At 33.3% G+C, this 57,671-nt stretch carries 44 protein-coding genes and 1 tRNA gene (1 of these 45 running past the window's edge); 32 read left to right on the plus strand and 13 right to left on the minus strand.

Annotated elements, in window-relative coordinates; all coding sequences use genetic code 11:
- The first annotated feature begins 96 nt into the window (after nucleotides 1–96).
- The gene (locus FFS26_RS19035) at nucleotides 97–552 is read left to right on the plus strand and encodes a lipocalin family protein (protein ID WP_110010363.1); all 456 of its coding nucleotides are present in this window, start codon (nucleotides 97–99) and stop codon (nucleotides 550–552) included.
- A 24-nt stretch (nucleotides 553–576) separates the two neighbouring features.
- Nucleotides 577–1,041 carry a hypothetical protein gene (locus tag FFS26_RS19040; RefSeq protein WP_110010362.1) on the plus strand — a complete coding sequence of 155 codons (465 nt, stop codon included), beginning with the start codon at nucleotides 577–579 and terminating at the stop codon, nucleotides 1,039–1,041.
- 325 nt (nucleotides 1,042–1,366) lie between these two features.
- Here the strand turns inward: FFS26_RS19040 and FFS26_RS19045 are convergent, their stop codons facing one another.
- From FFS26_RS19045 to FFS26_RS19060, 4 genes are all read right to left on the minus strand, one after another.
- Nucleotides 1,367–1,705, minus strand: a complete 339-nt coding sequence (locus tag FFS26_RS19045; protein ID WP_110010361.1) for a DUF962 domain-containing protein — start codon at nucleotides 1,703–1,705, stop codon at nucleotides 1,367–1,369.
- Nucleotides 1,706–1,864: 159 nt separating this feature from the next.
- The gene (locus tag FFS26_RS19050; RefSeq protein WP_110010360.1) at nucleotides 1,865–3,547 is read right to left on the minus strand and encodes an APC family permease; all 1,683 of its coding nucleotides are present in this window, start codon (nucleotides 3,545–3,547) and stop codon (nucleotides 1,865–1,867) included.
- Between the two features lie 104 nt (nucleotides 3,548–3,651).
- Nucleotides 3,652–5,916: a CocE/NonD family hydrolase gene (locus tag FFS26_RS19055; protein WP_137905814.1), complete on the minus strand. Its 2,265-nt coding sequence runs from the start codon at nucleotides 5,914–5,916 to the stop codon at nucleotides 3,652–3,654.
- 182 nt (nucleotides 5,917–6,098) lie between these two features.
- Nucleotides 6,099–8,336, minus strand: coding sequence for a CocE/NonD family hydrolase (locus tag FFS26_RS19060; protein WP_137905815.1), 2,238 nt, complete (start codon nucleotides 8,334–8,336; stop codon nucleotides 6,099–6,101).
- A 257-nt stretch (nucleotides 8,337–8,593) separates the two neighbouring features.
- Here FFS26_RS19060 and FFS26_RS19065 point away from each other — a divergent pair, with 257 nt between their 5' ends.
- The 4 genes from FFS26_RS19065 (at nucleotide 8,594) to FFS26_RS19080 (ending at nucleotide 13,983) form a co-directional block, all read left to right on the plus strand.
- The gene (locus tag FFS26_RS19065; RefSeq protein ID WP_137905816.1) at nucleotides 8,594–11,557 is read left to right on the plus strand and encodes a tetratricopeptide repeat protein; all 2,964 of its coding nucleotides are present in this window, start codon (nucleotides 8,594–8,596) and stop codon (nucleotides 11,555–11,557) included.
- A 3-nt stretch (nucleotides 11,558–11,560) separates the two neighbouring features.
- Nucleotides 11,561–12,052, plus strand: coding sequence for a hypothetical protein (locus FFS26_RS19070; protein WP_110010356.1), 492 nt, complete (start codon nucleotides 11,561–11,563; stop codon nucleotides 12,050–12,052).
- A gap of 35 nt (nucleotides 12,053–12,087) precedes the next feature.
- On the plus strand, nucleotides 12,088–13,851 hold the full coding sequence (locus FFS26_RS19075; RefSeq protein ID WP_137905817.1) for a TonB-dependent receptor: 1,764 nt from the start codon (nucleotides 12,088–12,090) through the stop codon (nucleotides 13,849–13,851).
- Nucleotides 13,852–13,911: 60 nt separating this feature from the next.
- A tRNA-Arg gene (locus tag FFS26_RS19080) sits at nucleotides 13,912–13,983 on the plus strand.
- 193 nt (nucleotides 13,984–14,176) lie between these two features.
- Here the strand turns inward: FFS26_RS19080 and FFS26_RS19085 are convergent.
- Nucleotides 14,177–14,707, minus strand: a complete 531-nt coding sequence (locus FFS26_RS19085; RefSeq protein WP_137905818.1) for an antirestriction protein ArdA — start codon at nucleotides 14,705–14,707, stop codon at nucleotides 14,177–14,179.
- A 908-nt stretch (nucleotides 14,708–15,615) separates the two neighbouring features.
- Between FFS26_RS19085 and FFS26_RS19090 the strand changes: the two genes are divergently transcribed.
- From FFS26_RS19090 to FFS26_RS19135, 10 genes are all read left to right on the plus strand, one after another.
- Nucleotides 15,616–16,542, plus strand: a complete 927-nt coding sequence (locus FFS26_RS19090; RefSeq protein ID WP_137905819.1) for a hypothetical protein — start codon at nucleotides 15,616–15,618, stop codon at nucleotides 16,540–16,542.
- A gap of 165 nt (nucleotides 16,543–16,707) precedes the next feature.
- On the plus strand, nucleotides 16,708–18,174 hold the full coding sequence (locus FFS26_RS19095) for a hypothetical protein (RefSeq protein ID WP_137905820.1): 1,467 nt from the start codon (nucleotides 16,708–16,710) through the stop codon (nucleotides 18,172–18,174).
- Between the two features lie 5 nt (nucleotides 18,175–18,179).
- Nucleotides 18,180–19,292: a hypothetical protein gene (locus FFS26_RS19100; RefSeq protein ID WP_137905821.1), complete on the plus strand. Its 1,113-nt coding sequence runs from the start codon at nucleotides 18,180–18,182 to the stop codon at nucleotides 19,290–19,292.
- A gap of 9 nt (nucleotides 19,293–19,301) precedes the next feature.
- A complete protein-coding gene (locus tag FFS26_RS22620) occupies nucleotides 19,302–20,483 on the plus strand; it encodes an RHS repeat-associated core domain-containing protein (protein WP_171006351.1) in 1,182 nt (393 codons plus the stop codon).
- Nucleotides 20,483–20,941, plus strand: coding sequence for a hypothetical protein (locus FFS26_RS19110; RefSeq protein ID WP_137905822.1), 459 nt, complete (start codon nucleotides 20,483–20,485; stop codon nucleotides 20,939–20,941). The genes FFS26_RS22620 and FFS26_RS19110 overlap by 1 nt, the downstream gene beginning before the upstream one ends.
- A gap of 211 nt (nucleotides 20,942–21,152) precedes the next feature.
- Nucleotides 21,153–21,929 carry an abortive infection family protein gene (locus FFS26_RS19115; RefSeq protein WP_137905823.1) on the plus strand — a complete coding sequence of 259 codons (777 nt, stop codon included), beginning with the start codon at nucleotides 21,153–21,155 and terminating at the stop codon, nucleotides 21,927–21,929.
- 63 nt (nucleotides 21,930–21,992) lie between these two features.
- Nucleotides 21,993–22,649 (plus strand): TauD/TfdA family dioxygenase, encoded by a 657-nt coding sequence (locus FFS26_RS19120; RefSeq protein ID WP_137905824.1) that lies wholly within the window; start codon nucleotides 21,993–21,995, stop codon nucleotides 22,647–22,649.
- A 2-nt stretch (nucleotides 22,650–22,651) separates the two neighbouring features.
- A complete protein-coding gene (locus tag FFS26_RS19125; RefSeq protein WP_137905825.1) occupies nucleotides 22,652–23,608 on the plus strand; it encodes a hypothetical protein in 957 nt (318 codons plus the stop codon).
- 236 nt (nucleotides 23,609–23,844) lie between these two features.
- The gene (locus FFS26_RS19130) at nucleotides 23,845–24,228 is read left to right on the plus strand and encodes a hypothetical protein (protein ID WP_137905826.1); all 384 of its coding nucleotides are present in this window, start codon (nucleotides 23,845–23,847) and stop codon (nucleotides 24,226–24,228) included.
- A gap of 5 nt (nucleotides 24,229–24,233) precedes the next feature.
- Complete coding sequence (locus tag FFS26_RS19135) at nucleotides 24,234–27,626, plus strand: hypothetical protein (protein WP_137905827.1); 3,393 nt, start codon at nucleotides 24,234–24,236, stop codon at nucleotides 27,624–27,626.
- 56 nt (nucleotides 27,627–27,682) lie between these two features.
- Here the strand turns inward: FFS26_RS19135 and FFS26_RS19140 are convergent, their stop codons facing one another.
- The 7 genes from FFS26_RS19140 to FFS26_RS19170 form a co-directional block, all read right to left on the minus strand.
- On the minus strand, nucleotides 27,683–28,804 hold the full coding sequence (locus tag FFS26_RS19140; protein WP_137905828.1) for a hypothetical protein: 1,122 nt from the start codon (nucleotides 28,802–28,804) through the stop codon (nucleotides 27,683–27,685).
- 467 nt (nucleotides 28,805–29,271) lie between these two features.
- Nucleotides 29,272–30,129: a ParB/RepB/Spo0J family partition protein gene (locus FFS26_RS19145; protein ID WP_137905829.1), complete on the minus strand. Its 858-nt coding sequence runs from the start codon at nucleotides 30,127–30,129 to the stop codon at nucleotides 29,272–29,274.
- Nucleotides 30,130–30,254: 125 nt separating this feature from the next.
- On the minus strand, nucleotides 30,255–30,530 hold the full coding sequence (locus FFS26_RS19150) for a helix-turn-helix domain-containing protein (RefSeq protein ID WP_137905830.1): 276 nt from the start codon (nucleotides 30,528–30,530) through the stop codon (nucleotides 30,255–30,257).
- Nucleotides 30,531–30,662: 132 nt separating this feature from the next.
- On the minus strand, nucleotides 30,663–32,150 hold the full coding sequence (locus FFS26_RS19155) for a hypothetical protein (RefSeq protein WP_137905831.1): 1,488 nt from the start codon (nucleotides 32,148–32,150) through the stop codon (nucleotides 30,663–30,665).
- A 12-nt stretch (nucleotides 32,151–32,162) separates the two neighbouring features.
- The gene (locus tag FFS26_RS19160) at nucleotides 32,163–33,431 is read right to left on the minus strand and encodes a phage integrase SAM-like domain-containing protein (RefSeq protein ID WP_137905832.1); all 1,269 of its coding nucleotides are present in this window, start codon (nucleotides 33,429–33,431) and stop codon (nucleotides 32,163–32,165) included.
- Between the two features lie 133 nt (nucleotides 33,432–33,564).
- Nucleotides 33,565–34,686, minus strand: a complete 1,122-nt coding sequence (locus FFS26_RS19165) for a recombinase family protein (RefSeq protein WP_137905833.1) — start codon at nucleotides 34,684–34,686, stop codon at nucleotides 33,565–33,567.
- Nucleotides 34,687–34,695: 9 nt separating this feature from the next.
- Nucleotides 34,696–35,151 (minus strand): hypothetical protein, encoded by a 456-nt coding sequence (locus FFS26_RS19170; RefSeq protein ID WP_137905834.1) that lies wholly within the window; start codon nucleotides 35,149–35,151, stop codon nucleotides 34,696–34,698.
- Nucleotides 35,152–35,622: 471 nt separating this feature from the next.
- Here FFS26_RS19170 and FFS26_RS19175 point away from each other — a divergent pair, with 471 nt between their 5' ends.
- Nucleotides 35,623–35,964 (plus strand): alpha-ketoglutarate-dependent dioxygenase AlkB, encoded by a 342-nt coding sequence (locus FFS26_RS19175; protein ID WP_228406515.1) that lies wholly within the window; start codon nucleotides 35,623–35,625, stop codon nucleotides 35,962–35,964.
- 214 nt (nucleotides 35,965–36,178) lie between these two features.
- Here the strand turns inward: FFS26_RS19175 and FFS26_RS19180 are convergent, their stop codons facing one another.
- On the minus strand, nucleotides 36,179–36,319 hold the full coding sequence (locus FFS26_RS19180) for a bacteriocin-like protein (protein ID WP_110010354.1): 141 nt from the start codon (nucleotides 36,317–36,319) through the stop codon (nucleotides 36,179–36,181).
- A 468-nt stretch (nucleotides 36,320–36,787) separates the two neighbouring features.
- Here FFS26_RS19180 and FFS26_RS19190 point away from each other — a divergent pair, with 468 nt between their 5' ends.
- The 15 genes from FFS26_RS19190 to FFS26_RS19260 form a co-directional block, all read left to right on the plus strand.
- Nucleotides 36,788–37,033, plus strand: coding sequence for a hypothetical protein (locus tag FFS26_RS19190; RefSeq protein ID WP_137905835.1), 246 nt, complete (start codon nucleotides 36,788–36,790; stop codon nucleotides 37,031–37,033).
- 186 nt (nucleotides 37,034–37,219) lie between these two features.
- Nucleotides 37,220–38,044: a helix-turn-helix domain-containing protein gene (locus tag FFS26_RS19195; RefSeq protein ID WP_228406514.1), complete on the plus strand. Its 825-nt coding sequence runs from the start codon at nucleotides 37,220–37,222 to the stop codon at nucleotides 38,042–38,044.
- A gap of 229 nt (nucleotides 38,045–38,273) precedes the next feature.
- Entirely contained in the window at nucleotides 38,274–39,095 is an 822-nt protein-coding gene (locus FFS26_RS19200) for an alpha/beta fold hydrolase (RefSeq protein WP_110010351.1), read from the plus strand.
- A gap of 116 nt (nucleotides 39,096–39,211) precedes the next feature.
- Nucleotides 39,212–40,120, plus strand: coding sequence for an alpha/beta fold hydrolase (locus tag FFS26_RS19205; RefSeq protein WP_137905836.1), 909 nt, complete (start codon nucleotides 39,212–39,214; stop codon nucleotides 40,118–40,120).
- A 63-nt stretch (nucleotides 40,121–40,183) separates the two neighbouring features.
- On the plus strand, nucleotides 40,184–40,627 hold the full coding sequence (locus FFS26_RS19210; protein ID WP_171006352.1) for a Rid family detoxifying hydrolase: 444 nt from the start codon (nucleotides 40,184–40,186) through the stop codon (nucleotides 40,625–40,627).
- A 721-nt stretch (nucleotides 40,628–41,348) separates the two neighbouring features.
- The gene (locus FFS26_RS19215) at nucleotides 41,349–42,899 is read left to right on the plus strand and encodes a T9SS type A sorting domain-containing protein (protein ID WP_137905837.1); all 1,551 of its coding nucleotides are present in this window, start codon (nucleotides 41,349–41,351) and stop codon (nucleotides 42,897–42,899) included.
- Between the two features lie 10 nt (nucleotides 42,900–42,909).
- Nucleotides 42,910–46,413 carry a hypothetical protein gene (locus FFS26_RS19220; protein ID WP_137905838.1) on the plus strand — a complete coding sequence of 1,168 codons (3,504 nt, stop codon included), beginning with the start codon at nucleotides 42,910–42,912 and terminating at the stop codon, nucleotides 46,411–46,413.
- Between the two features lie 8 nt (nucleotides 46,414–46,421).
- On the plus strand, nucleotides 46,422–49,961 hold the full coding sequence (locus tag FFS26_RS19225; RefSeq protein WP_137905839.1) for a DUF6443 domain-containing protein: 3,540 nt from the start codon (nucleotides 46,422–46,424) through the stop codon (nucleotides 49,959–49,961).
- The gene (locus tag FFS26_RS19230) at nucleotides 49,961–50,548 is read left to right on the plus strand and encodes a hypothetical protein (protein ID WP_137905840.1); all 588 of its coding nucleotides are present in this window, start codon (nucleotides 49,961–49,963) and stop codon (nucleotides 50,546–50,548) included. The genes FFS26_RS19225 and FFS26_RS19230 overlap by 1 nt, the downstream gene beginning before the upstream one ends.
- 582 nt (nucleotides 50,549–51,130) lie before the next feature.
- Nucleotides 51,131–52,366: a helix-turn-helix domain-containing protein gene (locus FFS26_RS19235; RefSeq protein ID WP_137905841.1), complete on the plus strand. Its 1,236-nt coding sequence runs from the start codon at nucleotides 51,131–51,133 to the stop codon at nucleotides 52,364–52,366.
- A 44-nt stretch (nucleotides 52,367–52,410) separates the two neighbouring features.
- On the plus strand, nucleotides 52,411–53,262 hold the full coding sequence (locus FFS26_RS19240; RefSeq protein ID WP_110010344.1) for an RteC domain-containing protein: 852 nt from the start codon (nucleotides 52,411–52,413) through the stop codon (nucleotides 53,260–53,262).
- 107 nt (nucleotides 53,263–53,369) lie between these two features.
- On the plus strand, nucleotides 53,370–53,666 hold the full coding sequence (locus tag FFS26_RS19245; RefSeq protein ID WP_137905842.1) for a helix-turn-helix domain-containing protein: 297 nt from the start codon (nucleotides 53,370–53,372) through the stop codon (nucleotides 53,664–53,666).
- A gap of 242 nt (nucleotides 53,667–53,908) precedes the next feature.
- Entirely contained in the window at nucleotides 53,909–54,088 is a 180-nt protein-coding gene (locus FFS26_RS19250; RefSeq protein WP_137905843.1) for a hypothetical protein, read from the plus strand.
- 358 nt (nucleotides 54,089–54,446) lie between these two features.
- Nucleotides 54,447–55,937 carry a tetratricopeptide repeat protein gene (locus tag FFS26_RS19255; RefSeq protein WP_137905844.1) on the plus strand — a complete coding sequence of 497 codons (1,491 nt, stop codon included), beginning with the start codon at nucleotides 54,447–54,449 and terminating at the stop codon, nucleotides 55,935–55,937.
- Nucleotides 55,938–56,349: 412 nt separating this feature from the next.
- On the plus strand, nucleotides 56,350–57,671 hold the 5' portion of the coding sequence (locus FFS26_RS19260) for a tetratricopeptide repeat protein (protein ID WP_137905845.1). The gene runs 160 nt beyond the window's last position; only the first 1,322 of its 1,482 coding nucleotides appear in the window; it begins with the start codon at nucleotides 56,350–56,352; the stop codon falls past the right edge of the window.

Genomic DNA, 57,671 nt, shown 5'->3' on the forward strand with positions numbered 1-57,671 from the left:
GTTTAAGGTAAAGAATTACGGCGGGCGGCGAAGCCGCCCGCCGTAATTCTTTACTCACTATTATATTCGTTTACAATCAAAAAACACAAATTCATTATGTCTAAGATATTTTTTCTTGCCTCTTTTCTGACCGTTTCTCTGGTCAGTGCCCAAAAATTAACCAAAGAAAACGTTACGGGATTCTGGAAACTGAAGGAAGCCGGATTTTATGAAGGTAAAAAGAAAGTGATAAAAGAATTCGATAACTGCCGCCTGATGAGAAATTATGCGATCAGGGAAGATGGTTTCGCCATCTATAATTATGTAGAAGGGAAGTCGGGTGACTGCAGTCCATCTGAACCAAGACTGTCTTTTTGGAGGATTGTTGAAAACAGGATCCAGTTTTATGTAGATGATAAAAATATCCTTGAAGAAGTGGAAGTAACAATCAATAAAGATCATACGATAACCTTTTCAAGCTATATTCCTGAACCGAAAAAAGTAAACGGAGATGCATTCGCTGAAAAAATAGCCAACACGGTTCATTACGACATACTTGAAAAACAATACTAACCGTAAACACAAAATTTTTAACGTATGAATTATGTAACGGTCATCTATCTCGGAAATCTGGTATTGTATGCCATGTATTTCTTTGGAAGAATGGGTAGTGAAGTTGATGTTTCAGGACTGGATTATACCGTTTCCGGAATTTTATCTTTATTTCTGATCTTCGCCGGATATCTGAATGCAAAAAATGGGATGATTTACAGAACCGTCCTATGGATGTTTTTTGTGAATGTTTTCTTATTCGTTTGCTCCGGCTTGTTTGATCAGTTTGGAAGCGATTTTAATATTCTTTCTACAGGTAATAGTGACAGTTTTCTTTTTACATTGGCACTGCTTGTTTATAACGGATATCTTTTTCCTTTAACGATTATCCTTGACGGATCAGGTCTGGCTTTGATAGTTCCGGTTGTATTATCATGTATTCTGCCTTCATTGGGTTATCTGATTGGGAAGAAACTCCCTCAGAATAAACAGAATTCTACCAACATATAGTCATTGCGAACCGAAGGTGAAGCAATCTCAATCTAAAAGTAAAGGTCGGAAAACGCAAAGGCGCAAGTATTATTAGAAGGAATTCTTTTAAGGCGCAAAGATTTTATCTCCGATAAAATTTCAAAACTCTGTTTTGTCATTCCGGGCAAAGCAAGGAATCTAAACTTTAATATCCTCTACAGCTCTTGAAAACTAGGCAGATATTATTAAAAAAAATTCCACAATCTGCGAGAAAAATAATATCATCATTTGCTGAAAATCTCACATTGTGCTAAGTCGAAATGCTCTTGCGTCTTCAAAATTAAAAAAGAAAAGAAACTAAAGGCTATTCCTGCTTTTGAGGCTGGTTATTGGACGTAAAGAATTTCTGCTTCCCGATCAATAGTTCAAAAAACAGTCTGAAATCCGAGATTAAAGACCATAAAGGATATTTAAAAGTAGCCGGCTTATTTCTCTCAATCACAGCATGACTGAACCAGGCAAATCCATAACCTACAATCGGGATATACCAAAGAAATCTTTCTTTTCCGGAACTGATGACATACCATAATACGAAAAATACGAGAAACGTTCCGATAAAATGGAAAATGCGGGTACCTGTTTTACTATGCTCAGTAAGATAAAACTGATAAAATTCTCTGTATGTTTTGATTCTTTCAGACATGGCGGGTTAGTTTATTGATTCAATTGAGTTGAAAGCAATAATTCTGCCGATTTTTAAAAGAGCCCAAAAAAGTAAAAAGGCAAAATAACAAATCAGGTCTTTCCATCAGGTGTAACCTATTTGCTATTTTGCCTTTCCGCAATTTTATTAAGAGCTTACTTAGCTGTCTTTTAATTCTTTTCCAAGCTTACTGTTTTTATATCCGTAGCAGAAATAAATAACCATACCGATCAGGAACCACATTCCGAACCAGAACCAGTTCTCATGGCTCATTCCTGTAAGAAGATACAGACATGAACTTAAACCAATCAATGGAATTAATGATAAATTCTTGATAAAAGCTACGACACATAGAATCAGGTTGATGATAATAAAAAAGAAAATAGAAGCTCTGAATTCTCCTTCATTAGGATCTGACCAGTTCATCAGATTATCAAAAAACTCAGGCTGCCATTGGTAGAAAGCCAGTAAACCTCCAATGAAAATGACAGGGAAAATGATTTTACCATTCACGTAAGGAAGGTGGAATCTGCCTTTAATTTTTTCTTTAGCTGGAAGCATTAATACTCCGGCACATACCAGTACAAAAGCGAAAATAGTTCCGATACTTGTAAAATCAAGGATGAAAGTCTTATCTGTAAACAGGATAGGAATACCTACCACAATTCCCGTAACGATCGTTGCGTAGGATGGCGTTTTATACTTAGGATGTATTTTTTGAAATCTTGCAGGCATCAGTCCGTCACGGCTCATAGCATACCATATTCTCGGCTGTCCCATCTGGAAAACCAATAATACGGTAGTGATGGCAACAATCGCAACGAAGGAAACAACAAGCTCCATCCAGGCTACATTGGCATTCGTTTTTTCAAATATAAATGAAAGCGGATCTCCCACACCATCAAATTTTTTGTAATCTACCATTCCTGTTAAGACCAATGTCAAAGCAATATAGATCACGGTACACAATACAAGAGAGATAATCATTCCTTTTGGTAAGGTCTTCTGCGGGTCTTTCGTCTCTTCAGAAAGAACACTTAAGGCATCAAATCCGATATAGGCGAAGAATACTCCGGATACGGCACTCATTACTCCGGCAAAACCATTCGGCATGAAGGATGGTGTTCCGGTTGTCGGGCTTACCGGGGTCCAGTTTTCAGTATTGATATACGCAAAACCAACAAGAATAACGAGTAAAATTACTCCAAGCTTTAAGATAACCAGAGAGTTATTGAAGTTTTTACTTTCTTTTACTCCTACATAACAAAGCCAAGTAATCAAACCGTTAATAACCAATGCCGGAATATCTACAATGAATTTCAAACTTCCGATTAATGGAGCGGTCTTCCATGCATTTAAGAGTTCCTTGTTTTCTGAACCATATTGAACGGCTTTTCTGGCTTCGGTATAGCTGCAGGTAAGATAATCAGGGATATGCATTCCGAGACGTCCTAAGAAACTGGTGAAATAATCTGACCAGGAAAAGGCTACGTAAATATTCCCGAAAGAATATTCCATGATCAGAGCCCAGCCGATAACCCATGCAATCAATTCCCCAAAACTGGCATAAGCATATGTGTAGGCAGAACCTGCCGTAGGAATTCTGCTGGCAAATTCAGCGTAGCATAAAGCGGTAAACCCACAGGCAAAACCACAAATCAAATAGAGTAGTATTACACCGGGACCGCCTCTGAAAACGGCTTCTCCCAAACTGCTGAAACTCCCAGCTCCAATAATGGCCGCAATACCAAAAAATACAATGTCCCATACACCCAGCACTCTTAAAAGTCCCGTCGAAGTATCTGTATCTGAATAGATTTTTCTTCTAAAAAGTTGACTCATTCAATAACTATATTTGATTTGAAAAAAAGCAAATGTAATGATTTTTTATTTTGATGTTAACAGTTGTTAAAAACATTTGGGGAAAAATGCGCAAACAAAAGAATCTACTCTTTATAAATGGGAATTTCCACATAACTGTCGTTGTGCCATTTTATTTCCAAAGGCTCACCTGCATCTTTTATAGTTTCATCACTTACATTTTTTCCTGTGCCATAATTGATCTGCCAGTTCTTATTTTTATTAACTCCTACCAGTAAGACCAGTTTACTTCCTTTTTCTATTTTTTTGCTGATGAAAAATGAGTTTTTGATTGGGATCTGCTCCTTTTTGCCAGGTTTAAGCAGATGACGTTTGGAATTGTTTTTTGCATAGCTGGCTCGGGTAAGATGTGTAGACAGTAAAAATATCTTACCATCAGGCTGTACCTGATATAATAGGGTTTTGGGATCAAAATCCTTTTTGTTGATGGAAACGTTGAATATTCCGGATAAATTTCCGCTTATTGTAATATCCTTTTCCAGAATTTCACTTTCAAAATAAATAGAATTGGTTACATACACACTATCCTGTTTGCTTACTGTATGATAAAGATATTTCGGATTTCTGTCTTTAAAGTCAATGGTCTGTTGGGTAAATTGTTCAGTTCCGGGTTTCTCAAAAACTGAAGAACCGTTTTTACGGTCCTGAAGATAAAATTTAAGAGAAGATGAGTGCATTTTATCAAGAGTAGGAACATGTTTCCATGTATTACTGTTCATGATCTGAAAATTGACTTTATCTTTCAGAAGTTCCGGTTTTTTGCCATCCTTCAGAATATAATCAAACCATGAAAAAGCAAGTTGATCAATACTTATTCTGGCTACAGGATCTATGAGTAGATTCCCATAACCGAAAACATAAACATAATTGTTTCCATAGCTTTGAGCTGCTGCATGATCATAAGGTCCTATCACTAAATAATGGTTAGGATTTTTGTTGTATTTGTGATGTTCTTTAAAATAATACAATGCTCCGATCTGATCAGCATCATAATAGCCTGTAGTCGTTAAAACAGGAATGTTTATTTTGGCAAATTCTTTTTTGTAAGGGACCATGTTTTGCCAGTATTTATCATAACCGGGATGATCCAGCCATCTTTGGAATATTGTATTGGGCTTCCCGCTTAAAGAATCAAGGGCTCTGAATGATCTGCCGCTTTTGTACCATGCTGTATTGATGGAATCCCATTTTGTATCATTATTAAAGCTTGCTTCATCAGTCAGCTTATTATTGGTGACATAGTGAATCCACTGGAGCATATAACCCTTGAAGACATTATTCTGAGAAGGATAATCTATTCCGATCCCTACCGAAACCTGAGGTACAATGGTTTTCAAAGCCGGGTGCAGTTTTTTGGCAGCTGCCCATTGGCTGAATCCTAAATAACTTCCGCCTATCATTCCTACTTTACCATTGCTCCACGGTTGCTTGCTGACCCAGTCGATGACTTCATAAAGATCCTGAGCTTCGTCTTCAAATGGATGATTGGGGTCATTGCTGTCTCTTTTTCCACGGGTGTTAACCACGGCTCCTACGTAATTGTAAACTGCTGCTCTTTTCCCTATCGCTGCATCTAAAAATTCCCCGGCATAAATATTATTGGTAAGTATAACAGGAAGAGGAGAAGTGTTTTCTTTTTTTCGTACAATCGTAATGGTAAGTTTTGTTCCTTTTTTTAAAGTAAGGATTTTGGTTTCAATGATGAATTTTTCCTGCTCCTTTACTTTGAACAGCTGCATAATCTGAGGCTTGATGCTTGAGTAAGTCTTATAATTGACATAGTTCTTACATAAAGCCAGAGCGGAAGCATAGTCTATGCTGTCCTTATCTTTTTGTTTGTCAAGTGTTGCATTCAACCTCTTTTTATGGTCCTTTACATCTGAATCAATATCCAGAGTGGGTCCTACTTTGGTGGTCAGCGGTTCGGATAAACTTTCATATCTTGTAGTAAAGGCCGCTTGAAGAGCGGCTGGAAACGGAATATTTTTATCCTTTTCCATCAGTCTGGCTATACTGTAGATTTCATGAGCAAGATATTTGTTCCCCGCCATATTATGATCTGCATATTCCTTACGGTAATCGGTTAAACTTGTAATGGAATTTTTGTAATCCTTTGCCGCGAGCTGTAAACGAAACAGGTTATCTAAAAACGTGAGTACATACTTCGGTTTGTTCTTAGGAGACTGATATTCAGTAATCACCTTTAAAGCGAGTTCGGGAATTTGTTTTTCCAAAATCACAGAATCTGTTGTTGCTGCTTTCGGAAAGTAAAATTTCTGAGCCTGCATTATATTGACAAAACATAATGCTAAAAGTATCTTAAATTTCATTAATGATGTATTTTGAGCTTCTGATGAAAAAGTATCATATCAAAATATGTACTTCGCCATTAATTACCCAATTGGTTATTTTTTTTAGCGGACTAAATTAAGAATTTTAATCAGTAAAGAATGAAATGATCTTATTATTTTTTATTGCATAAAGCCCGCTGAAATGTGTTTAGAAAAGGTTTTTAGTCTTTATAAACAGGAATTTCCACATAGCTGTCATTGTACCATTTTATTTCCAGCGGTTCCCCAGAATCCTTTATCGTTTCTTCACTTACGTCTTTGCCAGATCCATAATTAATCTGCCAGTTAGGATTTTTATTAACGCCGACCAACAACAGGAGTTTGCTTCCTTTCTCTATCTTTTTACTCATAACATATGAGTTGTTAATGGGAATCTGTTCTGTCTTGCCCGGTTCAAGAAGCTGTCGTTTTTGATTGTTTTTTGCATAGCTGGCTCTCACGATATGAGTTGATAGTAAATAGGATTTTCCATCAGGAGAAATCTGGTACAGATAGGTTTCTGTATCAAAATCTTTTTTATTGATCGAAACATTGAAAACTCCTGACAGGTTTCCACTCATGATCATATCCTTGTCGAGCACTTCACTTTCGAAAACTATAGAATTAGTCATTTTAATACTGTCTTTTTTGCTGACATTGTAATAAATGTCTTTCTGATTCCTGTTTTTAAAATCAATAATTTGGGTTGTGAAACTTTGAGCTTCAGGTTTATTAAAGACTGAAGGCGTATTTTTTTTGTCCTGAAGATAGAATTTCAAAGAAGAATTATGCATTTTATCGAGATCACCCACATGTTTCCAGGTATTCGTATTCATGACCTGAAAATTAATTCTGTCTTTCAGTAGTTCAGGTTTTTTGCCTCCTTTAAGAATATAATCAAACCATGAAAAAGCAAGATCATCAATGCTTATTCTGGCCAGCGGATCAATAGGATTGCCATTCACGTAAGTAAATCCGAAACTTTGAGCTCCACCATGATTATAGGGGCCTATGACCAGATAATGATCTGCATTTTTATTGTATAAATGATGCTGTTTAAAATAATACAGTGCACCAATCTGATCATCGTCATAATATCCGGTTGTAGTCAAAATGGGAATGTTGATTTTTGAAAAATCCTCTTTGTAAGGAACCATTTTCTGCCAGTATTCATCATATCCCGGATGATCCAGCCAACGCTGGAATATTTTGCTGGGTTTCCCGCTTATTTTATCTAATGATCTGAATGATTCCCCGCTTTTATACCATTTTGTAAAAATAGAATCCCATTTTACAGCATTGGTAAAATCAGCTTCATCGGTAAACTTATTATTGGTAACATACTGGATCCACTGAAGCATATAGCTCATGAAGATATTATTCTGTGCCGGATAATCAATCCCGATTCCCACTGCAACCTGAGGAACAATTGTTTTCAAAGCCGGATGCACTTTTTTTACGGCTGCCCACTGGCTGAAGCCTAAATAGCTTCCTCCGATCATTCCTACTTTCCCGTTGCACCAGGGCTGTTTGCTGACCCAGTCTATCACTTCATAAATATCTTGCGATTCATGCTCAAAAGGATTGTTCGTATCATTGCTGTTTCTCTTACCTCTGGTATTGACAACCGCACCTACATAATTATAAGTGGCAGCTCTCTTTCCAAAGAAGCCATCAATGGGACCTGCATAGATATTATTGGTTAAAATAACAGGAAGCGGGGAAGTATTTTTCTTTTTGCGGACAATAGTGATCGTTAAGGTGTTCCCGTTGATCTTAAGATCTTTCGTTTCGGTAATGAATCTTTCATTGTCTTTTGAGGCCAGCAGCTGCATGACCTGAGGCTTAATGCTGGAGTAGGTTTTATAATTCAGATAACTTTTACATAGCGCCAGTGCCGTTCTGTAATCGATGCTGTCTTTGTCTTTTTGCTTAACCAGCAGACTCTTCAACAGTTTTCTGGATACGTTCACATCTCCGTTAAGAGCGAGTTCCAGTCTTGGAACCAGATTTTCCGGAAGACTTTCATATTTTTGGTTGAATACTTTCTGAAGGGCATTCGGAAAAGAGATGTTTTTTTCTTTTTGCTCCATTTTAGCCATCGTGTACAATTCAAAACCTATCAATCTGTATCCACCCATATTGTTATCGGCAAAGAAATTGCGGTTTTCAGAAAGGGAAGCCAATGAGTTTTTATAATCCTGGGCGACCATCTGTAAACGGAAAAGGTTATCCGTAAGATCAACGGGATTTTCTGGTTTATATTTTACCGACTGAAGATGAGGAATCACTTGTTGTGCAAGTCCTGGAATCTGTTTTTCCAGTATAACAGAGTCATTTACAGCTGTCTTTGGAAAATAAAACTTTTGTGCCTGCAGGAGGTTTACCCAAATTAATGCTAAAAGAATCTTAAATTTCATGAGATGGTGTGTTTATGGTATGTTTTTAGCTGCTGTTGAAAAAGTATCAAATTAAAATATGTTTTTGATAACTGTTTGTAAAAATTGTTTATATTTTATCAAACGAATGTAGTAAATTTTATCATTGTATGGTGAGAAAATTTACATTGTTATCAAATAAGAATTAACTGTCATTAACACTGTTAAAACTTGCTTAAACAATAAGTTTTTAATATTTTCGTTAACTTATTTAGACTAATTTTCTTATATCAAGAAGAATGAAATCAAAAAAAATACTTTTAGCGGCTGCGGTCATCTATTTCGGAATCTCCGATGCTCAACAGTCCCAATATTTTACCCAGAAAGAAAATTACAGGTTCAATCTAGCCGAAAATCTTTATCAGACCAAAATATACAACGCTTCCCAATACGAATATGCAAGACAATATTTCTACAATCAGAATTTGTCCCGTTCGAAAAAGGAAGGCGCCCAGTTTTTTGATAATGTGATCGGTGTGATTCTTCAGAAAAATCATGCTGAAGAAGGGTTAACGGCTTTCATGAAAGAATATCCTAATTCTGCTTATTTTGCGCAAGCTAATCTTCCTTTGGCAGATTACTATTTAGCAAAAAAAGATTTCGATAAAGCGCTGGAGACTTTGAAAAAAGTAAACCAGTATCAGCTTTCGAAAGAGGAGAATACCGAGTATATTCTGAAGCTTGGATATGCAAAATTCATGACGGGTGATTCCAAGGGAGCTACTGATGCCCTTGAAGAAGCTTATAAATCGGCAGATCAGTCCCAAAAAGGAGATATTGCTTATATGCTTGGGCATTTGTATTACAGCAACAGACAGAATGATAAAGCTTTCCAGTATTTTGATTCGATAAAAGATCAGGATAAATTCTCAAAGCTGGTACGTCCTTATTATGTACAGATGTATTACAATGATAAGAACTACGATCAGGCTATTACAGAAGGAACAGCTTTGTTGAACGAAAATATTTCAGATTCTTATAAAGCGGAAGTTCATAAGATCATCGGGGAGAGTTACTTCATGAAGAATGATTACACCTCTGCGTATCCACATTTGAAAGATTATCTGAGTGTACAGCAGAATCCATCTGAAAACGATTTGTATGAGATGGGATTTGTGGCTGCACAGCTGAAGAAATATGATGAAGCGGTTTCTTATTACAACCAGCTTCTCAACAGCAATTCTGCCTTGGCACAAAATGCTTACTACCAGCTTGGAAATGCTTACCTGGCTGTAGATAAAAAACAGGAAGCGCTTTCCGCATTCCGTTCTTCTTATCAGATGGATTATGATGCTAAAGTGAAAAAGCTGGCCCATGAGCAGTATGCTAAACTAAGTTACGATATCGGTAACCCGTTTGAAAGTCCTTCAGCGGTGATCCAAAGTTATATCAACGAAAATCAGGATGGTGCCAATGCTACAGAAATGAGGTCATTACTGGTGAAATCCTATCTGTATTCCGGAAACTATAAAGAAACTCTGAATGCTATTGACAGATTGCAGAGTTCAACTCCTGAGATCAACAAAGTAGACCAGGAGGTTTCTTATTTATTAGGAACTGAAGAATTCAATAAAGGAAATTATGATGAGGCCGAGAAATATTTCTTAAGAAGTCTTGGTTTCAATATCAATAAAGAATTCAACAGCAGAGCTTTATACTGGCTGGCACAGGTATATTACCAGAAAGGAAACTATCCTTCTGCCATTGTTCGTTACGAAAAGCTTCTGACTGAAAACTTCCCTGAAAAACAGCAGCTGCCTTATGATTTAGGATATGCTTATTTTAAATCCAAAAAGTTTGATCAGGCTGCTACTTACTTTAAGCAGTATCTTACCAATCCGAAACCGGAGTTTAAAAATGATGCAGAACTTCGTCTTGCAGATATCCATTATGCCAACAATGATCTGAACGAAGCCATTGCTATCTATGATAAAAACGAAGATGCTACGGATTATACCTTGTATCAAAAAGCAATGGCTCTGGGATTCAAAGGGGATACACAGGCGAAGATTAACAACCTTAAAAACCTTTTATCAAAATATCCGGATTCTGAATATTATGATGATGCTCAGTACGAAATAGGAACAGCATATGCCGCTCAGGATGATTTTGCGAACTCCAATGACTATTTCGGAAAAGTAATTAAAGGTTCTTCCGACAAAGATCTGATCGCGAATGCTTCTATCTATAGAGCGCAGAATTACATCGACCAGAATCAGAATGATAAAGCACTTTCTGAATTAAAATCTCTGGGTGAACAGTATAAAAATACTGCCTATGCTCAGAAAGTTGTTCAGGCTGCAAAACCTATCTTCACGAAAAACGGAGATGTTTCAGGATATGAAACTTTCGCAAGAAATATTGGAGTAAATGTAGATGCTGCTGAAATTGATGAGATCAACTTATCTACAGGTAAGCAGTTGTTCGCGAAGAAAGATTATAAGAATGCCATTTCTTATTATGAAAAGTATCTGACACAGAACCCAACAGGGGAAGGATTGTACCAGGCGAAGTACGAATTAGGAGAAAGTTATTATCAGACTAACAATTCAACTAAAGCTTTACTTGTCCTTCAGGAAGTTGCTGGAATTCAGAATGATTACCAGGATGATGCACAAACTCGTTTAGCTCAGATCTTCCTTGTACAGGGGAATACTGCTGAAGCTAAAAAGTACCTTGAAGGCATTAAAAACTCTTCCAACATCAGCATTAAAAACTATGCAAATGTGGAATTGATGAAACTGTATGCGGAAGAAAATAATTTCTCAGAAGCTGAAAAATTAGCCAATGCAGTAATCGCCAATTCTAAAAACTCGGCAGCCGTTATTGAAACTGCGAAAGTGATCAAAGCAAGAAGCCTGATGAACTCAGGAAAAGATAAAGATGCACAGACTGCCTATTCTTCTCTTGAAAAATCATCCAATACTTCAGTAGCTGCAGAAGCTCTTTACGCAAAAGCCTATTATCAGAACAAAGGAAAAGCTTTCAAGTCTTCTAATGAGACGATCTTTAAGCTTGCCAACAACTATGCATCAGAAGAATTCTGGGGAGCAAAAGCGTTGGTATTGATGGCTAAAAACTATATCGGCCTGAAAGATAACTACCAGGCAAGTTATACCTGTGATCAGATCATTGCAAACTACAAGGATTTCCCTGAAATTGTTGGAGAAGCAAAAGAAGTTAAAAAACAGATTAAGAAATAGTACATGAAGGTTTTTAAAATTTCCATATATTCTTTTTTAATTTCTGCTTCACTCTGGAGCTGTATTCCTTCGTACAGTGCCTATCCAAAAGAGTATAACCACGCAAAAGCTGACTTCCAAAAACAAAAGGCTTTTGTAGTGAATAAGGATCTTAAGAAAGAATTTGAGATTTTAAAACATTCTGATATTTATGAAATTGTAGAAGACAGTACCAATGTATCTAAGATAACACTGCATCCGATGAAAACTTATACTCCTCCTTGTGGAAACCCAATGATTGGAAGTATGATTACAGTCGGGTTACTGCCTTCAGCATTTCCTTATGATATAGTTTACAGTTATGATGTAGCTGAGAATAGTGCAACGAAAAATTATCAATACAAATTACAAGTTTATCAAAGCCTTTGGCTGTTTAATATATTCAGACTGGGGAGAACTTTTTCAAAACAGTCGGGGAAAGCTTTATTAGGCAGTTATATTGCTTCCAATAAATAAAAGCCCGTTATATATTTTTTTCAAATAAAGAAAATATGAACAAGAAAATTCAATTATTATCCATATTATTTTTAGGGGTTTCGTCGGTGGCGTTTTCCCAGATCAAGGAGGAAAAGCTGGTTCTTAACAAAAAAAGAGAACCGGAAGTGAAGAAGATCGAGAAGAAGAAAACTTCTGTGGAAACCATTAAAAATTATCCGCCGGAAGAGAAATCGCAGACACCTGTGAAATATACCATCACAGATGTTCCTGCTGTTTCGGATTTCAAAACTTCAACCATTCAGGGAGAGGACGTAGCACCAAAATTTGACGGAACTGCTCAGAATAATTATTTCCAGTTCGGAATGGGTAACTACGGGAAAATCCTGGTAGATGGAAACGTTTCAAAAACTCTTGAAAATAAGCTTGAAGTAGGTGCAGATGTTCATGTTCTTTCCACCAATGGTCTTAAAAAAGATTATGACTGGAAATCCGGGCAGACTTCAGCGAATATCGCCGCTTTCCTCAACTCTTATGGTGAAAAAGGGAAGTTCAACCTTAATGCTGAATATGGCTTAGATAGCTATAATTATTATGGGATCTACGCTATGCAGCCTACCGGAGAGCTTGATCTGAAACAAAAAGTAAATCAGTTTAAAGTAAACGGGTACTACGATTTTTATTCCAATGAAATCTTAAATGATGTAAGGGTAAAATCATCATTCCTGAAAGATCATTTTGATGCTCAGGAAAATCAGGTGTCCATTCTTGCCAATTTCTCCAAACATGCTGTTGAATTAGGAAAATCAGGAATCAACCTGAATGCTGACCTTGGAGTAGGATTGGATGCGGTAAAGACAGATTTTGCCATCAGGGATAAAAACTCTGCTAACTTCTTCAATACCAGCCTGACTCCGAAAGTAACTTTCAGAAAAGGAGACTCTTATTTGACGTTAGGATCTTTATTCTCTTTCCTGAATGCTAAAAATTCCAACGACCAGTTAGAACAGCAAAAAAATAATAAAACCTATTGGTTTCCGCAGGCGGAGTTTCAGTTTGCTGCGGCTAATGAATTTAAATTCTACGGAGGGGTAGACGGTGGTTTGAAACTGAATACGTACGGAGATATGTTACAGACGAATCCATTTATCCTTTCTGACCAGTTTTTAAAGCCCACAGAGACTAAATATCATTTTTATGTAGGATTGAGAGGGGACATTGACGAAACGCTGAAATACGACTTCTCTGCGGGTTATGGAAAAATGAGAGATATTATGTTCTTTAAGGCCAATGATCTTTTCGATAACAACTCTGTTAATCGTTCTGCCTACAATTTTGCCAATACATTCTCTGCAGTGTATGATGACGGAAATGTAAGCGATATTAAGGGTAGTGTGCAGTATTTCCCATTGGCTAACCTTATTTTAGACGGAGAATTGAGGTTCACCAAGTACGATCTTAAGACTTACGACAACATTTATAACGTTCCTTTGTTCAATGCGAGCATCGGGGCAAAATATACAATGCTTGACAAGAAGTTATTACTTGGATTCAAAGGAATATTTGCAAGTGACAGAACTACAAACTCTTATGCGATAGAAGGGATAGGTGATCCTAACATAATTTACCAGTCTACAGAGAATACAAATGATAAAGTTGGAGGGTATGCTGATTTAAATCTTTCCGCAGAGTATAAAATTCACAAAAATTTCAGTATTTTCGCACTCGGAAATAATCTTCTGAGCTCAAAATACCAGACGTACAAGGGATATAAAGTCCTGGGTGCACAGATTTTGGGAGGCGTGAAAATTACTTTCTAAAGTATAAATGATAGGTAATCAAGCATTACTCATTACTTATCATTCATTACTGATGAATATGGCTGCATAGTTTAATGGATAGAACTTCGGATTTCGGCTCCGACAGTGAGGGTTCGAATCCTTCTGCGGTCACTTTTTAATTAAAAGAGAATTTGTATATTATTGAAAATAAGATAATTGCATTTTCTCTTTTTTGTTTTTGTGCCCAAAATTGTGCCCAAATTTCAGAAATATTCTTTTTTTAATCTGCCTGAATTTGATTAAACCTATCTGAATACTAAAACAGATAAATTATATCTGTGATAACAAATGTATGGAATAATTTTTAGGATTTAAAATAATGTCCGTTCGATTCAAAATAATCATACATTATGTTACGTGCCGTAGTTTCCCAATCAATGCAGACAAAGCTAGGCAAATTGAATGGTATATCATTTTCATATAAATATTCCACGAACTCAATATCATTTGCAAATTCACCGTAATAGAAATTATTTATGTATTCATAGGCACTTTGAAAATTAATGCCCATAAAGTTATCCAAAACCGCTTCAAATACTTCTGAATCATACTCCGAATCATTTATTTGCTCGGCTATTTCGTAAATCTCGGGCGATAGATGACACTCACTAATCAATCCTAGTTTCTCAAATAACGAACAACCCTCATAATCTTGGAGCATGAATTCTGGCTCAAATTCATCAGAATGAAGTTCATACATTGCCGTAAGTAGTTCGTCATAGTCGGAATAGTCCGAAAGATTTAACCATTTACCGTAAAGGCTTGAATTGTTGTACTTAGCGTACGTTGAAACATAGATACTAGCAGTATCAAGACAATTTTGTAAATTTGTCATGTCAGTAATTTTAAGTTAGAGTTAAAATTTATTGATGCGCCTAGCAAGTACGCCAATACTTCTAGGCATTTTTGTTTTTATATTGAACCTTGTACACAAAGACACAAGGCTAAAAGTAGCTTGTAAAGATGTATAAATATACAACAAAAAGCCCATAAACACAAGTATTTCAGGTGCTTTTACTCAAAAAATCAATACTTTTTCAGGTTAGTTAAAAACTTTTTAATCACTCCGAGCGAAACAAAACAAAAAACTGCCGTCAAAAACCTAAAATCGTTGGTAGGGGGCGGTTGGAAAAAAGGTATCGATCCGTACCCAATATTGCGGATAGTACCCCTTGTCCCGATACCTATGTAAAAATTTTGAAACTCGGCATGGGGGCTTTTTACAGTAAAAATTTGACGGGTGGGGTAAATATAATGTTGTCTGACAGTAACCCCACTTATAATACTCATCTATTTTACCATTGTGGAGGGAAGCAATTAATCATTTTGGTGTAAATAGTCATACAAAGTATTGACAAAATCACACCTATTTTAAAACATCGATTTTTCATCCTCGACAAAAACATAGAGATTACTTACCACACCTAAAACGTAGATAAAAATCTTTAATGCTGAAAAAATTTTCACAGGTTTTTGAAGCAAAGCCAAAAGATTCGTAAAATTTTATACTTTTGTAGCTAGAATTTTATCGAAAAAATATAAAGCGTTAGCTTTTACTAGTCCTTAGAAACCGCCAATTTCAAGAGAAATCCGACAAGTAAAGCATATCGCTCACGCTCTGCGTGGGCTATTGCTGTGTCGGATAAGTGCTTGGCGGTACTTTAAGGGCGTAGGCTTTAGTCCCACGCTTTTTGCATTTACAAACCTTTCACTTTAGGGGCTGAGTGATATAATAAATCGCTTATGAAAAAGTTTATTCTTTCCGCATCTTTATTAATCGGAACTTTTTGTTTTTCTCAATCAGTTACTAAAAAGTACAATTCATTTTATGATAGATATGAGTACTTTGACCCAAACGGGAATATGATTAGCTATGAAAAGTATAACAGCTTAGCTAAACAATGGGAGATGTACAATGTTGACGGCTCAAACATTTCAAGTAATACCAGACAACCCACACAATATCGTGACCCACAACAATTAAGCATTTCAGGATTAGGAAATGCAATGATAGCAAAGCAAAATAGATATGACAATAATGTTCAGCAAGTTCAAAGTACCGTAAATTCAATCTCTAATCAAATCAATAATTTAAATGTAACGGACGAACAAAGGCAACTTATACATGATACTTTCCAAAAAAGCTGCGTTAATGAAGTAAATCGAACAAGGATTAATTATTCATCAGCCAATGAAACTAATCGTGTTATACAATGGCTATATGATTCTGCAAATACCATTATCAAAAATGTAACAGCTTCTACTAATGTCAGTTCCAGTAGTAATAACAGTAGTAGTTATCAAAACAATTCTTCAAATGATTACAGTAATGATAGTAAAATAAAATCTAATTATGGTAAAACCTTACCTGTTTATAATATTGCTATTTTTGACCATAATAATAAGCGCATAAAAGACGAAACTATAAAAAGTGATTCCTATGTAATTATAAATGATAATCAAATTATGTTTAAAAAAGCTGATGGGGAGCTTTCTTATAGAGATTTAAAAAACAAGGTATATAATGACCGTAAAAAAGGTTATGAATACTCATCAAACTGGGGAGGTGTTTTCATCCAAGAGGATTTAAAATATGTTGAGTTTTTTCAGGGCAGTTTAGCAATCGGAGAAAACTATACTTATTATATAACTCCGTCAGGAAATAGATAGGTAGATGACAATGCTTAATCATCTAAAACCAACATCGGGAAAATTGGGAAAAAACACGTCAAGTTTTGACGTTTTATCGATTTAATTTAGCAAAAATAAAACTTTAGAGAATCACTATGAAGTGGGTTTAAAAAGACTTATTTTTGTTATTAACCACAATATATAATGTTAAAAGTTTATTTTCGTGCCATATTTTTATTTACAGGGACATTAGGATTTTCCCAGATTCCTAACTTTCCTACTTCCCAAGCCCCTACCCCTAGTAGTTTGGGTAACTTTTCAAATCCAAATTATGGAAGTCCAGCAAGGTCTGTTATTCCCTCTGTTCCTCATGGTGGGTTGTACAATTCCAGAAGCTCACAGATTCAGCAACAGAATGCAAAAATGATGGAAGAAGACTTTAGGAAAGTGGCTCAGGAACAGGAACTCAGAAATAAACAGGAGAATTATTACAACCAACAAGCCTTAGAAGATTCTTATTATAACCTGCCTTCATTTTCAGGAAAAGCAGGCACACAATCCTATTATGATGCTTACAATCAATTAGGCTCACTCAATACTGACAATTATTCTATAAGTGAAGCCAATTTTATTGTGGAGAATGCCTATTATGGGAATAAACAAAATTATAATCAGTTTAAATCTGGAATTCAGAAAACAGCAAAACAGCTCTTACAGAAAATGAAAGAGAGAAAGCAGGATACTGAAAGCAATACAGATAAAAACCTCATGATTTTTGAGTACCTATCTAAAGGCATGAAGTTGGGAGGAGTTCAGCATAAAGCTATCAAATATGATTTTGAGGATTATATGGGTGCAAAGGATTGGAATAAGATGTTTGTTTCCAAACTCCTTAAAACAGGCTCTGGGCAATGTCATTCCATGCCTTTGTATTATTTGATGCTGGCAGAAGAAATGAATGCAGAAGCTCACTTAGCCTTTGCTCCCAACCATACTTATGTCAAATTTAAGGATGAAGAGGGGGAATGGCAAAATGCAGAGCTTACCAATGGGATATTTACTACAAGTTCTATTATTCTTGAATCAGGTTATATAAAATCAGAAGCTTTGCAGAATGATATTTATATGAAGGAGCAAGATAAAAAAGAGTTATTAGCACAATTTTATGCAGATTTAGCCAATGGTTATGCTCATAAATATGGAATGGATGAGTTTGTAGGAAAAACTTTGGATAGAGCACTAGAATACTCACCAAAAAATATATATGCAAACCTGCTAAAATCAACTTTTCAGCAAGCTAAACTGGAGTATGTCGCAGGGCAATTAGGCATTAAAAATCTTGAAAATCCTGAGGAACTACAAAATATCAGATTTTATCCGAGAGCATTGGCACTACTACAGGAGACAAAAGCCCAGTTCAATAATATTGACAATTTAGGCTATGTCCCGATGCCTGAAGGGGCTTATGAAGAGTGGCTGGGGAAGATGAAAGGTGAAGCCAACAGGCAGAAAAGTGAAGCTCTTGCTGAAAGAATGAGACAAATTAATGCTGAAAAGCAAAAGCAGAAACAACAGGAAGCTTTGAGAAAAGCTCAGGAACAAAAGAAAAAAGAATCTCAGCAGTCTAACGAGAAAGCCCAGTATTTCCCAATAGACCCGAAACATTTATAACAATAATGAAAAAATATTTATCTCATAAAACCATATCTATCATATCCTTAGTGTTGGTATGGCTAAGTTCAGGAACAGTTAAAGCCCAGAATAACCAGTTTTACAATGATGCTTATCAGACTATTGATAATATGCTGAATGATAAACAAAAATATAGCTTTAAAGATGCTGTATTCAGTGTAGAGAATGCTTATTTTCAAGGGAAGTTAGACACTGTACAGCTCAATAATGAAATCAGGTTTTTAACAAAATTTGCCAAAGCTATTGTAGCCAACAGGGATTTAAATTACAAACAGTCTGATAAAGACAAAGTAAGTAAATATGCAGCAATATACTCTATTATGTGCCAGACTTTGCCTATTGCTGTAAAAGATACCGTAATACAGTATAAGCCTTTTAATTATGATTTTAAGGATGTTTTTGGGCATAATGATATTACCAACTTATTTGTATCTAAATTATTAACTACCAAAAAAGGGAACTGTAATTCCATGCCTTACCTGTACAAGATTTTGGCAGAAGAATTAGGGGAAACAGCCAATTTAGCCTTAGCCCCTAACCATGTGTACATCAAACATCAAATTAAATCTGATGGCTGGTATAATACAGAGCTTACCAGTGGAATGTTTCCTCAGGATTCATGGTTGATGGCTTCGGGATATATCCATTTGGATGCCATTAAAAACGGTGTGTTTATGAAGGCTTTGAACGATAAGGAAAGTTTAGCATTGTGCTTATTTGATTTAGCACAGGCTTATAACAGGAATTTCCCTGGCAATGATGGTGAGTTTGTATTAAAAGTTGTAAACAGGGCAATAGAGATTTATCCAAACTTTGCAAAGGCTCTTATCCTTAGGGCTGAAACTCATAAACAGCAGTTTGAAAAGTTGATGGATAAACAAAATTTGAGTTCCACTAATCCTGAAAACATTAAAAAAGCCCAACAAGACCCAAAGGCTAAGGAGCTTATGGAGCTAATGACAATGGAGTACGGACATATTTATGATATCGGATATAGACAAATGCCAGAGGAAATGTATTTAGACTGGCTTGTTTCTCTGAGAACTGAGAGAGATAAATATGAGAATAAAAAATTAATGAATAACTTTACAAAATAACAAATGACTATGAAAAGAATTGTACTGACTGGTTTTGTTCTTCTCACTGGAATTACACAAGCTCAGGTCAAGAAAACTCAATTAAAGACAAAGACAAAAAAGGAATGGGTAAATCCTGTAAAACTGACTAAAGAAGAAAGAAACAGACCTTATATGGATGAGGTTCTAAAGACCAGAGATTCCATTACTCCTGAAGAAGCTGAAAGAAGAAGAAAAAATATTGCTATTGGGAATCCTTTTAAAGACCGTGGCTATTATCCTAAGATTGCTACGTTGAGTAAAGGAAAATACTTAGAATTTCATGACATGGATACAGTAGTTAATATCGGTTCAGTAAAGTACAACAGAAAAACCAAAGAGATTACAGAGTTCAGAGAAATAGATTTAAGTGACCCTGATGCACAACCTTATTTGGATACAGCAGGGAGATGGTTTTCTCCTGACCCTTTAAGTGAAGAGTATTCGAGTTGGTCTCCTTATAATATGGTTATGAATAACCCAATAAAAAATATTGACCCTGATGGAAGAGGTGTTCTTGATAATTTCCAGCTGCTCCAAAATGGACAAGTAAAGCTTATAGAAAAGACTGATGATAAAACTGACACATTATTTGCATCAGATAGCAAGGGTAATGTAGATAAAAGTAAAAGTGTTACTGTTCAAAAAGGAATAGTTGGACAACTACAATATTATAGAGATGGTAATACATCAGACAGTTATCCAGCTTATCATCAGGCTATAAAAGAACATACTGCATCTACAGAGAGTGATATGACAAGTCTGTTTGATTTTTCAGCTAAGAATTCTAAAGTTGAATTTTCATTGACTGACTTTAATATAAAGGATAAGAGGTTTATATCTCTACAAACATATAATTCAGATGAAAGGTCACCAGGTATGAGCCAAATTGGTGTAGCAGAAGGAAGTGAAAGAAAGCTGACACATAATCATCCTAGCAAGGATACTTATGACAGTAGTTTTACAGAAATAAATTCAATGGGCTATAAATCACAAAATGGTAGGACTAAAATATCTGGAGATTATTATAATGTACGTAATGGAAATGGTATGGGTAAGCCACTAAATTACAAATATCAAACTTATTTCCCTAACTCAGGGAATCTTTACAATATTACTCCTCAAGGGATTAAACTAATCAGAAAAATTAACAATAGTAAAGATTTACAATAATGAGAATTACAATAATTTTAGCTTTTATTTTTATCTTGTTTACATCATGTGAAGAGAAAAAAAACAATACAGATTTAAATGATAATTTATACAACGTTCTAATAGATTATCAGAAAAAAAATCCTTTTAAAGATGCTCCTGAAAATTCAATATATGTTTATGAAGTTTATTTTTATCAGGATAGCACTCTATCTGTTTCACTTAGCCCGATTGGAGTTAATCTTGAAGAGAAGAACCCCTATGGCATCTATAAAGATGAAAATTTAAAAGCTACATACATTATAGATAATACCAGAATTGGAAAAAATCTTGTAAAGAAATATATTCAAAGAGATTTAGATAAGTTTGTTGTAAAGGACTTTGTAATAAATGATGCAATGTATCCAGAGTATATATACAAAATCAAAGGAAAAGAACTAGTATTAATAGATTCTATAAGAGGAAATGTAAGAAGGTAAATTAAAAATTTTATTTGAAGTATCTAAGGACAACAGAAATGTAAAAAATGATTGGTTTTAACACAATATTAAGCTGAAGCCAATCATTGTAATATAGAATTCGTTTGAATTATAATACATTCTCTAAATTGAACAAAAGTAATTTTAATTCTGAATTGTCAAAGTAAAAACTTAAATTTAGTTATAACAAGAAAGATAGTAAGAAAAATAAATGGATGGATTGAAGGGACATATTTATGATTGGCTAATTGAATCCGAAGAAGAAAAAGCTGCCAATTTTTTAGAGAATTGTGAAATCGACCAGATGTACATTGATACTTTATTTTCAATGGATAGTGATGTTGAGACTTATATGTACGAAGTAACTGTAAATGTACCGCTGAAAATTCATCGCAGAATCAATGACTATTCCCAAGAAGTAGCGGCAATCGAATCAGCAATTACTGAAGCAGGGCTATCGGATGGAATCTATGTAAGGGAAATTTGCTGGAGAGCATACCTAAAAAATGAACACCAAAAACAATCCGAAAAAAAAGCTGTTGAGATTACACAATTACTTACCCAAGAGTATGTAGATAGGCAAATAAGGCTTATGAATAATTCAATAGAAAATAATCCTCATCTATCTTTAGGAATTTCCAAGGAACTCATAGAAACTTGCTGTAAACACATATTGAATAAAGCCAAGATAGAAATTAATAAAGATTGGGATATCGGAAAATTAGTAAAGGAAACCAATAAACAAATTGATTTAATGCCATTTCAAGTTGAAAACGCTGAGCTAGCTAAATTATCAATTGCAAAAATTTTGAGTGGTTTTTCAAATATCGTTCACGGAATATCTGAGTTACGCAATTCTTATGGAACTGGACACGGACACCTGCCTGAATTTAAGAATTTGGATGTCATTTATATAAAGCTCGCCGTTTCAGCATCCAGTGAACTAGCAATATTTTATTTGAGTTTAGAAAAAATTAGAAATAAGTAACATTGTCTCCTCCAAATGTGAACTAAGGTTATTTTTTACCTTTTGTTTAAATATCAAACGTAAATGATTAATAAAGAACAATTAAATGAACTAACTTTAAAAGGCTGGATAGAATTTTGTTCAGTAAATAGTGACGAATATTTAATAGATATTTCAAAAAGAATAGGGGACGTAATCAATCATCCAAATGGTAAATTAATTGACTATTTGGTACCTAAAGTTAAAACAGAAGCAAAAATTAATACTTTTAGCCATAATTTTGAATATCAAAAGTTTCCCTTACATACAGATACTGCTTTTTGGAATTTACCAACAAGATATGTATTAATGAGTTGTGAAGGTACTAGCGAAACCGCAACTACATTTGTGACTTATGATGAAATTTGCAAAATAGTTACAGAATCTGAATTACTTAATTTAAAAAAATCTATTTTTTTAATAAAAACAGCTAATAAAAATTTCTATACATCTTTGATAAACACATATGAGAATAATACATTTCTTCGGTTTGACAGAAATTGCATGAAGCCAGTAAACAAAAGTGCTAAAATTTCCTTAAATATAATTGATGAAAAACTAAACGAACTCACTATTAACAAAGTACTATGGGATAAATCTAAAATTTTTATATTTGATAATTGGAGAACTCTACATGGTAGAGAATCTCTTAAAAATGAAAAAACTAGAACCTTAAAAAGAATTTATATTAAACATAGATAAATATGAGTTGGGAAAGAGAACCATTATTTGTAAAGTCTAAACTTTTTTTTGAAAAAGGCTTTGATGAAGATAAAGAAAGTCCATTTTTTGGGTTATGGTGTGCAATGGGACTTGAACTACTTGCTCGTTCAGCTGTTGCTCATATAAGCCCAACATTACTAGCTGACCCTGACCCATCTCATCAAAATCTTTTGCATGCCCTCAACTTGGGCTCAACTAAAAGTAAAAAGAAATCTTTAATAACAGTACAGGTACTGTCTTTATGTCAAACTTTAATAACTTCTTTTACACAAGAGCATTTTAAAATTTGTTCAGCAATAATTAATCAGCGTAATGAAGAATTGCACACAGGGAGTGCTGCGTTTGATGATTATCCGACTTCGCAATGGATTGCGGGCTTTTATAAATGTTGTAAAATATTGAGCGAATTTCAAGGAGAATCTTTAAATTCTTTACTTGGTGATGAAGTTGAAAAAGAAGCAAATATGATTTTATCTGAAGTTGAAGAAGAAGTTATTGGAAAAACAAATAGTTTAATTGCATCTTATAAAAAAGTCTTTGAAAATAAAGATGAAAAAGACAAGAAAAAGCTTGCTGAAGAATCTGAAAAAAACAGTGAAAAATTAGCTTATAGAGGACATCATAGAGTAGACTGTCCTGCTTGTGGCAGTTTAGCAACAGTAATTGGTGAACCATACGGTAAAGAAAATGTTGAAACACAGATTGATGAGATTATTGTAAGGCAATCAATTCTTCCTACAAGTTTTCATTGCATTGCTTGTGAACTTAAAATAAATGGTTACAATGCTTTGACGGCAGCAAACCTATCAAATCACTATACTCGTAAGACAACATATAGTCCAGAAGAATATTTTAATTTGATTAATCCCGACGACTATGATGCAATCTCAGAAAAATTTCACGAGTTTGGAGGTTATGACGAATATAATAATGAATAAAATTTTTGTATTCTACAAAATTTCAAATCTGCAAAAACTATAAATCTAAAGTACAGAAGAAAAGAATTCATTAGCTATATTATTTATGAGCAATAAATAGTATATAGAATATTTCCTTAGCCTTATACCATTGTGTATAAGGTTTTATAATACAATTACGTTTTTCCATAATTATGAAATTAAAAAAAGGATTAAATTGTTAAGAATTTTAATTATAAAACTTAAATATAAAACAAATGGTAATTACAACAGCTTTAGTAACATCTTTACTATTAAATCTAACGCAAAAGGGACTTGAAAAAGCATTTGAAACAGGAGGTGAAAAAGTTTCTGAAGGAGCTATAAACTGGGTTAAAGGTTTATTTTATAAAAGTGGTGAACCTAAAAAAGCTCTTAAAGAACTCCAAGACGACCCAACCAACCCAAGTAAACAGGAAATTGTCAAAGGTATTGTTGAAAACAGTATTGAAGATAATGAGGACAATTTGAAATATTTTGAAGAATTAGTTAAAAATCTTCCAAAGTCAGAGAACACAATATCAAATAGTAAAAATGTGGTTACTGGAAATATATCGGCAGGAGGAAACTCAATTGTTGGTGATGGTAATACAATAAATTAATAAAGATGAATAAAAATGTTGTGACTGGAAATATAACTGCTAATGGGAATGTTACAGTGGGGGATGGAAATATTAATGCAGATACAATAATTCAATTTATTAATGGATTAGAAATTTTAGTTCAAGACTATAAAGACCAATTAACTAAAATCTCTACTTTACTTTCTGAATTCAAGCCTAAAACTGCTTTAAGTCTATTACAAGAATTAGAAAATAGAATAATTGATAAAAATATAGACCAGAAAGACCTTCTAAAAGCAAAAATTTTATACTTAAAAGGTTTATGTAAATCAGAAATTCAAACATTTACAAAAGAAGATTCTGCAATGGATTTTGTAAATGCGTACAATTTGAATAAAGGTGATAATAGCTTTAGGGATAGAGCATGTTTTGAATATCTTAATCTAGATGAAAAAACAAAGGCGAAGAATTTAGCTGAAGAAATTCTAAAAATTGAAGAGTTTAATGTTTCAGCATGGTATGTTAAATGCACACTCTTAGATGATTTGTCGGAAATTACAAATATTTTACCTAAAGCGTTAAAGAATAATAATGATTTTATTAGCTCATTGATTATTAGGGTACTTAAAGTTGATGGAATTAAATCCTTTGATGATTTAAAAAAATATGGTCTTGAGTACAAATTTGATATTAATGAGTTTACAGAGTTAACCTATACAACTAAAATTAAATGGGTAATAAATATAAATTTACTTTTAGATAAATTCTTTTCAGAATTTCCTTTAAGATATATTTCAGGAAACACATTTATTTCAGAAAGAAATACAAGCATAGATAATACATTAAACTTACTTGAACGATATATTTTTACATTAAGCACCACAGAATTGGCTGATTCCTTATCAGTTTATGAATTTTACTATTACTATCTGAAATATTTGCTTGAGAATAAAAATGAAGATTTTGAACAATTAGAAACAAAATATAAAAACTTGTCGGAAGTACATTGGTCTTTTACTGTATGTATGTGCCAAGTTTTAAATCATAAAGAAAAGTTTACAGATTCATTAAATATTTTAGACGAATACTACACAAAGGCAAACGAGAACATTGCAGAGTACTACATTTACAAGTCAGTTGTTTTAGCTATTTTACAAAGGTATGATGAAGTTGAAGAAATGCTAATGAATTATTTAGGACTAAAGGAAAATTTAGATGATACAGCAGTCCTAAATATTTTTTCAACATTTTTAAATATTCAGAAAAAACATTGTAATAAAGAATTGTTCCAGAGAGAATATAATGAAATGATGAAAATGAAGTATGTCTCCGAAGACCTTAAAAAACTTGTAGACGTTACTTTAAAAATTAATTTTTTAGAAGAAAAAAGTGAAGATGTTATACAGCAGCTGAGAGAAATTGAAAGTAAAAGTTTTAAATTATCTGAATGCAAAAGTCTTGTAGCAAGAAATTTTGAAGAATTAGGATTAAGGTCAGAAGCTATCAAGTATTTGGAAACTTTCATAGATAAAACTAAAATAACAGATGAGCTTAGATTGTATATTCATCTTTTAATAAATCAACTATATGATAAAGATGATACTGAAAGAAGATATAAAGAACTTCTTGAGCTATTAAAGTTTTGGAGAGAAAATAGTGATTATGTTGATGAAGAGTTTTTGCGAATTGAACATAATTTGTATAGTAATATTAATGACTTAGATAATCTCGAAATTGTAGACAGTCTTTTATATGAGTATTTTCCTGAAAATGAATTATATCTTTTTCATTTTATATTAATTCTTGAAAAGAAAAAAGCCTTTTATAAAATATCACAAATTTCTACTAATCTTAAAAGTTATTTTGAAGATGAGGTTTATGGCGTTAATATTTGCATTATTTTATTAAGAAATAAAATTAATGTCTCGAAGGCTTTTTCCTTATTATATAATTTAGCACAAGACAAAAATAACCTAAAGGCTAGAAAAACTTATTTTACTCATTCATTAATAATAAATGACTTCTTTGAAAAATTTGAGGAAGTTAAGATTGGTAATTGGGTAGAATATAATATTGATAATACCACGCACAAAATAAAAATTACAAAAGATGAAGGGCTACAAGGGAAATTTATAGGTCGTAAAGTCGGTGATACATTCATTGAAATTACAAAAATGGCAGGGATTAATAAAAACATTCAAATATTAGATATATATAATGATGCGGTAAAATTATTCAAAGATATTTCGGAAGAAGCACATAACCCATTGAACGAACTTGGTTTTGAATCATTAAATCTGCCACAAAAAATTGAGAATTTTGAAGAATTTCTCATGAGCCACTTTGGAGCAAAAGGTAGTGAAGAAAAAAAATTCAGAGAATCACAATTAAATGATTATTATAATTGTCGAATTGGTTTTTTAGAAATTACTCGCTCTGTATTTAAAGATGACTTTATACAAGCATACAATCATTTAACTAATGATAATAAAGGTCAGTTTACAACAGTTCCTAGTTCATTAATTAACAATTACACCACTGAGGAATATGGATTAGATATAAGTGTAATCCTTTTATTTTATTTTTTAGAAAAAGAATTTGGATTTAAATTTATTCACAAATTTAAAATCAATTACCAAACAAAAGAACATGTTGAAAAAGAAATTTTAGAATTAAAAAACTCACCAGTTTCAACTTTATCAGTAAATATTACTTTAGAAAAAATAGAGAGATATATTTTTCCAGATGATATAAATGACAGAAGAATAGAGTTTTTGGAAAGTGTTTTGAAATGGATGGAGGATAATTGTGAGGTTGATATGGTGATTGAAAAATTAGAAGTATATCCAAAGTTCACAATGGAGACACAGGACAATTCTGATTTTATGAAAAACTTTGTCGATAATTTTTATATGTCATCTAGAGAGAAATTTAGATTAATAAGCAGTGACATATCTTTATTTGTCTACAAACAAAACAAAAGTATCTATAATAATCAATTGAATCCTGAACAATATCTTAAAACTTTTTATTCTGACAAATGTGATGAAACTTTTTACAGACAACTTCTAAAATGGAATTATTTAGGAATTGACATTAATTTAAACGTTTTGAAAAATGAATTTTTTGATTTGTTAGGTGGTAAAGAAAATTACTATTCTAAAGCTGTGGAAAATTTGCAGTTTTCAGTTTGCTCCAATCAGCAAATTATATATACATGCAGTAAGTTTCTAAAAGAAGTCTACTTAATTATTTCCATGACTATCGAAAATAAAAATAGATATGCACTTGACCTTTTTGCTAGTAATTTTAATCTAATGCCTGGAGAAATAGTTAATTTGTATGAATCAGTTCTAAGAAGTGAATTCAAGCTACTAGGCGATTATTATGATAACGTGCTGTCACAGTTTAAATTAGCTAAAAAACTGTATAGTTAAATCGATAAATTAATAAGCCCCGATTGATAAAACACAGTCAGGGTTTATTATTTATATTATCTCCAAATTTTTTGAGTCATATTCGGAACATAACCAATCTCACGGATAAATATTTCATGCATTAATTCATAAACTTGGTCTAAATCTGATTCTTTTACCACTAAGCAATCATGCAATGTAAAAAACGGAATCTTTCTTTTAAAAGTATTGTTTATCTCTCGAGCAATAGTGTGAACCATAAAATAAGATTCTAATTGAAACAGCAAATATGAAAGTCTTTTATGTCTTTCAGACGGCAGAACACCCTCAAATTTTACTCTTTTAAACTTTTTGGTAAGCTCATATATCTTAGGAAAATGATTGTAAAATACGGCTTGTTCCTGTATATAATATTTAGGATGCGCAAAAAGCATAGCTAAGAATTTATTTTTAGTATATTTTCTTAGGTCGTCTTCATCACCATCAAATTGCCTGTTAAACATCATTTCAAAACTTGATTCAAAGTTCGGCAAGTTCATAAAACTGTCTTTAAAATACTCATAAAGTTCGTTATTCAGCACAAGTTCCCTGAAATCTGCTATCTCCCTGTCAGAAGGCTTTACCAAAGATTCTACTATCATATAATGATAGAGTATATCCTGACTGCATAGCTGTGTGCATAGTATCCCCGCCTTAGTCTCCCTGCTGATAGTAGGAATAGAGAGTATATAGGACAGGAAGAATGGGATTGAGGACGACAAATCGACTTCCGCCAGATTCTCACCATCATATTTCAGATACTTTCTACATAATTTAGAAAAAGATGTTATAGCGGTATGCAATCTACCGTCCGTTTCAGGCTTGTTATAAAAGTTAAAACATCCATTTTTAAAATCTACTACTCTTTGAGCATTCAAAAGATACTTGTTATAGTCTCCCGTCTGCAAATAGTCCATATAAAGCTCATTTAATGCTGATTCTGCGTCTAATTCAAAGCGAGACATATCAAAGTAACCTCGTGTAAAATCAAAGCGTTTCCGAACGGTATTATCAATCTGAGGTGCATTAATTTTTATGATTTTACGGGCGAAAGTTTTGTCAGTGATACAATACATTTCTAATTCACCATCCCCCCAATAATATTTAGGTAAGTGATAAGCATAGCAACCACCTGGCTTATAATTTCGCTTCCAAAGCATCCGCCCCTCACCCCCGAAATCCCGATAAAGATAATTTATATTCTGTTTAGAATTTCTGTAAATAGATTGATTAATTTCTGAGCATCGTGGATAAAATGATTTATTACTGATTCAAAGCTGCCATATTCTTCAGTATCTTTATTGCATGATTCTTTAATGATGTCGGAGATAAAATAATAACAATAATCTACGCTTAATTTAAAATCAGGCGGGAATTTAGACAATCTTTGTTCTAAATTTAGATGTTTGGGTATTAAGACATAATATTCACTCATAATAATGTTATAAAAAGGGCATAAAAAGGGCTGTACACAGCTTTTTTGCAATGCATTCAGGTTTTGTTATAAGAAATGTTTTAATTGATTTTTGGAGTATTCACAAGCTTTTTACGGTATGTGTACGCAGAGTTACGCAGTGTAGTAGTAAAAAGATTTTGTTTTCTCAGCCTTATACCTGTGTGTATAAGGTCAGTCCTCAATTATAAATACGGCATATTTCAAACTAGGGCTTTGAGACATTGTATCTTTTACTTTGGTTTTATCTTTAGCCATAATAAAACACTCAACTTGATTAGTGATTAAAAGATGCCTGCCCGCATGATAATCCAATACATATTGTGGTTCATGGATTTCAGGTTGAATATTTAATTGTTGTTTTTCCTCTAATGCTAACTTGTTTTCAATTGCAGAGGCAATATTTATTTCTTTTATCTTCAACCTGTCTTGGACTTGATTATATGCCGCACTAATACTTAGTTTTTCGTTCAGCATTTGACTGATAATACCATAAAACTTACTACTTGTTACACTTCTATATCTAGCCGTAGTAGTCCTGCCAACACCCGCTAGCTTGGCTATTTCTAAAATAGTATCAACTTTATCATCTATGTATTCGCCCCTGCCTGCCTTAGCAAGATTTTCTTTTGCTCTTTTTACAATAGTTTCTTCGTGCAAACAGGCAAATTTTAGCTTTTCCACAGGAGTAAGATTTCTTCTTTGGCATTGGTTTTTAACCATCCAGAACTGTATATCTGAAAGGGATTCAAAATCTTCTTTGATTTCTTTTGTTGGAATATCTGAAATTTCCAACTCTATACACGCTTTTAACCGCATATGACCATCAATAACTAGCTTGATTCCGCCTGCCGTGGCATAATACAAAATCGGGTCAAGAACACCGTTTTTGGCAATATCTTCTTTTAATTGGTTGTATCGATTTAAATCTGTTATTGATAAGTAAGATTGCAGCTCCCAAATAGTTGTTAAATCTTGATAATGATAATAAACATTGTAGTTTTTATTGAATAATTGAATTGTATTTGACATGATAATTGTTATTTTGAATATGGCACAAGAGATACACACACAATACTCAAATTGTGCTTTGATTAAACATAAAAGTGTGGTAAATGATTAAGAAATAATTGGATTGGGAAGAAGTTCCCTCGGTTTTAAGAAGCTTGGTTCAATTTTGAGAATACTTCATCTTTTGAGTAATAAACTCTATTACCGATTTTAGTATTTTTTAATGTACCGTCATTATTCCAATGAAATAATGTTGTCAAACTTACATTTAAAAGTTTTGCTGTTTCTTCACGAGTATAAAACTCTTTTTCCGCTGATTGTACGGGAATAATTTTTTCTAATTCTTCCCTAACTAATTTTTGAATAAACTGACCAAAAGATTCTATATCTATTTGCATCAATTGAATGGCTGAATTTGTCATAATTTTTATTTGTTTAAGATTATGATGCAAAGGTTCAGATAGGGAAAATAGGGAAAAAGCAGGGAAAATATTTTTAAGACAAAACAATTTAACTTGCTGATTATCAGTTGTAAAAATTTTAATTATTTTTTATCATGGAATCGGTTTTAATTTTTCCCTATTAATTCCTAATGAATATTCAATTTCTGTAAGAAAAGCATCAGTAGTTTTAAAAGTGAAAGGATAGTGTTTACCTTGTGTATTATCAATGTCAATAAAATTTTTAAGATATTGTTGTTTTACCTCTCTTTTATTATCTGTATTGAATTTAGTAATTTTTTCAAAGGAAGCAATGGTATCAAATTTCTTTCCTTCAACGTCAAAGAAGTAATCGAAAATATAGAAGAAGTAACAAAACCTAAAAAAATAAATATCATTTTTGAATTCTACTCCTTTAATACCGTTACTACTATATTTATTTTCTGAAAGTGCATTTAAAATAATTTTTATAGTACCGTTATCAAAGGATTTTGATTGTAAATAATCAACAAAAGCCGATTTTTCTTTCATAAAAATATCTAATTCATTCTCAAGAAACTTGTTTTCCTGTAAATGTACTTTATCTCCATATCGCTGTAAATTCAGATATTTCAACTTCATTCCGTAAAGAGAATGTTCTGCATTTAATTCTAAATACTGATATAAATTGACTCCTGTAAGGTCTGCAAATCGTAATAGTTCTGATGCGCTTAATATGTTAAGGTAGTTTTTAAGAGATTCTTCCAAAGAGATAAAAGATGATTGTAAAGATATAATAGAAGATTCGGTGTAAACAAAAAAAGAACCATCAAGTTGCGGAGTCTGAAATGAATGCTCAAAAAGTAATTTTTCATTTTCATTTATTTGATAATCCAGATATTTTTCACGACTTGAATATTTGTTTATAAGAACTGATTCTGATACCCCATTAACTTCCCTTATAAAACGACTTAAAAAGTTTGATGCCCTTTTTTCTAAAGACAATACAAGTGATGCATAATAACTTATATAAATATTTGGAGATATAATTCTAAGAAGTAAATAGTTTTGAAAATGTTCTGATATGACAGCAGAATTAATTTCGTTTTGATTAATTGGTAAACTTTCAGATTTATGCTTTTGAAGTTGCTGTACTATATTGGTTGTAATAATAATTATAGTTTTAATTACATTTACTATATTATTAATCTCTTCATCATTATAAATTTCATCAATTGACCCAATATTAGGAAAATCTACTGTTCCATCATTAACAATTACTGCATTTATATTTAGAAAACGGTTTATATACTCGAAATAATCTGTTATTAATTCTTCTGAGCTTTCTACTTTTTGAGGTGACAGCTCCTTTGGGTAAAGAGACAATAAGTCATTTATTGTTTGGGAGATAATTGTATTTTTAATATCAATGCCTAAGTCTGGTTGTATAACGTCCAGCCTGGCTATTATATCTCTAATTTCAGGTATATGTGTAGGCTTTTCAACTTCAAAATTTTGTAAAAAAAACTCATGTATGCCATGATATGACACAGGGTCTTCCATAGCTATTACATAAACAATGAAGTCTAATGCGATTCCTTTTTTGGATTCTATGTTAATCATATCTTGCGTAAGTTAAAATCCAATTTTAGCAAAGCTATTTGCTGTTCTCACCGCCATTTCTTTTTCTGTTTTGCCGATATACACTAAAAATTGCTTCTCAGTTGAATGACCTGTCATATACATAATATCTGCCGTAGGTATTAGAGTGTGAAAATTAGTTGCGAAACTTCTTCTTCCGATATGGCTTGCTACAAGTTCATATTTTGGATAATCTCCTAAAACTCCTCTTTTGGTTTTATCTTCCAAGACCTGAGACTTAAGACCGTAAACAATTTCCGAGATTTTAGCATTTTTGCACACAATTTTTATATACTTGTTAAATTTGACATCAGAAATTTTTCTCGGAAATTCTCCATTTCTTTTATCCAATATATTCTGTACCTCTTTAAGCAAAGGAATCTGCATTAGCTTTCCTGTTTTTTCCTGTTTAAATTCTATATATTTTATGTCTTTATCTTCCACAATCATAGATTTTTCAAATCTCAAAAAATCACTCACTCTTTGACCCGTAAAACAGGCTATCATCAGCCAATCTCTTGCATTGTCAAGATAATCATGTGGTTGTGCAGATTTTTTTATACTTTCTAATTCTTCAAAATTTAAGTAAATATGCTTCGGCTTATCCTTTTTAAATTTACTTAAACCCAATTTCCATTCTTTTGTATGTGGATGGGTTTCAATATCGTAATTACTTGCAAATTTTGAAATAACTTTAATATCTCTTAATTTACTATATATTGTTTCGTGTTTGTAATTTATATTCAAACAATATTTTTCAAAATCGTCTTTGAAATAATTATCAAGATTTTTAAATTCAATTATGGGAACTCTTTTATTATGGTTACAGTAATCAGTAAGCATTGTTTTAAGGACTTTAATTTTATAATTGGTTCTTACTGCTATTGTACTTTTGTTGAGTTCTAAGTAAGTATCTATAAATTCAATGAGATTTGATGAATATATAGATTTTACTTTCGGTTTAAATATTTCGTCAAGACAAGATTGTAGCCATATTTTATAATTTAAAATGCTGTTTTGGTTGGAATATTTTTGCAGTACATGTGATTCAATTTTAGACAGCTTTGTATTAATTGATTCGGTGTCCGTATCAAACATTTTTTTTGATGCTATTTTACATTTGCCATTTTTCCATTCATCGGGAAGGCATTTTAACTCCGATACTGCAAGTCTTACATCAAGGTCTTTATCTCTGAGCCTAATGCAAATATTACTTGGTTTGTTTTTAACGGTACTTCTAAGGAAAAAAGATACTTTAGCCATAAATTATAAATTTTATAGTGTTGCAATTTACTAAATGTGCGCCCAAATTTGTGCCCAAATTTTGAAAGCAATTTAAATTAAGTTGAATTTAAAATAATTAAAACCTCTACAAATATGGTATTCATAGAGGTTTTTAAGTTTTAAGAAGTTGAAGCAAATTAATTGAGTGTAGTTCTTCTGCGGTCACTCTGCGGGAAACAGCACTTTTAGAAGTGCTGTTTCCCTTTTTTTTACTTTTTAACTGATTGTTAATCAGCAATATTTGGGTCAGTGCGGAATTTAATTTGGGTGTTCGAAAAGCATTTTCTTGAAATTCAAGTTTTTCGGCCAAAATCGAACACAATATAGAATTTTTTGTCTCATTATCACCTTTAATGTACAGTTGAGAAAGGTTTGGCAAAATGTTTAGAACCTGGTCAAGCTTTGCTCTAATATCTATATTTTTACGTGATAGCCTTTGATTCTGAAGTTCCATTTCAAGCTCATCAATTTTTTTCTTACTTTCATTTTTAATAATCTGATAATCCTCAAAATCCAATCTGTCTTCGAGATACTTTTCTCTAGCGCTAGATAGCCTATTGGTTAAATTAACAATCTGTTCGGAAAGTTCTCTTTTCTTTCCATCAATATTTTCCTGTATGTATTTAAAATTGCTTAATATTATCTCTTTTAATAACGTATTTACGCTTTCATGGTAATCATATTTCACTAATTCTTTTTCAAAGGCAGAATTAACCTTGTCTGAGCTATGTCTATAGCCGCACTTAGCATTACAGTGATAGTAATAATAAACATTTTTCTTGCCTCTGGATCCGCTACCTGAAATATGTCCTCCACATCGTGGACATTTTAAAAAGCCTCTCAGTGGAAATTCATTTGCAGTGGTAATTTTACCTTTGGGTCTTTCAGCCCAAGTTTTTCCACTTAAAACATTCTGCACTTTATAGAATAGGCTTTCTGATATCAGACTTTCATGATTGGCCTCAACAATACAGGCCTCCTCGTCTTTGTATGCTTTAATATATATTTTACCAATATAAACCGGATTTTTTATTGCTCTGTAAAAAGAAGTACTGCTAATTTTTGCGCCTTCCATCTTATTCATTTTAAGTCTTATCTGGTTGGTCGCATATTTACCCTTAGCAATTTCATTAAATGCCCACCGCATATTTGAAGCCTCAGGTTCTTTTAGGGCCACATATTTTCTTCCATCTTCAGTACATTTATTAATATAACCATAAGACGCGGTGCCCATCAGTCTTCCTTATTTTTGAGCTCTTCTCATCCCATAGAATGTATTAAGTGCTCTTCGATCATTTTCTACCTCTGGTGCAGCTAAATAGATGGCAAGCATCATTTTGTTTTCCGGTATTGTATAGGTCTTCAGAAATTCTTCACCTTCACCGCTTGAATGCTTGAGGTGATGCTCAATCTGTTTTCCAATTTTTTCAGATTCTTTGAGAGGAGAGGTAAAAAAGTTAAATGAAGTAGGGTTTTTGAGCTGGCTGAGGAAATTGGAAAAAAAGTTGGAAAATAAATCGCCCTGCTTATCAATTTTTAAAAACTGATTTTGATTTTTTTGAGTATTGGGAACTGTCATTAGATTTCCTTTTTCATCAACTGTTTTTACCGCTTCAATCTTCTGGGTTTTGGGATTGAAAACCAATAGAGTATTGAGTGAAGAGGGATCAGGATTTTGAGTGTTTGTGCTATCTTCCATGATGTTAAATATTGATTTAACATCGAAGTTAGACATATTGGATAGGAAAAGTTAAAAGTGGAAGTAGGTGGGGATATTTGGCTGGTATTGTCTGGGAAATACCAATAAGACATTAATTTTTAACAGCTTTTTGTCGCTACTATGGTAAAAATAATTAATTTTAGGCCGTCTCGATCGAGACGTTTTTTTTCATCATTTGTGTTTTTTATCCTGTTTTATTATTGATAAAACAGGATTTCTAGTTTGGGTTAATACACAACATATATACCTCCTAATGACTGATGATTACTTTTCTTTAAATCTGTAAATATTCACATGCTTTTTTGAATAAATAATGTTATTATTTAACCTTATTTCCATAATAGATTTTCGATAATTTTTTTAATACCGTGGCACTGATCAGCATTAGTAAAAAAACATAGCCAAATTTTTGATTTAGATTTAAGATAAAGGGAACAGCGTACACAGAAAATGTATGATAAAATGGTATTGACTCCACGGCTGACAGCATGGTATGGGGATTCAAAAGATTATGGTACTCAAGAAAAAGAAAGGGCAAGGAATCCATGGACTCCTGAACTGTTCTTGCTCAAGGAAAGGATAGAAAAAGAGTTTAACTGTAAGTTTAATGGAGTTTTATTAAATCTCTACAGAGACCATAACGATTCTGTGGCTTGGCATAGAGATAAAGAAAGCCGGTATGGTAAACGGCCTGTGATTGCTTCTATCAGCCTTGGGCAAACCAGAAACTTTGATTTCAGGAAAAAAGACCATCATGCCAGTAAGTACAGTTTACCGCTTCCGTATGGTTAATTGCTCATTATGAAAGGCGATTTGCAGCAAAACTGGGAGCATCGGATAGCTAAATCTATAATACCCATGAAAGAGCGGATTAATCTTACGTTCAGGTTAGTTCTTGATTCTTAGGTGTATATAGATGTTTTTAAGGTAATAACCTGTTTTTCATGGTTTACTGTTGTTGAAAGTATTTTGGAAATACGTATCTGAAAAACAGGTTATTCTTTTTTTATGGCTCAAGCCCAGGACCGCCACATGAATTATACGGAACGCATGTTAATTTATCATTTATAAAACATAGCCTGGTACAATCTGCTCCGCCAACAATTGTTTTTAATTCTGCTTTATTAAGCTTTTTTAAATTTTTCATATTAATATATTTTATGTTCACAACAAATCTCAAGAATAATTATTATATAATAGTTTAAATTAACGAATTTTAACGTTCAAACCTTGTTTGTTACTTTGCATTCCAAAATTGATATTCTAAACAAAATCCTTATTCTTATCCTATTCCACTTACCAGGCAGCAAATTGCCAATTTGACAGGTTTGCGGGGTCGAAACAGTAATATGGACGATTAAAAAAATGGCACAAGAAAAGATTCTGAAGCTTGATGGCCGAACGATTTTCTATTAATGTATTTTTATAGTAACCCTGGTTAGGTAAATCCAAAGTATCTACCAGATCTTCAACGATCTCTGATCATAATCATCATAATCCTGTGCATAGGTTTTTAAATGATTACAATCATTCGTTCTACCATATAATAAAAAGAATCAGAAAATAGTGTTAAATTTGATTTGAACAGATCTTTACTATTTGAAAAACTATAATTATGAATGAAGAACTAAAATTTAATCCAGTGGATCAATTTCCTGCCAAGGTAGAAGGAGAGCAATTTTCAAGAACTGTTTTATTGTACGATAAAGATTTAGATAATTTTGATCTGGGCTATTATGACTTTGAGCTTCAGAAATGGCAAGGCATGGGAGGTTTTCAAATTGATGTAATTTGCTGGTCCTACATTCCTGTACCTAATGAATTACAAGTTTCCGGATTTGATTCTGTTACTATTGATTAATTACGGAACTCATTAATTAAAGCCAGATAACCAGATTACTTTAGATACATGAAAGTAATTGGAACTAAAGTATAATGAACTCTTGGATAATAAAGAAATACTGTTGACATTACTGTTATATTATTACTTATTTTTACAGTAGACTTCTAATTAAGTTTATGTACATAGCAATTTTAAATCATTATAATGATAAAGGAATTTTCATTTAAAAAATTTGGCAATTTAGAATTTAGCAAATCCTCCGTTCAAAACGATACCCTCAACAAAATAAACGAACATATCAAAGTACTGTTTATTCCAGAAAAAGCTATTATCCAAGTGGATTTTCAGGAGATTGAAATGAAAACAGATACCTTATTATTTATTAATCCCCATGTCATCTTAAAGCCCTGTGAAACTATTGGAGGGCAATTGATGCATTTTAACAGGGACTTTTACTGTGTGGAAATTCATGATCATGAAGTTGCCTGTGATGGTATTCTGTATAACAATGTGTTTGAAATTCCATTCATCAATTTAAATGAAGAACAGTCTGCTGATATCCAAAAGATCATCAGTGATATTCAGTCCGAATTGAAAAATGAAGATTCCGGTACAGAAGAAATGCTGAGGACATTGTTAAAACTGATCATTCTTAAATCTACCCGCATCTGGAAGCAGCAGCATCAGCTGGCAGACAATATACAGCAGGCCGATGTCCAATTTCTGCGGAAATTCAGCAAATTGGTAGAACAGCATTTCAAGACTCTCCATACTGTAGCTGATTATGCTGATTTGCTTTGTATTACTCCAAAAAATCTAAGTAAAAAAATAAGTCTGGTTAGTAAAGACACACCAAATGAAATTATAAAAAACCGTATTATACTTGAAAGTAAGCGTCTTTTAGTACATACTGCAATGAGTGTCAAAGAGATTGCCCACACATTGAATTACGAAGACGACGCCTATTTTGTCCGCTTTTTCACCAAACACACGGGAATATCCCCAACCAGTTTTAGAAAGCAGTTTTAACCAGGTATTTCTCCAATATCCAGTACAAGCACAGCCCTGATCGGTTGTGCTTTTTTCATATTTACACCTTACTTATCCCAAAAAACAGATTGTTCAAAATACTACTGATTCCTGTTGGGGCAAAAAGTGCAATTCAAAGCGAAAACCATCCATTGATACGCCTTCGGAATTACCCCAACTTTGCAATAACAAAAAGGAACAATAACAACAACAATTAAATAGTAAAGACATGAACAAGTTTACAGTAAAAGACGGAACAGAAATTTATTTCAAAGATTTAGGTGAAGGGCAACCGATATTTTTTCACCATGGATGGCCATTGTCATCCGACGACTGGGATGCACAGATGATGTTCTTTCTGGAAAAAGGATATAGAGTTATTTCCCATGACAGAAGAGGGCACGGAAGATCGACTCAAACCTATAAGGGTAATGACATGGACACGTATGCAGCGGATGTTGCAGAATTGGTAGAGTACCTGGATTTAAAAGATGTGATCCATGTAGGTCATTCAACAGGTGGTGGAGAAGCAATAAGATATGCTGCCCAATATGGAAAAAACCGCGTATCTAAAGTGGTTTTAATAAGTGCAATTACACCTTATATGATTGCTGATGTCAATAATCCTGAAGGGGTGCCACTTGCTGTATTTGACGATATCCGCCATAATACACTTCATAACAGACAGCAATTCTATCAGGATCTTACAGTGCCTTTCTACGGTTACAACAGAGAAGATGCGGTTATTAAAAAAGGTATACAGGACAACTGGTGGAGACAGGGAATGATGGGTGGTATCAAGGCACAATATGATTGTATCAAAGTCTTTTCTGAGACCGATTTTACAAAGGACCTAAAAAGTCTGGAAATACCTGTTTTAGTACTCCATGGTGATGATGATCAGATTGTGCCTTATCAGACTACGGCAGTAAAGGCTGCACAACTTCTTAAAAATAGCCAACTGATCATTTATCCGGGCTATTCTCACGGCATGCCTACCATCAATGCTGATGTAATCAATAAGGATATCCTATCATTTATAAAAGAATAGAAATCAAGAGAGGCAAAAAGTACAATTCAAAGCGAAAGCCGTCCATTGGAAGGCCTGAGGAATAAGAGCAACTTTGTATTGTCAAAATAACAACAATAATAAATATTTAAAGAAACATGAAAAATTTAATTTTAGCAGTCGTATTATTTACAACATTAATTTCAAACACAGTTTTATCACAAACAAAAAGAACACCAGCATCCTTTGGAAGAGAAGAATATATTGAAGTAGAGAAAAATGTGAAACTTCATGTAACGGACCTTGGTGAGGGAGAGCCAATTGTTTTAATTCACGGATGGCCATTGAGTGATGCCATGTATGAATATCAGTATGCCGATTTTATCCAAAAAGGATATCGTGTGATTGGTATCACTTTAAGAGGGTTCGGACTGTCTGACAAACCGGGAGGCAAATATAATTATGATGTATTTGCAGATGATATCAAGGTTGTTTTGGACAAATTGGAGGTTAAAAATGCTACAATCGGCGGATTTTCAATGGGGGGTGCTACAGTGATCCACTATGTAGCCAAATACAATGCTGCCCACGTTTCAAAAATGGCTTTATTTGGGGCAGCAGCACCGATCTGGACAAAAAGGGCAGACTTTAATTATGGCCTGTGGACTAAAGAAGATGTTAATGGACTGATTAATCTTAACAATACCAACCGTCCGGAACTATTCGCCACATTCGGTAAGATATTTCCAGCTAATGAGACCAGCGTTTCCCAAGGTCATGGTGCTTGGTTGGGAGGCATTCAGGCTCAGGCATCACCTTATGCAATGGCTGAGGGATTAAAAACTCTGAGGGATAGCGATTTGCGTAATGATTTGAAGAAAATAACAATTCCTACTTTGATCTTACACGGTAAGTTGGATAAAATCTGTTCTTATGATCTTGCGGAACAAATGAATATTTTGCTTAAAAACTCAACGTTAGTTCCTTTTGAAAAAAGCGGTCATGCCTTGTTCATTGAAGAGTTGGATAAATTTAATACCGAATTATTAAAATTTATCAAAAAATAGGATAAGTACAGGATGAGGTTAGTCTAAAAAGCTAACCTCTTTTTTAATATCAAATGAACCAAAATGCACAGATTTATATTGCTTTTCTTAGCCCTGACATTGTTGTCATGCAGTACAAAAAAACAGATTGTAGCAGTAAAACATACGGATTTACCAAAAGCCATAGGTCCCTACAGCCATTCAACCGGCTATGAAGATTTAGTGTTTGTATCGGGCCAGATAGGAATAGATCCAAAAACAAACCGCTTAAAAGAAGGTTTTGAAGAACAAATAGTACAGATTTTTGAAAACTTAAAAACTATTCTCAGGGACAATCATTCCGATTTTGATCATATCACAAAGACAACCGTTTTTATTACAGATATCAAACAATTTGATGTTTTTAATAAAATATATGGTTCTTATTTTCGTGATCGTTTTCCTGCAAGAAGTACAATTGAAGTTTCCTCTTTGCCCCGAAATGCGAGTATTGAGATTGAATGTATAGCCGTTAAGAAAGGTTATTAGCACAAATTTCCATTACATAAAATAGTTTAGAGGATAGCATCTATTGTTTTTTATTCTTAAAACATAAAAAATTAATATCTTGAAGAGAGTAAACACGCACTTATTTCAAGGGCAAGTTAAGCCTCACCAGTTAACAATGAGTACAGAACATTACCCTCTTAATGCTGTTATATGACAGTATTAAGAGGTAGTTTGGATTTAAATTTTTTCCTGCTGTTTCGTAGGGTATACTTTGGTGGATCTCCGGGAGTATTATTGTATCTGTTAACTACATCTTAGATTTTGCTTGCTCCAATAAACTTAATAAGTTCTGGAGGTCAGTCTCACTCAAAGTTCCCATCCTTTTACTGTTATATTTTTCAATTTTTAAGAAGCTTGTCCATCTTGATTTTTTAACTTCGAAGTAACTTCCCAGGCTGAATCCGCCTCTCGATGAATAGGTAACTTTCGTATACGTTGTTGGTGTTGTTTTAAATCATTGTCAAGTAAGTTTTTAATGGAAATAATAAGCCCATCAACTTCGTCTTTATCAATTGAATTGATATAAGTGTCTGGTTACTGTTAGGAAAACAGGAGATACCATTTGGGCGAAACTTTAAAAAGCTTAATTTTGCAAGCATTAAAAACTTAGCCATGAACAATAATTCCACTATACAGTTTGTGTATTTCTATTATACACGATTATAATTCACAATTCATTAACGTTAATTACAATATAAGCATGAAAAAACTCTACACGGGTGCATTATTCTTATGTACTTTGGGGATATTTGCCCAGGAAGTACTCTGGCAGAAAGATATAAAGTCCAGTTCGCAGGATTTTTTAAGCCAGGTTATTACTACAATTGATGTGCAATACCTTATCACGGGAAGCAGTATCCAAACGGATAAACTCCAACAAAACAGCAAACAAAACAATGGTTATGACTTTCATCTGATAAAATTGAATCAGCAGGGAGAACAGGTTTTCGAGAAATATTTATCAGGAAACAATCACGACTATTTATCTTCCACTATCACTACCCAGGATGGTGGTTTTCTGATTTCTGGGACGTCATATTCAGAAAAAGGACTTGATAAAAAAGAAGACTCTAAGGGAGGTTCAGACATTTGGCTCATTCGGATCAATGAATTTGGAGACGAATTATGGCAGAAAACATTAGGTACCTCTTCGAATGAGGAAGCGAGAGCAGTTATCCAGACTATAGATCAGGGATTCTTTGTTGCGGGGAATGTGCAAAATTCCTCTATAGGTTATGGTTCTAAGGACGTCTGGATTATAAGACTCGACAAAGATGGAAAAATATTATCTGAACAAACATTGGGAGGACGCGGATTTGATGAAGTTGAAAAGATGATCCCAACGAAAGACGGCGGAGCATTGCTGGGAATTTATTCCAGAAGTGGAACTGTAACTGGAGATAGGGCGGGCAAGCAGACAGAAAACTTTGGTGAAGGCGATTATTGGATTGTCAAGTTTGATAAAAATGGTAAGGTTGAATGGGAAAAGAATTTTGGAGGGAAAGATGATGACCATATCAGAACAATCGCATTAACTTCAAATGGTTTTATTGTTGGTGGAGAATCCAGATCAGAGAGATCCGGTAATAAAACCGCCGGATTAGAGGAAGGAACAGACCTTTGGCTGATTTCTTTAAATGAAAGAGGAGATGAGCAATGGCAGAAATCTTACAATTTGAAGAATCGTGATATCCTTATGGCAATGAGTGTGATTCATTCAGCAGATGACAAATCTTCCAAAGGAATTTTATTGGGAGGTTATACCCAGGCAGAAGGGAGAGTGGAAACCGATGACGAAACGTTCTGGATGCTCTATCTTGACCAAGACGGAAATGAGCAGTGGAGAAAACACGTCAAAGGAGAATCCAGAAAAAAGGAAGAAAGGCTTTCTGATTTAAAGCTGAACAGAGACGGTTCTATTATTCTGGCTGGAACCAGTGCAGAGGAGCTAGGTAAAGAAAATTGGAAGATTGTGAAACTGGGAGATAAACAGGTTGATCAATTAATCGAGAAATACGATATCAAGATCTATCCAAATCCTGTTTCTGATTATGCTTATGTAGAAATTGGATTTGATTTTAAGGACGCAGAGATTCTTTTGTATGACATGAGCGGAAGACAGCTTCAGAGTATTAAAACCAAGAACAGAGTGACTAAGATGAATACCCAGGCATTGGTGCAGGGAGCTTATCTGGTGACGATAAAAACGGATACCAATAAAACGGCGAATGCTAAATTGATTAAAAAATAAAATATAAATAATGAAAAAGGTATTTGTCATAATATTGTGGCTTTTAAATTTAGCTGACTTAAATGCACAAAATCAAAATAATGTTAACCTTCCCACTTCACCTGAAGTTGCAATGTTCAAAAGGTATGGAGATATTCCAGTCGGTACATATACGGGAGTAGCACAAACGAATGTTCCTATCTATACAATTCGTGAAGGAGGATTTGAACTGCCTATTAATTTGAACTATAATGCTTCGGGTATTAAGCTGGATGATCAGGCTACATGGGTGGGATTAGGCTGGAATTTGATGCCTGAGGGCGTAATATATCAAGATGTCAAAGGAAAGGCGGATCAGAATGATGTAAGTTATGCTACTCCAAACGAATATATTCCATTTTATAACAGACTCGAATTATATCCGGGAGGAACTGGAAGATTTAAAGTGGTAAAACAAAAAGGATTTGTTGATTATGATTGGTGTACTATCGGTAACCAGCAAAACCCCGGATGTTTCCCTCCATCATCTCCAAGCGGATCTGATGGAAGCACAGTTGTAAATGATATAGTGTATAGAAAAAATGCTGAAGTTGACATTTTCAGATTTAATTTCTTTGGGCATACCGGAAGCTTTTTCATTAATCTACAAACCCGCGAGATTATTCAGTTGGAGAAAAGTGAAAATATAAAATTTGAAGTCTTTAATGATCAGATCATAGCTACTGATGATAATGGGATAAAATATTATTTTGGGTACAAAGAAATATTTTCCAGCTACAATGGAACATCTTTATCAGAAGAATTTTCCAGTAGAAGCTATAAAATTAGTACAATAGTATTTCCAAATACGAAGCAGATCGCTTTTGAGTATCAGGATGCAAATTATAATTTTTATTCTTTTTCCCAACAGAGAAATATCAGAACTTCTGCTTATAGCTTAGGGCCCACTGATATGTGTTATGGAAAAATAAATTATCAGTTTGAGCCAGCACAAGCCACATTAAATAATAGTAATGTGAAAATTTTGCAAAAAATTAAAACCGATGATCTGGAAATCATTTTTAATCTTGGTGACAGACAGGATATTAATCTCTACAGTTGGAACAACCTTAAAAGACTTGAATCTATTGACTTTATAAATAGAAGAAATAACAAAAAAATTAAATCTTTAGATTTTATTTACACCTATTTCCCTTATCAGGAGGATTTTCCATCTGCTATTACTGAATTGCAAAACTTTACTCAGATGAAAGATGCATTTGGTAAAAGATTAAAGTTGGATAAAGTTTCTTTTTTTACTTATGATAATATGGGTAACAAGATCAATAACAATGAAGAATTTAAATTTGACTATGACCTTTCCGTTACCTTACCTTCAAAAGTTTCTTTTGCTAAAGACTTCTGGGGATATTATAACGGACACTATAATAATAATTTATTACCTGATTTAAGCTTTTACCTCACTCCTGCTATGGGTGTACCTGTATCTTACGAAGGAAATAATAGATATTCTAATAAAGACTTTGTAAGTTCTTATATGCTTAAAAGAATTGAATATCCTACTAAAGGATATACTGATTATGAATACGAGCTTAATTCCTTTAAGAATCAGTTTATTCCCAGCCATGACCAGATATTCAACCTATCCGAAACAATTCATCTAAATAATAATGGTATCGGAGGATATAGCCCTTTAAACAATATATATGATTTTCCATATGACAAAGGAGTTTCTTTGAACTTTCATGCTGAATTTTCAGGAGGATTTGATGGTGGTCCTACTGGACCACAGTCTAAAAGATATAACTATTATCAGATGACTAATGCTAATGCCAGTATTAAACTGTTAAAAATTAAAAAGAATGCAGGTGGCGGGGAAACTGTATTGGAAGTTATTAAAGAATGGAAGTTTGGGGAACTTACTAATAATGCTGATTTCAGTCAGAATTATAATTTTCAGATGGATGGGGTATTCAACTTTATCAATTATAATGATCCTACAATTCAAAATAGAGTGGTTTTAAATATTGATAACAATATGTATCAAGCTGCAGATATTTACCATTCCGCGGGAATAAGGGTCTCTTTTACCATCGTTAAAAAACCAGATATAGACAGTAATTTTACTTCTTATGGTCACGGACCGAGAATAAAATCCTTAAAAAATTATTCCAGTCAAGGAACTTTAGCAGAATGGAAACAATATGAATATGAAAGTGGTGTTCTTCAAAATACAATAAGTCCTTTAAGGCAAAAAGATTATTATTGTTTTAGCTGCGGACAGGCAACTAACTGTTCTGACTCCTATTCTTATAATAGTTTTTGGTCAATTACGGATCAGATATCTTCTGGTGAGTATGATGCTGTGGGATATGCTAAAGTTACGGAAAGTACAGTGAATGTTAATAATCCTTTACAAATAAAAGGAAAAACAGAATATCATTATTGGAATACAGAAAATACTGTAGCAGATTATTTTCCTGTAATTAAAAATCAGCATAATGGACTTTTACAACAAAAAGTGACCAGAAATGAAGATAATAATGTTATTGAATCTGTGACATATAAATATAAAAATTTATTACCATTTAATCAATTTTATAGTGTTAGGGCTGAAAAGAAGTTTTTATTGAGTGGAAAAGATCCTATGATAGCCTCAACGGGAGAGTATGATGGTATTGCTAAATATCATTTTTATACTACTCCTATGATGGCAGAATCTCATAAAATTGATTCTATAATGACCCAACGATATTTTGGCAATAAAATTATCGAAAGCAAAGAACATTTCACTTATAATACCCTTGGATCAGTTGAGAAACATGAAGCAATAAATCCTGACCAGACTATAATTACAAGTTATAAATATTCTGAAGGAGGTAATAATCCTTATTTATTTAGTAAAGGAATTACTGGAATTCCACTGGAAACTGAAGTAAAAAAGAATAGTAATATTATTTCCAAAATAAAAACTCAATATCCATTATCCCAAGCTGATGCAGACTTAAAAACGTCAAGCCTTCCAATACCTTATGAAGTGCTTAACAAAAATTTGTACTCTGACGATATGGAAAAAATGGTTGTCTATAATCAATACGATTCCAAAGGAAATTTACAACAATATACTGCAAAAAATGGTGTTTCAACAGTGATCGTTTGGGGTTACAACCAAACCCAGCCCATTGCCAAAATAGAAGGAGCCAAATTAGCTGATATTCAGCAGTCCTTAATTGATTCTATTGTGACAGCTTCCAATACAGATGCATCAGCAGCTCCCAACAATGATGAAACTGCCTTCTTATCAGCATTGAATACCTTCAGAGCTAATACTGGATTGTCCGGTTATCAGATTACCACCTACACCTATGATCCATTAGTTGGAGTAAGAAGTATCACGCCACCATCAGGAATTAGTGAGTTTTATATCTATGATCCATCAAACCGATTAAAAGAAATCCGTCAGCAGGAAAAAGACAGCAGTGGAAATATGATTTATAAGACGCTGAAAGAATTCAAATACAATTATAAAAATTAAACACCATCATGAAAAAACTTATAATTCCTGTAGGGATTCTTATAATTGGAACTACCCAGGCACAGCTTACCAATACCGAAAATTATGTTTATTCAAAAACGTATTTATCAGATCCTACGCTCCCCAATGTTAAAAGTTCAGAAACCGTTCAGTATTTTGACGGGTTGGGAAGACCCAAACAAATTGTTAATGTAAAAGCCTCTCCATTAGGAAAAGATTTAGTTATACCCATTAAATATGATCGGTTTGGAAGGCAGGTTGAGGACTACCTTCCTATTCCACAGGGAGGAACTCTCAATGGTGGTATTATTACCGATCCATTAGCCAATGTGAGCAGTACCCCTTATGGTTCAGAGAAAATCTATTCAGAGAAGATTATTGAAAACTCGCCCTTAGACCGTGTTTTAGCACAAAAACAAGTGGGAACTGCCTGGGATAGCAGACCTGTACAATTTGGATATGATGCCAATGCTGATGGCGAGGTTAAAAGATATACTGCCACTTTTGATTATAACAATTTTACTTCTCAACTAATTTTATCAGGTTCCTACGGAACAGGGCAGCTGTATAAAAATACGGTAACCGATGAAGACGGAAACACAACTATAGAATTTAAAAACGGACAGGGGCAGGTTATATTGGTCAGAAAAGTAATCAGTGCTACAGAAAGCGCCAATACCTATTATGTTTTCAATGATTATAACCAATTGGCGTTTGTGATCCCTCCCAAAGCCTCTGTAGAAGCAGATCCTAATACCGTACTGAATGATTTATGCTATCAGTATAAATATGATGGAAGAAACCGTCTTGTAGAAAAGAAGCTTCCTGGTAAGGGCTGGGAATATTTGATCTATAACAATGCCGATCAGCTGGTAATGAGTCAGGATGCTCTATTAAGAACAAAAGGACAATGGTTTGTTACCAAATATGATCAGTTTGGAAGAGTAGTGATTACAGCTATTACCAATAATAATAGTACGAGACAGTCTTTGCAAACTACTATTACAGGAGCTGCTTATACGTTTGAGATAAGAAGCGCTGGTTCTTTTACAGTAAGCGGAATGCCTATTTATTATACCAATAGGGCTCTCCCGGGAAGTCTGGCACAGGTCTTAAGTGTTAATTATTATGATACTTATCCTGCAGGCTCCTCTGCGATCACCAATGTGTTTGCCCAGCCTCTTCTTACCGATAATCCGGCTAATGAACAAACGACCAAAGGACTTCTTACTGCTTCCTATATCAAAAATATAGAAGATGATAAATGGACCAGAAATTTTATATGGTATGATACCAAAGGAAGGAACATTGGTTCAAGAAGTAACAATCATTTAGGAGGATATACCGTGGTCAACAATAAACTTGATTTTGCAGGTGTTATCCTTCAGACCAATAATTATCATAAAAGACTTGCTGCAGATCCTGAAAAGGCTATCGTAGAAAAATTCACCTATGATCCTCAGAACAGGCTTCTGACCCACACCCATCAGGTGGGCAGCAACCCTGTTGAATACCTCGCTCAGAATAAGTACAATGAAATCTCCCAGCTGGAATCTAAGAAAGTAGGAGGAACGGTTGCTGCATCCCCATTACAGACCATAGATTACCAATACAATATCCGGGGCTGGATGACAAAGATCAACGATCCTGCCAACTTAGGGAGCGATCTTTTTGGTTATAAGATCAATTATAATCAGATAGAAGGATTGGAAATGCCTAACTCGGATTTTTCTGATTTAAAGGTAAAACCAAAATATAACGGAAATATCGCTGAAGTATCATGGAAAACCTTAACAGAAGATAATGAGCCGTTGAAAAGATATGGGTATGTTTATGATAGTTTAAACAGGTTGTCTGCGGGGTTCTATCAGAAAACAGGAGCAGAAGTTGCTAAAGAATATTTTGAAAAGCCGGAATATGATCTTAACGGGAATATTACACGGCTTAAAAGATCCGAAGGTATTCTTCCGGGAAGTACTGTGGCAGTGAGTATCGATAATCTTAAATATGATTACTCCGGAAACAGGCTGATAAAAGTAATCGATGAACAGCAGAATCCTTCAGGTTACCCTTATCTTGCTGTTCCTAATTCTATTGAATATGATAATGGAAATCTCTATGGGAATGGAAACATGACTAAACATTTGGATAAAGGGATTTCCTCTATTGAATATAATTATTTAAATTTACCAGATAAGATTACCCAAAACTCAAAATTGACAAGCTATCTTTACAGAGCAGATGGGGTAAAAGTAAAGAAGCTTTTTGGAGATCTGGAGACCCATTATCTGGATGGCTTCCAGTATAAATCTACATTTTTAAGAGAATCATGGGATGGTGAAGGAACTTTCATTCCTGATCCCAATGAGATTCCAGAATTGAAATTGAGGATAATTCCTACTTCTGAAGGATATTATGATGCGCTTCTCAACAAGTATGTCTATAATTTTACAGATCATCTGGGAAATGTAAGATTAAGTTATACCGATACAAATGGAGATGGTACTATCCAGCCAAGGAGATATAATACATCAACATGTTCCCCAATATTTGGTTGCCTGGGAGAATGGAAGCCGGGAGAAATTGTAGAAGTAAATGATTTTTATCCTTTTGGATTACTGCATAATTATACAGCTACAACGCAGAATGCTTATCAGTATAAATACAACGGCAAGGAGCTTCAAGAAACTGGAATGTATGATTATGGAGCTAGATTCTATATGCCTGATTTGGGTAGATGGGGAGTAGTCGATCCATTGGCTACTGAAATGAGGAGTTATAGTCCTTATAACTATACTTTTAATAATCCAATAAGATTTATTGATCCTGATGGGAGAGCTCCTGTCGGAGGTCCGGGAGATGGAACTGATGGAAAAACTTATAATATAGAGGAAATTGTAATAACGGTTAGACGGAAAACCAATAATTTTCTAATAAGAACTTGGAATGCAATCCAAAATGCTCTTGCTCATCAATATAGTTCTAAGACCAATGCCGATAAATATGGAGGATTAAACTCTTATCGCCAATGGCAGGCTAGCCCATTTTATAATGAAGGAGAAACAAAAACAGATAGGATTTTTCGATTAATTGGGAATAGTAAAAGAGAAGAAATGCTAGATTTCGGTGGTGGTGGATACAATATGTGGGGGGGCTATGGGCGAGCAACAAAAGCAGTTAATGCAATTGAAGAAGCAAGCAATTTAATACCTGCAAAAAGTACAGCGCCACAAGTTGGTGAAAGCTTAGGATTAACAGTAAAAGAAGGTAATATTTCGATAGGAGGTAATGCGAATGGACGTTTTGATTTTGTTGTTACTAAATCAGGAGATTTAAAAGTTGGATCTGGTCATTATTATTTGTCAGGGGAAGCTAGTAATGTACAAGCCGCGGGGCAGATAAGATTGCACAATGGTCAAATAGTAGAAATAAATAATGTTTCTGGACATTACGCTCCTTCTGCTCGGGAAGCACAAAGTTTCCCCTCAATAATATCTAAAGCAGGAGTAAACACAAGTAACGCTAAGTTAACAATATTTAAAGAATAATGAGTAAAATTAATATCACATTGCCTATAAAAGAATTATCAGATTCTTTGTTTAATGATAGAAAAACAGAACAGTTAAAATATTACCCAATAGACAGATTTTATATAGTTGATAATAATTATTTAGGAAGAATATTATCAGCGAATCATTTAGAATTTCTTTTTTACAATTTAGAAAAAATGAACCCGACCTATAGTGTTCAGTTATTTGTATGTTTACCAGAGCTATGGGAAAAGCTAACTTTTAATGATGTAATCACTTTGATTGAAAATTTTACCAGTCCTTTTTCTTTGTATTCTTTGGTAGAGTTTACATATAAATATTTAGAGATCGATATAATGGATGATATATTTTATAATGAAAAAGTAGATCTTAAATTTAAAAAAGACTGTCTTAGCTATTTTATGAAGACCATTGCAAACCTATATATGAATGAATTTGACTATATGGAATTAGAAGATAACTTATATGGAGTAAATATTGAAGAAATAAAAAAGATACGGCAGAAATTTAAGAATGACAGTAATTTCAAAAATGTTATGCCCAAAGAAGACGTTTATAACAAATTATCAGCAATTCAAATATGATAAGCATTAATCTATTAATCTTAATGGAAGTATTTAATACACTATCCCCAATGAATTGCATTTTTACTTTGTAGAGCAAGTATATAAGATGATTATAAATAGTAAATGATTTTACATTGATATATTTTAATAATCAGGAACGGGTTCTCAAAGTGGTATCATTGTTTATTTATTATTTAATAAGTTAACAATGACTAGTCCTGAAAAAGATGGACTAGTTTAATATTTCAAATATACTTAAATCAGAGTAGGAATTTTCCTATTCTGATTTTGTTTTTTGTATGTTTTTAATTTCACTTTGTAGTGTCACTCAGTGCCAAATATTGATAATCAGCGGCCATTGAAGTAAAAAACTTTTTTCTCTTTGTATCTTAAATCTTTACTCAATATTTAAGTCATGGATAACAATATAAACGAAGAACTGAAAACAGCAGAAAAAACTAGCGATACCTTAAGGGCAGTATATATTATTTCACGTTACGTAAATATCAGAAAGCCTTAGATGAATATCTAAAGGCCTGGAAATATCTAAAAAATTCTGATAATTCTTATCTCTACTACAAAAATCTCTATCATATAGGAGTGGTTAAAAGCTACCTGGGATATTATGAGGAAGCTCTTAGTATCTTTTTACAATGCAGCAAATACTATAATAAACCCCATACTTCGGAAACACTTCCCAACCTTCGATATAACAGAAAGAAAGGCTATCTGAACAGCCTTAACCAAATGGGTATCTGTCTTGTCCTGCTTGGCAGGTATCAGGAAGCCTCAGTGCTTATAGAACAGGGTCTGGAGCAATCATCAAATGATAAAGATTTTGATCTGGAAAGGAGTTACTTTTATAAACTTAAAGCAGTGCTGGGCTATCTTAATAATAAGGATAAAGAGGCACTGTCGGATTTTGATACTGCTATAGGAGCTATTGAAAAGATAAATGACTTTACGAATGTCTCATTGATTTACTTTTTGAAAGGTAAAATTCTGCTAAGAAATAAAAAAGACGATGAAGGTATAGGTTTTCTTAAAAAAGTGGATTCTGTATTTCAGCAAAATAATTTTGTTTTACCAGCGACCAGAGAAACATATGAGCTGCTTATTGATTATTATAGAAATAAGAAAGATCATAAACAAGAACTTTACTATACTAGACAATTATTGAAATTCGATAAAATATTATCTGCAGATTTTAAGTATCTCTCAACCAGGATTCATAAAGAATATGATACACAAGATCTGATGGAGTCAAAGAAAAAATTGGAAAATACCTCGTACTACGTTTATACCATAGCACTGCTTTCGTTCATCAGTGTTTTAGTGTTTTCTGTAGCAGGTTATTACAGAACAAGGAAAAAAAATAAAAAGGAAAAGGAGTATGTTCAACCAGATCAGGATGATCCTAAGCAGAGCAGTAGTGTCAAGACTTCCAGGCTGCCTGAACATTTGGTGGAAGACATTCTAAGTAAGCTGCGGCAAATGGAAGAGAAAAATTTTTATCTTGAAAAGGGACTGACACAAAACCAGCTGGCCAAGAAACTGAAGACCAATACAGCATATTTATCTGCCATTATCAATGAGCATAAAGGCTGCAATTTTAATGCTTACATTAACCGGTTAAGAATTATATATGCAAAAGAAAGGCTTATTCACGATTCTCTATGGCGAAAATATGCGGTTGATGACCTCTCTAAAGAATGCGGTTTTTCCAACAGATCAAACTTTTCTAAATTGTTTCATGAAATGACTTCAATGAGTCCTGCTGAGTTTATCCAGAATATTGAGAATGAAAAAAATAATGATGGTACTGTTCTGGATTGATGAAAAGATGATTTGATTAATTTTTGTACTTTTTAAATAAAAATATGGAAATACAGCTGTTTTTTAAAAAGTGCAAAGAATTACAAACAGAACTGGACAAAAAATTAGAGATGATTGATTCTGCTCATTGTGAAGATAGGATAGGAGCCTGCGAAAAATCTTTAATGGAAATTGACACAGCCATAAGACTCATCAAATCAATGGTAGCCAAACTTGAATTTTCATCCGTAGCGGATGAAATTTATTTTTTTAAAGAACTCAAGCCGCTTTTTATTTCGCGTTTTATTTATTATTCGAATTTATTAGCTATTGAGGCAGCTAAACCGAATGCAGGACAAGTAAGTCTTAAAGAATATTATAATTGTGAATTGCAATTGATTAAAGATTTTTATCAGCAGCATATTGACTTTTATGAATATTACAGAAGGAAAGCAACATTTCTGGACCAGAAATATTTTGTCAGGAATCAATTTGATCTCAAAACAAAGCTTCAATCTGGGCTGTATAATTATGATGAAAAGTTTGCCACGTCGCATGATCACCTGATTGCTCAGATTATAGCCAATGATCTTTTAGAGAAATATCTTTTAAAATCGATCAGCCAGACAGAAGGATACATTTTTGAGAAAGTCACTGACAGGTCGCCCCTGAACTGGTCCGCTTCAAAGTCAGGATTGGTTGAACTTCTCTACGCACTTCATCAAACCTGCTGTTTCAATGGCGGAAATATTGAATTCAGTGAGGTAATACGCTTTACCGAAAAATCTCTGAATGTTAATTTAGGGAACTTTTATAAGACACTCCATGAAATTAAAAGCAGGAAAATTAACAGAACTAAGTTTCTTCGGCTTTTAAACGATAATCTTAATCAGTTTTTTACAGATTGTGATCAATGAATTGAGCTTATGTTTTTTTGCGAACAATCTTTCGGCAGTTATGAGAGCCTACCGAAAGAATTTTTCAATAAAATGTAAACTTTGCTTTACTCTTAAAAACAAATATCATGAACATTGACAGAACAGAATTTATAGCATGGATGGAGCGTATTATGACCCGATTTGATATTCTTGGCGAAAAATTAAGTCGAAAGCAAAATGATTTGAATAGTATTGACGGAGAGCAGTTACTGGACAACCAGGATGTTTTGCAATTACTTAAGATCAGTTCAAGGACACTGCAGAGGTATCGTTCTGATAAAAAACTGCCTTATTACACAATTAGTGGAAAGTTATATTACAAGTTATCAGATGTTCATCAGTTAATAAGGGAGAGTTTTAGCAAGTTTTCCCGAAATCTTTAAGCAGACGCGCTGGTGAAATCTTCGATAATAGAAATGAATTGGTCGGAGGGGATTCATCAGTAATTATTCCGTATATAGTAACGATATAAACTTAAGCAGGTTCACAGGAACAGTTATCGAGCCATTGGTTTGGAGATCTTAAACTTCTAAATATGTACAAATTATATTTTATACTAATAAGATTTTTATTTATAAGTGCTCGTGATTCCTTTTTTATTATATTTATATCAATTAATAAAACCATGGAATCTGCTAAAAAAGTAATACCAAATGAAAGCCCTTTTTCATTAGAACTTGATGTTAATATATTAACTAATGACGAGAATTCAGGTGATGAAAACAACAAAATTATGGGCTTTTTATTCGTTGATAATAATCTTTTTAGAAAAGAATTTTTGATATTTACATATACATTCATATAATGTAGGCGGTGTTGACATCATTCTTTTGAAATTTTTAGAAAATTGTTATCTATTGAAACTGTAAAGGTAATTTATTGAAGATAGAGACGGAATATTTAATTTGAAAAAACTCACGAAAATTAGCTTATAACAAGTTTAGATCGCATAATATTTCTTATAATTAATTCAATATTATGTGATTTACAACCCTTTTTAATGTAAATTCCTATTATTACAGTATGTTAATAAGTATTGTCCTATTTTTATTTCCTGATTTACGACTTTTATTATGCTTTAAATAAAAGAGTTTGGTAAAATTACATCCGAAATAATATCTTTGTAATAACAGGAAATGTGACTATCTATACCTTATTTCCATATGTTTTGGCAAGTAGATTATTCTCGTAGAAGGGGAAGTTTTAATGATGATATATTTAAGAGTACAATTATGATTATAAACTACAATAAGGGATATATAATTGCCCTTTTACTTTTAATTTTCACAATAAAATTGAATGCACAGATGTATTCAGAACTAGATATAGATAGTTTGCAAACGAAAGAGATCAAAAGGCTGATGGAAAATGGTGATTATAACGGAGTAATTGTTCTGGAAAAGAAATTGCTGAAGCGGTCTCAGGAACTACATTACACTAAAGGTGAGATCCGCGGATATATCAATTTAGCCAATTATTTATGTGGTCTAAACAGGAATAAAGAAAGTTTTTACTTTCTTTCGGTTTCAGAGAAAATGTTAAAAGAATTTAATGATCCGATTCTGATAACAAGGCTGAATATAATTTATGGTAAGAACTATCACGGTTTGGGCTTATATAAGGAATCACTTTTAAGTTTTAATAAGGCTATTCGTCTTGCCTATAGAATTTCTGATAAAGAAGAAAGAAACAGGAGACTCAATTATATTTATAATCAGAAAATGATTGCTTTTACGGAAAAAGGTATCATGGATTCTGTGTATGCCATGGAACGCAAGTTACCTGTGAATTCTGCATTATACGTCTCTCTGGCCGAAAGAAATCTCAAAGGCAAAAAGCTAGATTCAGCAGAGTACTATCTTAATAAAGCTGATTCTTTTTTCAATCAGGTACCTGCCGAAAGCAAATCTAGGATATTGTTGTCTTATGGAGAGCTTTGCTTTGCGAAGAAAGAATATGAGAAAGCTTTGAAATACTACTTCCAGTCTTTAGAACTAGTTAGGAAGATTGGATTGAAAAAGTCTGAGAGAGCCACTTATCAACACATTTATGAAACCTATAAGAAACAGAATAATATTGAAGGAGCAAATAAATACTTGGAAAAATATATTGTATTGAATGATAGTCTTCATAGCGTGGAGAGAAATATCTTAGAAATTCCGATAAAGAAAATTATCAATGAAAATATTGAAAATGAAAAACAAGAAAAATATATTTTTTACTATATATTCGTTGGTGTCGTTTTACTAGGCATCATATTATTTGCATTTCTACGTAAAAGCAGCGAAAGCAGAGAGAAGCAAAAAGATATCCTGATTAAGGAAAAAGAAAGGGAGACGGAAATTCTTAAGAAGAAATTGTCTTCATCCATTGATGAATTGATACAGCTGGCTATCCATAATGATCCTGCATTCCTGGGGAAATTTGAAGAATCTTACCCTCAATTTTATAATAGCTTGTTACTGCAATGTCCTAATATTACTCCTAAAGAATTCAAACTTTGTGCACTGATAAGGCTTAACTTTTCTAATAAAGAAATAGCCCAGTACAGCCATATATCTATCCGTACCGTTGAATCACAGAAATACAGACTTAGAAAAAAACTTGGGTTTGCGGCTGATACTGATTTTAATAAATGGATCTTAATGCTGTAACAAAGAAAATTATTATAATTCTGAAGGTACTGCATTTATACTGCAATTGAATGTAACTTTTTAAAAATCAGTGTTTTGTGTTTTTGAGTGCGAATGCAGTATGACCCTTTTTTTAAGTTTGTTGTAAATTTGCATCAATAATAATCGTATTGGGAATTATTGTTAAAATAGGGCAATGATGCGTAATTTGTTTTCCAAATTAAAACAATTTCAATTTGATTTAATTCATCATACATTGAGGCTGGTTAATTGATTCAACAAGCTAAAATTGTTATGCGGTTTTTGTTTTTTACGTAGACGCTCAGATAGGCATTGGTTGATAAGAATAAATATCGGAGCAAAGTCCCATTGCTTTTCCTGTAATAAATATGAATATGTTTTGTTAAAAAATATAACAGAGAAAAATTCATCTATGATTAAAAAAAATTTATTGACACTCTTCTTCTTTCCTCTTTTTTTTGCTGCCCAGCTTCCCACTCAAAAAGAAGTAGACAGCCTTATACTGGCTGCCTATAATGAACAATTCAATCTTAATGTTGTAAAACTTATATCAAACTCAAAAACAGCACTTTCTAAAAGTGAGCAAATTGGATATTCAAAAGGAAAGGCTGTTTCCTGTGTATTTATTGCGAGTGGATTGTATGAATTAGGGGATTATCAAAAAGCCCTCAGATATCTTTCTATTGCAGAAAAGGAAAAATTTGCACAATCTGATTTTGTAGAGCTTTCAGAAATATGCAGGATCAAAGGTAGGATATATAATGATATGCAGTTTAAGAATAGAGCAATTCAAATATTCAAGGAGGGAATTGGCTACATTGATAAAATAAAACATGAGGATAAGCGAAATCAGGCTTTGTCTCTGGCTTTTCAAAATTTAGCTGACTCTTATGAGGAAGCTAAAAAGTTTGATTCAATGTATGTGTACTTAAAGAAAGAGCAAAATGTTTTAAATAAGTCCAATGAAAAAAGTGTTTTTGCCAATGCAATTAATTTTTATTCCTCACTGGGACATTATTATATATATAAAAGCAAGCTTGACTCTGCAGCATATTCTTTTGCTAAAGCGGACCATCTGATGAAGAAATACAATTTTCCTTATACAGCTGCCAGCGAAAAGGGAAGAGGACTTATGGAGATGAGCAGGAATAATCCGGAAGCTGCATTAAGACATTATTTTTTAGCCTTAGACAATGTAAAGAAAAATAAATTTAAGTCGGAGGAAGTTGAGCTTTATTCTCTGATAGCATCTGCCTATTCAAAGAGCGGGAATAATTCAGCATCAAAAGAATATAATCAGAAGGTCTTACTCTTAGAAAATAGGTTAAACTTAGAAAATAAGCGATTAATAGAATATATTTCCAATCAAATTCTCAAAGATCAGATTAAGAAAGCTTCTGAGAAGAATTATACAGTTGTAATTGTGGTTTCCGCATTTTTCTTGGTTATATTGTTGGGGATCGCTGTAGTGTATCTTCGTATGTACAAAAGAAATAAAAAAGTAATTTCAGAAAAAGCTCAGAGGCTGTTGCAAAAAGAAAATGCTTTGTTGATGAAAGAAAAGGAAGCAGAAATTCTTCAGCAAAAACTGGATAGATCTTTTTTTGAAGTTGTTCAGCTGGCTAAAGAAAATTCACCGGAATTTTTTACGCGTTTTAATGAAGTATATCCTGAGTTCAGAAATAAATTATTGGAAATATCCCCACGCTCGAAAACAAGTGAACTTACTTTTTG

The organism is Chryseobacterium sp. 2VB, assembly GCF_005503635.1.
In the GTDB taxonomy this organism is placed as follows: domain Bacteria; phylum Bacteroidota; class Bacteroidia; order Flavobacteriales; family Weeksellaceae; genus Chryseobacterium; species Chryseobacterium cupriresistens.

Coding starts and splice junctions, on each gene's coding strand:
- FFS26_RS19035 (WP_110010363.1), top strand. CDS start 97: ATGTCTAAGATATTTTTTCTTGCCTCTTTTCTGACCGTTTCTCTGGTC.
- FFS26_RS19040 (WP_110010362.1), top strand. CDS start 577: ATGAATTATGTAACGGTCATCTATCTCGGAAATCTGGTATTGTATGCC.
- FFS26_RS19045 (WP_110010361.1), bottom strand. CDS start 1,705: ATGTCTGAAAGAATCAAAACATACAGAGAATTTTATCAGTTTTATCTT.
- FFS26_RS19050 (WP_110010360.1), bottom strand. CDS start 3,547: ATGAGTCAACTTTTTAGAAGAAAAATCTATTCAGATACAGATACTTCG.
- FFS26_RS19055 (WP_137905814.1), bottom strand. CDS start 5,916: ATGAAATTTAAGATACTTTTAGCATTATGTTTTGTCAATATAATGCAG.
- FFS26_RS19060 (WP_137905815.1), bottom strand. CDS start 8,336: ATGAAATTTAAGATTCTTTTAGCATTAATTTGGGTAAACCTCCTGCAG.
- FFS26_RS19065 (WP_137905816.1), top strand. CDS start 8,594: ATGAAATCAAAAAAAATACTTTTAGCGGCTGCGGTCATCTATTTCGGA.
- FFS26_RS19070 (WP_110010356.1), top strand. CDS start 11,561: ATGAAGGTTTTTAAAATTTCCATATATTCTTTTTTAATTTCTGCTTCA.
- FFS26_RS19075 (WP_137905817.1), top strand. CDS start 12,088: ATGAACAAGAAAATTCAATTATTATCCATATTATTTTTAGGGGTTTCG.
- FFS26_RS19085 (WP_137905818.1), bottom strand. CDS start 14,707: ATGACAAATTTACAAAATTGTCTTGATACTGCTAGTATCTATGTTTCA.
- FFS26_RS19090 (WP_137905819.1), top strand. CDS start 15,616: ATGAAAAAGTTTATTCTTTCCGCATCTTTATTAATCGGAACTTTTTGT.
- FFS26_RS19095 (WP_137905820.1), top strand. CDS start 16,708: ATGTTAAAAGTTTATTTTCGTGCCATATTTTTATTTACAGGGACATTA.
- FFS26_RS19100 (WP_137905821.1), top strand. CDS start 18,180: ATGAAAAAATATTTATCTCATAAAACCATATCTATCATATCCTTAGTG.
- FFS26_RS22620 (WP_171006351.1), top strand. CDS start 19,302: ATGAAAAGAATTGTACTGACTGGTTTTGTTCTTCTCACTGGAATTACA.
- FFS26_RS19110 (WP_137905822.1), top strand. CDS start 20,483: ATGAGAATTACAATAATTTTAGCTTTTATTTTTATCTTGTTTACATCA.
- FFS26_RS19115 (WP_137905823.1), top strand. CDS start 21,153: ATGGATGGATTGAAGGGACATATTTATGATTGGCTAATTGAATCCGAA.
- FFS26_RS19120 (WP_137905824.1), top strand. CDS start 21,993: ATGATTAATAAAGAACAATTAAATGAACTAACTTTAAAAGGCTGGATA.
- FFS26_RS19125 (WP_137905825.1), top strand. CDS start 22,652: ATGAGTTGGGAAAGAGAACCATTATTTGTAAAGTCTAAACTTTTTTTT.
- FFS26_RS19130 (WP_137905826.1), top strand. CDS start 23,845: ATGGTAATTACAACAGCTTTAGTAACATCTTTACTATTAAATCTAACG.
- FFS26_RS19135 (WP_137905827.1), top strand. CDS start 24,234: ATGAATAAAAATGTTGTGACTGGAAATATAACTGCTAATGGGAATGTT.
- FFS26_RS19140 (WP_137905828.1), bottom strand. CDS start 28,804: ATGCTTTGGAAGCGAAATTATAAGCCAGGTGGTTGCTATGCTTATCAC.
- FFS26_RS19145 (WP_137905829.1), bottom strand. CDS start 30,129: ATGTCAAATACAATTCAATTATTCAATAAAAACTACAATGTTTATTAT.
- FFS26_RS19150 (WP_137905830.1), bottom strand. CDS start 30,530: ATGACAAATTCAGCCATTCAATTGATGCAAATAGATATAGAATCTTTT.
- FFS26_RS19155 (WP_137905831.1), bottom strand. CDS start 32,150: ATGATTAACATAGAATCCAAAAAAGGAATCGCATTAGACTTCATTGTT.
- FFS26_RS19160 (WP_137905832.1), bottom strand. CDS start 33,431: ATGGCTAAAGTATCTTTTTTCCTTAGAAGTACCGTTAAAAACAAACCA.
- FFS26_RS19165 (WP_137905833.1), bottom strand. CDS start 34,686: ATGGGCACCGCGTCTTATGGTTATATTAATAAATGTACTGAAGATGGA.
- FFS26_RS19170 (WP_137905834.1), bottom strand. CDS start 35,151: ATGGAAGATAGCACAAACACTCAAAATCCTGATCCCTCTTCACTCAAT.
- FFS26_RS19175 (WP_228406515.1), top strand. CDS start 35,623: ATGTATGATAAAATGGTATTGACTCCACGGCTGACAGCATGGTATGGG.
- FFS26_RS19180 (WP_110010354.1), bottom strand. CDS start 36,319: ATGAAAAATTTAAAAAAGCTTAATAAAGCAGAATTAAAAACAATTGTT.
- FFS26_RS19190 (WP_137905835.1), top strand. CDS start 36,788: ATGAATGAAGAACTAAAATTTAATCCAGTGGATCAATTTCCTGCCAAG.
- FFS26_RS19195 (WP_228406514.1), top strand. CDS start 37,220: ATGATAAAGGAATTTTCATTTAAAAAATTTGGCAATTTAGAATTTAGC.
- FFS26_RS19200 (WP_110010351.1), top strand. CDS start 38,274: ATGAACAAGTTTACAGTAAAAGACGGAACAGAAATTTATTTCAAAGAT.
- FFS26_RS19205 (WP_137905836.1), top strand. CDS start 39,212: ATGAAAAATTTAATTTTAGCAGTCGTATTATTTACAACATTAATTTCA.
- FFS26_RS19210 (WP_171006352.1), top strand. CDS start 40,184: ATGCACAGATTTATATTGCTTTTCTTAGCCCTGACATTGTTGTCATGC.
- FFS26_RS19215 (WP_137905837.1), top strand. CDS start 41,349: ATGAAAAAACTCTACACGGGTGCATTATTCTTATGTACTTTGGGGATA.
- FFS26_RS19220 (WP_137905838.1), top strand. CDS start 42,910: ATGAAAAAGGTATTTGTCATAATATTGTGGCTTTTAAATTTAGCTGAC.
- FFS26_RS19225 (WP_137905839.1), top strand. CDS start 46,422: ATGAAAAAACTTATAATTCCTGTAGGGATTCTTATAATTGGAACTACC.
- FFS26_RS19230 (WP_137905840.1), top strand. CDS start 49,961: ATGAGTAAAATTAATATCACATTGCCTATAAAAGAATTATCAGATTCT.
- FFS26_RS19240 (WP_110010344.1), top strand. CDS start 52,411: ATGGAAATACAGCTGTTTTTTAAAAAGTGCAAAGAATTACAAACAGAA.
- FFS26_RS19245 (WP_137905842.1), top strand. CDS start 53,370: ATGAACATTGACAGAACAGAATTTATAGCATGGATGGAGCGTATTATG.
- FFS26_RS19250 (WP_137905843.1), top strand. CDS start 53,909: ATGGAATCTGCTAAAAAAGTAATACCAAATGAAAGCCCTTTTTCATTA.
- FFS26_RS19255 (WP_137905844.1), top strand. CDS start 54,447: ATGTTTTGGCAAGTAGATTATTCTCGTAGAAGGGGAAGTTTTAATGAT.